The sequence below is a fragment of the Modestobacter lacusdianchii genome (genome assembly GCF_054177765.1).
The window spans coordinates 1-57671 of the sequence record NZ_JBJJTJ010000022.1; the positions used below are offsets into that span (position 1 = coordinate 1).

52 protein-coding genes are annotated in these 57671 nt (G+C 74.5%); 36 read left to right on the forward strand and 16 right to left on the reverse strand.

The window, feature by feature from the left end:
• The first annotated feature begins 119 nt into the window (after positions 1-119).
• From ACJTNH_RS15115 to ACJTNH_RS15125, 3 genes are read left to right on the forward strand one after another with little or no spacing between them, the layout of a single operon-like run.
• Positions 120-332, forward strand: a complete 213-nt coding sequence (locus tag ACJTNH_RS15115) for a hypothetical protein (RefSeq protein ID WP_458177025.1) — start codon at positions 120-122, stop codon at positions 330-332.
• Between the two features lie 34 nt (positions 333-366).
• Positions 367-1332 (forward strand): hydroxymethylglutaryl-CoA lyase, encoded by a 966-nt coding sequence (locus tag ACJTNH_RS15120; protein WP_458177027.1) that lies wholly within the window; start codon positions 367-369, stop codon positions 1330-1332.
• Positions 1333-1379: 47 nt separating this feature from the next.
• Positions 1380-1961: a flavin reductase family protein gene (locus ACJTNH_RS15125; protein WP_458177029.1), complete on the forward strand. Its 582-nt coding sequence runs from the start codon at positions 1380-1382 to the stop codon at positions 1959-1961.
• Here ACJTNH_RS15125 and ACJTNH_RS15130 read toward each other — a convergent pair.
• The 4 genes from ACJTNH_RS15130 to ACJTNH_RS15145 all read right to left on the reverse strand — a co-directional run bounded on the left by ACJTNH_RS15130 (position 1958) and on the right by ACJTNH_RS15145 (position 6430).
• Positions 1958-4282, reverse strand: coding sequence for a SpoIIE family protein phosphatase (locus ACJTNH_RS15130; RefSeq protein WP_458177031.1), 2325 nt, complete (start codon positions 4280-4282; stop codon positions 1958-1960). The genes ACJTNH_RS15125 and ACJTNH_RS15130 overlap by 4 nt on opposite strands.
• 223 nt (positions 4283-4505) lie before the next feature.
• Positions 4506-4997, reverse strand: coding sequence for a hypothetical protein (locus ACJTNH_RS15135; protein ID WP_458177033.1), 492 nt, complete (start codon positions 4995-4997; stop codon positions 4506-4508).
• Positions 4990-5355 (reverse strand): hypothetical protein, encoded by a 366-nt coding sequence (locus tag ACJTNH_RS15140; RefSeq protein ID WP_458177035.1) that lies wholly within the window; start codon positions 5353-5355, stop codon positions 4990-4992. The genes ACJTNH_RS15135 and ACJTNH_RS15140 overlap by 8 nt, the downstream gene beginning before the upstream one ends.
• An 82-nt stretch (positions 5356-5437) precedes the next feature.
• On the reverse strand, positions 5438-6430 hold the full coding sequence (locus tag ACJTNH_RS15145; RefSeq protein ID WP_458177037.1) for an aldo/keto reductase: 993 nt from the start codon (positions 6428-6430) through the stop codon (positions 5438-5440).
• A 176-nt stretch (positions 6431-6606) separates the two neighbouring features.
• Between ACJTNH_RS15145 and ACJTNH_RS15150 the strand changes: the two genes are divergently transcribed.
• From ACJTNH_RS15150 to ACJTNH_RS15275, 26 genes are all read left to right on the forward strand, one after another.
• A complete protein-coding gene (locus ACJTNH_RS15150) occupies positions 6607-7617 on the forward strand; it encodes a siderophore ABC transporter substrate-binding protein (protein ID WP_458177039.1) in 1011 nt (336 codons plus the stop codon).
• A 37-nt stretch (positions 7618-7654) separates the two neighbouring features.
• Positions 7655-8674, forward strand: coding sequence for an ABC transporter permease (locus ACJTNH_RS15155; RefSeq protein WP_458177042.1), 1020 nt, complete (start codon positions 7655-7657; stop codon positions 8672-8674).
• Entirely contained in the window at positions 8664-9698 is a 1035-nt protein-coding gene (locus tag ACJTNH_RS15160; RefSeq protein WP_458177044.1) for an iron chelate uptake ABC transporter family permease subunit, read from the forward strand. The genes ACJTNH_RS15155 and ACJTNH_RS15160 overlap by 11 nt, the downstream gene beginning before the upstream one ends.
• Positions 9695-10453 (forward strand): iron ABC transporter ATP-binding protein, encoded by a 759-nt coding sequence (locus ACJTNH_RS15165; RefSeq protein ID WP_458177046.1) that lies wholly within the window; start codon positions 9695-9697, stop codon positions 10451-10453. The genes ACJTNH_RS15160 and ACJTNH_RS15165 overlap by 4 nt, the downstream gene beginning before the upstream one ends.
• A 101-nt stretch (positions 10454-10554) precedes the next feature.
• Positions 10555-12312 carry an N-acetylglutaminylglutamine synthetase gene (ngg, locus tag ACJTNH_RS15170; protein ID WP_458177048.1) on the forward strand — a complete coding sequence of 586 codons (1758 nt, stop codon included), beginning with the start codon at positions 10555-10557 and terminating at the stop codon, positions 12310-12312.
• A 74-nt stretch (positions 12313-12386) separates the two neighbouring features.
• A complete protein-coding gene (gene crcB, locus ACJTNH_RS15175; protein ID WP_458177139.1) occupies positions 12387-12782 on the forward strand; it encodes a fluoride efflux transporter CrcB in 396 nt (131 codons plus the stop codon).
• Positions 12779-13132 carry a fluoride efflux transporter FluC gene (locus ACJTNH_RS15180; protein ID WP_458177050.1) on the forward strand — a complete coding sequence of 118 codons (354 nt, stop codon included), beginning with the start codon at positions 12779-12781 and terminating at the stop codon, positions 13130-13132. Before crcB ends, ACJTNH_RS15180 begins: the two co-directional genes overlap by 4 nt.
• 81 nt (positions 13133-13213) lie before the next feature.
• The gene (locus ACJTNH_RS15185; RefSeq protein WP_458177052.1) at positions 13214-14605 is read left to right on the forward strand and encodes an alpha,alpha-trehalose-phosphate synthase (UDP-forming); all 1392 of its coding nucleotides are present in this window, start codon (positions 13214-13216) and stop codon (positions 14603-14605) included.
• Positions 14602-15351, forward strand: a complete 750-nt coding sequence (gene otsB, locus ACJTNH_RS15190) for a trehalose-phosphatase (RefSeq protein ID WP_458177054.1) — start codon at positions 14602-14604, stop codon at positions 15349-15351. Before ACJTNH_RS15185 ends, otsB begins: the two co-directional genes overlap by 4 nt.
• 118 nt (positions 15352-15469) lie before the next feature.
• Entirely contained in the window at positions 15470-16453 is a 984-nt protein-coding gene (locus ACJTNH_RS15195; RefSeq protein WP_458177056.1) for a Bug family tripartite tricarboxylate transporter substrate binding protein, read from the forward strand.
• A 49-nt stretch (positions 16454-16502) separates the two neighbouring features.
• Entirely contained in the window at positions 16503-17030 is a 528-nt protein-coding gene (locus tag ACJTNH_RS15200) for a tripartite tricarboxylate transporter TctB family protein (protein WP_458177058.1), read from the forward strand.
• Positions 17009-18583, forward strand: coding sequence for a tripartite tricarboxylate transporter permease (locus ACJTNH_RS15205; protein ID WP_458177060.1), 1575 nt, complete (start codon positions 17009-17011; stop codon positions 18581-18583). The genes ACJTNH_RS15200 and ACJTNH_RS15205 overlap by 22 nt, the downstream gene beginning before the upstream one ends.
• 17 nt (positions 18584-18600) lie before the next feature.
• Positions 18601-19008, forward strand: coding sequence for a universal stress protein (locus tag ACJTNH_RS15210; RefSeq protein ID WP_458177062.1), 408 nt, complete (start codon positions 18601-18603; stop codon positions 19006-19008).
• A 326-nt stretch (positions 19009-19334) separates the two neighbouring features.
• A complete protein-coding gene (locus ACJTNH_RS15215) occupies positions 19335-21767 on the forward strand; it encodes a chemotaxis protein CheA (protein ID WP_458177064.1) in 2433 nt (810 codons plus the stop codon).
• Between the two features lies 1 nt (position 21768).
• Positions 21769-22227, forward strand: coding sequence for a chemotaxis protein CheW (locus tag ACJTNH_RS15220; RefSeq protein WP_458177066.1), 459 nt, complete (start codon positions 21769-21771; stop codon positions 22225-22227).
• 161 nt (positions 22228-22388) lie between these two features.
• Positions 22389-23996, forward strand: coding sequence for a methyl-accepting chemotaxis protein (locus ACJTNH_RS15225; RefSeq protein ID WP_458177068.1), 1608 nt, complete (start codon positions 22389-22391; stop codon positions 23994-23996).
• Between the two features lie 465 nt (positions 23997-24461).
• Entirely contained in the window at positions 24462-26042 is a 1581-nt protein-coding gene (locus ACJTNH_RS15230) for a methyl-accepting chemotaxis protein (protein ID WP_458177070.1), read from the forward strand.
• A 310-nt stretch (positions 26043-26352) separates the two neighbouring features.
• Complete coding sequence (locus ACJTNH_RS15235) at positions 26353-27960, forward strand: methyl-accepting chemotaxis protein (protein ID WP_458177072.1); 1608 nt, start codon at positions 26353-26355, stop codon at positions 27958-27960.
• Between the two features lie 280 nt (positions 27961-28240).
• Positions 28241-29845: a methyl-accepting chemotaxis protein gene (locus tag ACJTNH_RS15240; protein WP_458177074.1), complete on the forward strand. Its 1605-nt coding sequence runs from the start codon at positions 28241-28243 to the stop codon at positions 29843-29845.
• Between the two features lie 154 nt (positions 29846-29999).
• Entirely contained in the window at positions 30000-30914 is a 915-nt protein-coding gene (locus ACJTNH_RS15245) for a hypothetical protein (RefSeq protein WP_458177076.1), read from the forward strand.
• A 111-nt stretch (positions 30915-31025) separates the two neighbouring features.
• Positions 31026-32150, forward strand: coding sequence for a protein-glutamate methylesterase/protein-glutamine glutaminase (locus tag ACJTNH_RS15250; RefSeq protein ID WP_458177078.1), 1125 nt, complete (start codon positions 31026-31028; stop codon positions 32148-32150).
• Complete coding sequence (locus ACJTNH_RS15255) at positions 32147-32971, forward strand: CheR family methyltransferase (RefSeq protein ID WP_458177080.1); 825 nt, start codon at positions 32147-32149, stop codon at positions 32969-32971. The genes ACJTNH_RS15250 and ACJTNH_RS15255 overlap by 4 nt, the downstream gene beginning before the upstream one ends.
• A 2-nt stretch (positions 32972-32973) precedes the next feature.
• Positions 32974-33369 (forward strand): response regulator, encoded by a 396-nt coding sequence (locus ACJTNH_RS15260; RefSeq protein WP_458177082.1) that lies wholly within the window; start codon positions 32974-32976, stop codon positions 33367-33369.
• Complete coding sequence (locus ACJTNH_RS15265; protein ID WP_458177084.1) at positions 33366-33872, forward strand: chemotaxis protein CheX; 507 nt, start codon at positions 33366-33368, stop codon at positions 33870-33872. Before ACJTNH_RS15260 ends, ACJTNH_RS15265 begins: the two co-directional genes overlap by 4 nt.
• Positions 33869-34231 carry a response regulator gene (locus ACJTNH_RS15270; protein WP_458177086.1) on the forward strand — a complete coding sequence of 121 codons (363 nt, stop codon included), beginning with the start codon at positions 33869-33871 and terminating at the stop codon, positions 34229-34231. Before ACJTNH_RS15265 ends, ACJTNH_RS15270 begins: the two co-directional genes overlap by 4 nt.
• Complete coding sequence (locus tag ACJTNH_RS15275; RefSeq protein ID WP_458177088.1) at positions 34228-34716, forward strand: hypothetical protein; 489 nt, start codon at positions 34228-34230, stop codon at positions 34714-34716. Before ACJTNH_RS15270 ends, ACJTNH_RS15275 begins: the two co-directional genes overlap by 4 nt.
• Before the next feature lie 100 nt (positions 34717-34816).
• On the opposite strand, the gene ACJTNH_RS15280 is transcribed toward ACJTNH_RS15275, so the two are convergent.
• Positions 34817-35518: a response regulator gene (locus ACJTNH_RS15280; RefSeq protein WP_458177090.1), complete on the reverse strand. Its 702-nt coding sequence runs from the start codon at positions 35516-35518 to the stop codon at positions 34817-34819.
• Complete coding sequence (locus ACJTNH_RS15285; protein ID WP_458177092.1) at positions 35515-37143, reverse strand: sensor histidine kinase; 1629 nt, start codon at positions 37141-37143, stop codon at positions 35515-35517. Before ACJTNH_RS15285 ends, ACJTNH_RS15280 begins: the two co-directional genes overlap by 4 nt.
• Before the next feature lie 156 nt (positions 37144-37299).
• Between ACJTNH_RS15285 and ACJTNH_RS15290 the strand changes: the two genes are divergently transcribed.
• Together ACJTNH_RS15290 and ACJTNH_RS15295 are read left to right on the forward strand one after the other, a co-directional pair.
• Positions 37300-38700 carry a cation:dicarboxylate symporter family transporter gene (locus tag ACJTNH_RS15290; RefSeq protein WP_458177094.1) on the forward strand — a complete coding sequence of 467 codons (1401 nt, stop codon included), beginning with the start codon at positions 37300-37302 and terminating at the stop codon, positions 38698-38700.
• Between the two features lie 93 nt (positions 38701-38793).
• Positions 38794-40551, forward strand: a complete 1758-nt coding sequence (locus tag ACJTNH_RS15295) for a SpoIIE family protein phosphatase (protein WP_458177096.1) — start codon at positions 38794-38796, stop codon at positions 40549-40551.
• Positions 40552-40559: 8 nt separating this feature from the next.
• Here the strand turns inward: ACJTNH_RS15295 and ACJTNH_RS15300 are convergent, their stop codons facing one another.
• From ACJTNH_RS15300 to ACJTNH_RS15320, 5 genes are all read right to left on the reverse strand, one after another.
• Positions 40560-41495: an alpha/beta fold hydrolase gene (locus tag ACJTNH_RS15300; protein WP_458177098.1), complete on the reverse strand. Its 936-nt coding sequence runs from the start codon at positions 41493-41495 to the stop codon at positions 40560-40562.
• Between the two features lie 48 nt (positions 41496-41543).
• Complete coding sequence (locus ACJTNH_RS15305) at positions 41544-42326, reverse strand: ZIP family metal transporter (RefSeq protein WP_458177100.1); 783 nt, start codon at positions 42324-42326, stop codon at positions 41544-41546.
• Between the two features lie 47 nt (positions 42327-42373).
• Positions 42374-43564, reverse strand: coding sequence for an AAA family ATPase (locus ACJTNH_RS15310; protein ID WP_458177101.1), 1191 nt, complete (start codon positions 43562-43564; stop codon positions 42374-42376).
• A gap of 251 nt (positions 43565-43815) precedes the next feature.
• Positions 43816-44553 carry a TVP38/TMEM64 family protein gene (locus ACJTNH_RS15315; protein ID WP_458177103.1) on the reverse strand — a complete coding sequence of 246 codons (738 nt, stop codon included), beginning with the start codon at positions 44551-44553 and terminating at the stop codon, positions 43816-43818.
• Between the two features lie 220 nt (positions 44554-44773).
• Positions 44774-45241 (reverse strand): hypothetical protein, encoded by a 468-nt coding sequence (locus ACJTNH_RS15320; protein ID WP_458177105.1) that lies wholly within the window; start codon positions 45239-45241, stop codon positions 44774-44776.
• Positions 45242-45368: 127 nt separating this feature from the next.
• On the opposite strand from ACJTNH_RS15320, the gene ACJTNH_RS15325 reads away from it, so the two are divergent.
• From ACJTNH_RS15325 to ACJTNH_RS15340, 4 genes are all read left to right on the forward strand, one after another.
• Positions 45369-45758 carry a phage holin family protein gene (locus ACJTNH_RS15325; protein WP_308128100.1) on the forward strand — a complete coding sequence of 130 codons (390 nt, stop codon included), beginning with the start codon at positions 45369-45371 and terminating at the stop codon, positions 45756-45758.
• A gap of 76 nt (positions 45759-45834) precedes the next feature.
• Entirely contained in the window at positions 45835-49629 is a 3795-nt protein-coding gene (locus tag ACJTNH_RS15330; RefSeq protein ID WP_458177107.1) for an NAD-glutamate dehydrogenase, read from the forward strand.
• Positions 49630-50880 (forward strand): hypothetical protein, encoded by a 1251-nt coding sequence (locus ACJTNH_RS15335; RefSeq protein ID WP_458177109.1) that lies wholly within the window; start codon positions 49630-49632, stop codon positions 50878-50880.
• Positions 50881-50960: 80 nt separating this feature from the next.
• On the forward strand, positions 50961-51413 hold the full coding sequence (locus ACJTNH_RS15340) for a PGPGW domain-containing protein (RefSeq protein ID WP_458177111.1): 453 nt from the start codon (positions 50961-50963) through the stop codon (positions 51411-51413).
• Between the two features lies 1 nt (position 51414).
• Here ACJTNH_RS15340 and ACJTNH_RS15345 read toward each other — a convergent pair whose 3' ends face one another.
• Together ACJTNH_RS15345 and yaaA are read right to left on the reverse strand one after the other, a co-directional pair.
• On the reverse strand, positions 51415-52836 hold the full coding sequence (locus tag ACJTNH_RS15345) for an amidase (protein ID WP_458177113.1): 1422 nt from the start codon (positions 52834-52836) through the stop codon (positions 51415-51417).
• A gap of 43 nt (positions 52837-52879) precedes the next feature.
• Entirely contained in the window at positions 52880-53653 is a 774-nt protein-coding gene (gene yaaA, locus ACJTNH_RS15350) for a peroxide stress protein YaaA (RefSeq protein WP_458177115.1), read from the reverse strand.
• 156 nt (positions 53654-53809) lie between these two features.
• Here yaaA and ACJTNH_RS15355 point away from each other — a divergent pair, with 156 nt between their 5' ends.
• Entirely contained in the window at positions 53810-54661 is an 852-nt protein-coding gene (locus tag ACJTNH_RS15355) for a PP2C family protein-serine/threonine phosphatase (RefSeq protein ID WP_458177117.1), read from the forward strand.
• A gap of 15 nt (positions 54662-54676) precedes the next feature.
• On the opposite strand, the gene ACJTNH_RS15360 is transcribed toward ACJTNH_RS15355, so the two are convergent.
• The 3 genes from ACJTNH_RS15360 to ACJTNH_RS15370 all read right to left on the reverse strand — a co-directional run bounded on the left by ACJTNH_RS15360 (position 54677) and on the right by ACJTNH_RS15370 (position 57663).
• Entirely contained in the window at positions 54677-55840 is a 1164-nt protein-coding gene (locus ACJTNH_RS15360; protein ID WP_458177119.1) for a spore photoproduct lyase family protein, read from the reverse strand.
• A gap of 39 nt (positions 55841-55879) precedes the next feature.
• Positions 55880-57304, reverse strand: coding sequence for a DUF222 domain-containing protein (locus ACJTNH_RS15365; protein ID WP_458177121.1), 1425 nt, complete (start codon positions 57302-57304; stop codon positions 55880-55882).
• 167 nt (positions 57305-57471) lie between these two features.
• A complete protein-coding gene (locus ACJTNH_RS15370) occupies positions 57472-57663 on the reverse strand; it encodes a hypothetical protein (protein WP_458177123.1) in 192 nt (63 codons plus the stop codon).
• Between the last annotated feature and the right edge of the window lie 8 nt (positions 57664-57671).

Genomic DNA, 57671 nt, shown 5'->3' on the forward strand with positions numbered 1-57671 from the left:
GCGGGCGGGGGCGGGGGGGCCGGGGGGGGGGGGGGGGGGGGGGGGGGCGGGGGGGGGGGGGGGGGGGCGGGGGGGGCCGCCCCCCCCCCCCCGCCCCCCCCCCCCCCGACGACCCGTGGGTGACGAGCCTGCCGGCGGCGGTCGAACCGGCCCCGGCCACCTACTTCACCGACGCCTCGGTGCTCCGTGACGTGGTGGGCCCGGCTCCGATCGTGGTGTGGGGCCCGGGCACGCCGGCGGTGATGCACGCGGTGGACGAGTACGTGGAGGTCGCCGAGGTGCAGCAGGCGGCCGCCGCGTTCAGCGAGGTGCTCACCCGCTGGCCGGCGTGACGCCGTTCCACGTGGAACCGCCCGGAGGGGCATCATGCTGACCGACGGCGAGGAGGCCATCGTGAACGAGTTCGACCTGGTGCTGCCCGCGGCGGTGGACGTCCGGGAAGTCGGCATGCGCGACGGCCTGCAGCTGGAGGCCCCGCTGCCGCTGGCCGACAAGCTCGCGATGCTCGAGGCGCTGGTGGCCACCGGCGTCCGCCGGATCGAGGTGACCTCGTTCGTCTCCCCGAAGGCGGTGCCCGCGCTGGCCGACGCCGACCAGGTCGCCGCCGAGCTGCACCGCTTCGACGGGGTGCACTTCTCCGCGCTGGTCGCCAACCCGCGGGGCGCGGTGCGGGCGGTCGACGCCGGCATCGCCCACCTGGAGTACGTCGTCTCCGCCGCCGACTCGCACAGCCGGGCCAACGCCGGGCGCGGCACCGCCGAGGCGGTCGGCGCGGTCGCGGAGATCGCCGAGCTCGCCCACGGCGCCGGTGGCTCCCTGGAGGTCATCGTGGCCACCGCCTGGGACTGCCCGTTCGACGGCCGCACCCCGGTGGCCCGCACGGTCGACGTCACCCGGGCCGCGGTCACCGCCGGAGCCGACCAGCTCTGCCTCGGCGACACCATCGGCACGACCACCCCGCTGCGGGTCGTGCGGCTGATCGACGAGGTCCGCCGCGCCTGCCCCGGCACCCCGCTGGGCGTGCACTTCCACGACACCCGCGGCACCGGCCAGGCCAACGCCCTCGCGGCGCTGCAGGCCGGCACCACCCAGCTCGACGCCTCGGTCGGCGGCCTCGGCGGCTGCCCGTTCGCGCCGGGCGCCAGCGGCAACATCGCCACCGAGGAGCTCGTCTACTGGCTGGCCGACGCCGGGGTCGCCACCGGCATCGACCTGGACGCCGTCCTCGCCGCGGCGGCGGTCACCGAGCGCGCGGTCGGCCACGAGCTGCCCAGCTCGCTGTACCGGGCCGGTGGGCGCAACCAGCCGCGGGGGGCCGTCGTCCCGGCGTGACGGCCCGCACGCTGCCGGGTGCGGCGGGGCGTGATGGGATCGACGGTGTGAGTGCAGACGCGGCGGGCCCGCCGCCCCAGGTGGTCGACCCCCGGCTGATGCGCGACGTGCTGGGGCACTTCGTCTCCGGGGTCACGGTGGTGACCGCGATGGCCGCCGACGGCCCGGTGGGCTTCACCTGCCAGTCGTTCAGCTCGCTGTCACTGGACCCGCCGCTGGTCGCCTTCGCCCCGGCCCGCACCTCCCGCACCTGGCCGCGGCTGCGGGAGGCCGGCCGGTTCTGCGTCAACGTGCTCGCCGAGGAGCAGAGCCACCTGTCCCGTCAGTTCGCCCGCTCCGGCGCCGACAAGTACGCCGGCGTCGGCTGGACGCCCAGCCCGCACGGCTCCCCCGTGCTGGACGACGTGGTGGCCTGGATCGACAGCGAGCTGTGGGCCGAGTACGACGGCGGCGACCACACGATCGTCGTCGCCCGGGTGCTCGACCTCGGCGCCGACGCCGCCCGCACCCCGCTCCTCTTCCACCGCGGCGCCTACGGCCTGCAGCAGCAGGAGGACCACCCTGCCCCCCACCACTCGCGGGCTCGCGGCGGGCCCCTGCAGAGTGGCCGGGAAGCGGCTGAGGGTTAGTCGAAGCGGACGGCGATGACGGCGACGTCGTCCCGGCGGTCGGGGTCGGTGCCCAGGGCCTGCAGGCACAGTGCGGCAGGGTCGGCGTCCACGGGAGCCCCGGCCAGCCGCGCGGCCAGCGCGGCGATCCCCTGGTCCATGTCCGCGCCGGGCCGCTCGATGAGGCCGTCGGTGTAGGCGACCAGGGTGGCGCCGGCGGGGATCTCGATCGTCCGTGAGGTGCGCGGGAAGGTCGCGTCGACGCCGATGAGCAGCCCGGTGACGCCGTCCAGCACGCGCACCGTCCCGTCGACGGCGCGCAGCATCAGCGGCGGGTGTCCGGCGTTGGCCAGCTGCAGCCGCCACGACCCGCCGGGCCGGTCCGGGCGCTCGGCGCGGCCGTAGACCATCGTCGCCATCGGGGCCACGTGCAGGCCCTGGACCAGCCGGTCGACCCGGCCGAGGATCTCGCCGGGGTCGCCCTCGCCGGCGTCCCAGGCGCAGGCCCGGAGCAGACCGCGCAGGTGGCCCATGGCGGCGGCGGCCGCCACGTCGTGGCCCACGACGTCGCCGATGGCGATGCCCACGCTGCCGTCGGGCAGGTGCAGCAGGTCGTAGAAGTCGCCGCCGACCTCGGCCGCGCTGGAGGCGCTGAGGTAGTGGGCCGCCGAGGTGACCCCGGCGATGTCGGGCAGCTGGGGCAGCAGCGAGCGCTGCAGCGTCTCGGCGACGGAGTGCTCCTGCTGGTACAGGCTCACGTTGTCCATCGCCAGGGCGGCCCGGCGGGAGAGGTCGCGGGCCAGGTCGACGTCGTCCTGGCCGAACCGCCGGGCCTGGCTCTCGGCGACCAGGGTCAGCGCGCCGAGGGTGCGGCGGCGGGCGACGAGCGGCACGGTGAGCTGCGATGAGGTGCCGAGCTCGGCCATCACCTCGCGCAGCGCCGGGTCGGGGGCGGCCGCGGCCAGGATCTCCGCGGTGATCTCCGGGACGAGCACCGGCTCGCTGGAGGTGAGTACCCGCCGGATCGGGGCGGCCTCGGGCAGGTCGGCGACGCGCAGCGTGGCGAAGCGGCGCAGCTCCTCGACCATGCCGCGGCGGTGGGCGGCCGAGGTGCCGGAGACCGCGCCGTGCTCGTCGACCAGGGTGACGAACACCCAGTCGGCCAGCAGTGGCACGCACAGCGAGGCCAGCCGGTCGAGCAGGTCGTCGAGGTCCAGGGTGGCGCTGAGGGTGCTGGTGGCCTCGGCCATCAGCGCCAGCCGGCTCTGCGCCCGCTCGGCGGCGACCCTGGCCGCGTCGGCGGCGGCGTGCGCCTCCTCGGCGTCCCGGCGGGCGGCCTGCTCGGCGGCGAAGGCGGCCTTGCGGTCGTCCTCGACCCGCACCCGTTCGGTGACGTCGGTCTGCACCCCGACGAAGCTGACCAGCGTGCCCTCGCCGTCGAAGACCGGCGTGATGGACAGCTGGTTCCAGAAGGCGGTGCCGTCCTTGCGGTAGTTGAGCAGCGTGGTGGTGACCGGCTGGTGGTCCTGCAGTGCCTGGCGCAGGTCGTCGACGGCCTTGCGCTCGGTCGCCGGCCCCTGGAGGAAGCGGCAGTTGCGCCCGACGCTCTCCTCGTAGGAGTACCCGCTGATCCGGCTGAACGACGGGTTGACCCAGACCAGCGGGTCGTCGGGCTGGCGGGGGTCGGTGATGGTGAAGGCGATGTCGGTGGCGACGACGGCCCGATCGCGCAGCGCCTGCAGTTGCGTCTCCGGGTCGTCGGCCCCCGCGGCGTCGTCCAGCTGCAGGAAGACGACGAGGGACAGCCGCTGCTCGCTCGCGTCGTGCGACAGCGGGAACCCGGTCACCCAGAGCACCTGGTCGGGGTCGTCGGCCGCGGTGGCCGCCCGCTCGCGGTCGGAGCTGCGCCGCGCCGACAGCCGGACCGCCTCGCCGGCCACCGGGCGGCCGGACGCCACGTGGGACAGCGGGCTCGCGGAGCTGGCCAGCGGCGAGCCGGACAGGTCGGTGAGCCCGGCCGCCGCGCCCCAGGCGTCCACGGCCACCGGCAGGCCGACGTTGCCGGCCAGGTCGTTGGCCGCGGTGTTCGCGTAGGTGACGGTGCCGTCGGTCTGGTCGATGACCAGGACGGCGACCGGGACGTCGGCCAGCACGCCCGGCAGCGCCGACTGGGCGCTGCCGTCGGAGCCGGAGACGACGGCCTCCGCGGCGCCGACGATGGACGCCTGCTGGCGGCGCTCGGGGGCCTCGGCCGTCGCGGTCAGCCCCTCGGCGAGTGCAGCGGCGGCCTCTCGGGGGACCTGACCCGTCGCCGGGTCGGCGGGTCGTCTGTCGGACGGCACCGGCAGATCGTAACGAGACGCTTCGGTTGCGCACCACGGAGCGTGCAGGTGAGCAGCGGGTTCGCCAGCCCGGGCCGGGTGGCGACGGTCGGGAACGCCCGGCGGAGGGCGATCGTCGTCCGGGCACGTGGCTGGGTCGGTGGTGACCCGGGCGGTGGCGACTGGGGTGTGGCGACCGCGGCGGTGGGGGCGGATCCTGACGACCGGCCGGCCGGCCCGGGGCTCAGCGGGCGCCCGGGCCGCCGTCCGGACCGGGGCCCTGCTCGGCGGCCACCTCGGACTGGTGCCGCAGCCACAGCAGGCCGAGCACCGGCAGCAGCAGCGGGACGAAGCCGTAGCCCGATCCGTACCCCGACCACACCGTCGAGTCGGGGAAGGCCGCCGGGTCGACCAGCGACAGGGTGCCCACGACGAGGACGCCGGCGAGCTCCACCGAGCAGGCGAGGACGGCGGTGCGCCGGCCGCCGCGCCCGCCGCGGGCCAGGCCGATCGTGGCCAGCACGTAGACCAGCGCGGCGACGGCGGACAGCAGGTAGGCCAGCGGTGCCTCGTCGAACTGCGTGGCGAGCTGCACCGCGGCCCGTGCGCCGGCGGCGAGCGCGAACACCCCGTACAGGGCGACCAGCACCCGGCCGGGGCCGCGGGTGGTGTCGGGGGTGGCCCCGGTCGGCTCCGGTGCCGGACCGCCGAGCGCCCCGCCGGGCGCCTCAGCCACCGGTGACCTGCCACAGGTCCAGCAGCCGCCAGAGCATGACGGCGACGGCGAGCGCGGCCACGGCGAGCACCGTGCCCGCCCAGCGGGTGGGCTCGCTGCGGGCCCAGAGCAGGCCGGCGACCGGCAGCAGCACCACGCTGCCCAGGTACGCGAGGAAGGTGGCCAGCTCCGCGGGTCGCTGGCCACCGGCCAGCCCGATCCCGGCGACCACGGCCTGGACGACGAGCAGCACCTCCAGGACGCCGGTCGCGGCCAGGTGGGCGGTGCCGGTGCGCCGGCGCAGTGCGGTGCTCAGCCCGCCGAGCACGGCCAGGACGACGGCGGCCACGGTCGCCGCGACGACGAGCGCGGTGCTCATCGGCGCCGGCCGGCAGCAGGGGTTCGCACCCGCTCATCCTCTCGCGTGCCCGCCGCGGCCCCCGCCCGCCCCGGCGCGCGGCTCAGCGGTGCACGGTGGACATGTCCGGGTAGCGGTCGCCGGCGGTGGCCCCGCGGGGCGCGGCCTCGTCCAGGGCGCGCAGGTCGTCCTCGGTGAGCTCGACGTCGGCGGCGGCGGCGTTCTCCTCGAGGTAGGGGACCCGCTTGGTGCCCGGGATCGGCACGACCGAGGGGTTGCCGGCGCGGTCGGACTGCGCCATCACCCAGGCCAGCGCCAGCTGGGTGGCGGTGACGCCCTTGGCCTCGGCGAGCTGCCGGACCCGGTCGACCAGCCGCAGGTTCTGCTCGAACGCCTCCCCCTGGAAGCGCGGGTTGTGCCGGCGGAAGTCGTCGGGGGCCAGGTCGTCGACGCTGCGGATCTGCCCGGACAGGAAGCCGCGGCCGATGGGCGAGTAGGCGACGAACCCGATGCCGAGCTCGGCGCAGGTGGCCAGCACGCCGTCGTCCTCGGGGTCGCGGGTCCACAGCGAGTACTCGGTCTGCAGCGCGGTCACCGGGTGCACGGCGTGCGCCCGGCGGATCGTGTCGGGGGCGGCCTCGGAGATGCCGACGTGCCGCACCTTGCCGGCCTCCACCAGCTCGTGCAGCGCGCCCCAGGTGTCCTCGACCGGCACGGTGGTGTCCACCCGGTGCTGGTAGTACAGGTCGATCACGTCGACGCCGAGCCGTTGCAGCGAGGCGTCGCAGGCCTGGCGCACGTAGTCGGGCTTGCCGTTGATGCCGACCATGCCGCCGTCCGGCGTGCGCTCGTTGCCGAACTTGGTGGCGAGCACGACCTCGTCGCGACGCCGGGCGATGGCCTTGCCGACCAGCTGCTCGTTGGTGAACGGGCCGTACATGTCGGCGGTGTCCAGGAAGGTGACCCCCAGGTCGAGGGCCCGGCCGATGGTGCGCTCGGCCTCGGTCTGGTCGCCGGTGCCGTAGAACTCGCTCATCCCCATGCAGCCCAGGCCCTGGGCGGAGACGGTCAGGTCGCGGAGCTTCCGTGTCTGCATGCCGCGGTGGTGCCCATCGGGGCGCGAGGGCAACCCGCCTCCCGCCCAGTGGGAGATCCAGCCGTGCTGGTCACGAAATGGTCACGGCGAGGTGACAGACGGGCGACCGAGCTGATTGGTTAGGCGGGCCTCAGTGAGGTCAGCCTTCCCTCACACGTCCGAGCCTGGAGCCCCGCATGCCCCGTACCGCCCGGCCGCTCGCCGCGACCGCCCTGTCCCTCTCGGCGTTGCTCGCGCTGACCGCCTGCGGGGAGGACGCCGCGGTCGACACCGCCGCCGCGGACGAGGCCGCCACCGTCTCCTTCACCTGGAACCGCAACGTCGCCGCCGAGGACGCCGACCCGGAGTACGAGGAGACGACGGTCGAGGTGCCGAAGGACCCGGAGTCCATCGTGGTGTTCGACATGGCCAGCCTGGACACCATCGGCGCGCTGGGCGGCGAGGTCGTGGGCGCCCCTTTGGACTCCGTGCCGGGCTACCTGGAGGGGTACCTCGCCGACGACGCCTACAACGTCGGCACCCTCTTCGAGGCCGACCTCGTCGAGATCGAGGCGCAGCAGCCCGACCTCATCGTGATCGCCAACCGGTCCGCGGCGCTCTGGGAGGACCTGAACGAGATCGCCCCCACCGTCGACCTCAGCACCCGGGGCTCCTTCACCGAGAACCTCGAGCGCAACGTCACCTTCCTCGGTGAGGTGCTCGGCGCCGAGGACGAGGCCGCCGCGGCGCTCGGCGAGATCGAGTCGGGCATCGAGGAGGCGCGCGCGGCCACCGCCGACGCCGGTACCGGCCTGGGCCTGATGGTCTCCGGCGGCGAGCTCAGCGCCCTCGCGCCGGCGGGGCCGGACGCCGTCGGGCCCGCCGTCCGGGGCGGCCTGCTCTACGACGTCTTCGGCGTCGAGCCCGCGGTGGAGGACGTCGAGGCGGCCACGCACGGCGAGCCGGTGTCCTTCGAGTTCCTGCTCGAGACCGACCCCGACTCCCTGTGGGTGATCGACCGGGACGCCGCCACCGGGGAGGGCTCGCAGGCGGCGGCGGCCGTGCTCGACAACGAGATCGTCCGGCAGACCACGGCAGCCCAGCAGGACCGCGTGTTCTACCTGGACCCGCAGGCCTGGTACATCGTGTTCGGTGGTCTCGACACCACGCAGATCATGATCGACGACGTGCTGCAGGTCGCCGGGTGACCGTGCCGGCCCGGACCGAGCAGCCCGCCGGATCCCGGTGACGGCGCTCGACACCACCCGCAGGAGCACCCCCACCCCGGCGCGGCCCCGCCGCACCTGGGTGGGGGTGCTCCTCGGCGTCCTGCTGGTCGTCCTCCCGGTCACCAGCCTGTTCGTCGGGGTCTCCGACGTGACCCCGGCCTCGCTGCTGGCCGGCGGCGTCGAGAGTGACGCGGCCTTCCTGCTGGTGGCCAGCCGGATCCCCCGCACCGTCGCGGTCGTCCTCGTCGGCGCGTCCCTGGGCATCGCCGGGTTGATCCTGCAGATGCTCGTGCGCAACAAGTTCGTCGAGCCGAGCACCACGGGCGTCACCGAGTTCGCCACGCTCGGCGTGCTCGTCACGATGGTGTTCGCCCCCGGGATGGCCGTGCTGGGCAAGATGGGGGTCGCCGCGGTCTTCGGCCTCGTCGGCACCTGGGTCTTCCTCCGCGTGGTGCGGTTCGTGCCCGTGCGCCAGCTGGTGCTCATCCCGTTGGTCGGCCTGATGCTCGGCGGCGTCGTCGAGGCCGTCACGACGTTCTTCGCCTACCGCCTCGACCTGCTCCAGTCCCTGCAGCAGTGGTCGCAGGGCAGCTTCGCCAGTGTCATGCAGGGCCGCTACGAGCTGGTCTGGGTCGCCGGCCTCATGGTCGTCGTCGCCTGGGTCGCCGCGGACCGGTTCAGCGTCATCGGCCTCGGCGAGGAGTTCGCCACCAACCTCGGGCTCGACTACCGGCGGGTGGTCGCCGTCGGCATGGTGGTCGTCGCGGTGATCACCGCGGCGGTGCTCGTGACCGCCGGCATGGTGCCCTTCCTCGGGCTGGTCGTGCCGAACGTCGTCAGCCTCCTCGTCGGGGACGACGTCCGGCGGGCGGTCCCCTGGGTGGCGGGGCTCGGTGCCGTCTTCGTCGTCGCCTGCGACATCCTGGCCCGGGTCGTCCGCTTCCCCTACGAGATCCCGCTGTCGCTCATCGTCGGGGTCATCGGGGCGGCGCTGTTCCTGTGGCTGCTGCTGCGGAGGAGGAGCCGTGCTCACTGACCCGGCGACCTCGGCCCCGGCCCCCGACCACCGCACCGGACTGCGGCCCGGTGACGGGTGGGCGCGCGAGCGGTGGGCCCGGCCCCCGGTGCGCCTGGCCGTTCTCGGTGCCGTCGTCCTGGCGCTGGTGGCCGGCTACCTGTTCACCGACGTCCCCGGGTCGTTGGCCTACGCGGTGGAGATCCGCAGCCTCGCGGTCGCCGCCATGGTCGTGGTCGCGACGGCGGTGGGCGTCTCGACGGTGGTGTTCCACACCATCACGCAGAACCGCATCCTGACCCCCGCGATCATGGGGTTCGACGCCTTCTACCGGCTGATCAGCACCGTGATCGTGTTCGGCGCCGGCTCGGCGTCGTTCCTGGCGGTCGACCCGTTCACCCTGTGGGCGGTCCAGGTCGTCGTCATGGTGGCCTTCAGCGTCGCGCTGTTCACCTGGCTGTTCGGCGGCAAGCGGCGCTCGATCCACCTCATGCTGCTGGTCGGCATCGTGCTCGGCACGTTCTTCCGTGCCCTCACCGAGTGGTTGCAGCGCATGCTCGACCCGCTGGACTTCCAGGTGCTGACCGACGCGATGTTCGCCTCGCTCACCCGGCCGGACGAGACGTTGCTCGCGCTCACCGCCGGCCTCGTCGCGCTGGGCTGCGCCGCGGTCGTGCCGCTGCTGCGCACCCTGGACGTCCTGACGCTGGGTGCGTCGGCGGCCACCGGCCTCGGTGTCGAGCACCGGCGGGTGGTGATGACGCTGTTCACGGTGGTCTCGGTGATGGTCGCCGCCTCGACGGCGCTCGTCGGGCCGATCCTCTTCTTCGGGCTCATCGTCGCCAACCTCGCCTACTCCTGGGCCGGGTCGTTCCGGCACGTCTGGACGCTGCCCTCGGCCGTGCTCATCGGGATGGTCTGCCTGCTCGGTGGCCAGCTGGTCCTCGACCGGGCGCTGGACTTCGGCGGCACCCTGTCCACCGTCATCGAGTTCGCCGGCGGTCTGTTCTTCCTGTACCTCGTCCTGCGGAAGGGGGCGCGGTGATCGCGCTCGAGCACGTCACGAAGCGCTACGGCCGGCAGCCGGTCGTCGACGACGTCTCGATCACGTTCGGCGGGGAGGGCGTCACGGCGCTCATCGGGCCGAACGGGGCCGGGAAGTCGACGCTGTTCGGGCTCGTCGGCCGGCTGCTGCAGCCCGACGCCGGGCGGGTCACCGTGAACGGCATGGACGTGGCCTCGACGCCGTCCGGGGAGCTCGCGAAGGTGCTCGCGGTGCTGCGCCAGGACAACCACGTCGCGGCCCGGCTGACCGTGCACGACCTCGTCGAGTTCGGCCGGTTCCCGCACTCGCGGGGACGGCTCACGACCCACGACCGGGAGCACATCGAGCAGGCGATCGGGTACCTGGAGCTCGGCCCCTACCGGGACCGCTTCCTCGACGAGCTCTCCGGCGGGCAGCGCCAGCGGGCCTTCGTCGCGATGGTCATGGCCCAGGACACCGAGTACGTGCTGCTCGACGAGCCGCTGAACAACCTAGACCTGCGGCACATGACCGAGATCATGCGGCTCGTGCGGCGGATGGCCGACGAGCTCGGCAAGCGGGTGGTCATCGTGCTGCACGACATCAACTTCGCGGCCAGCTACGCCGACCGGATCGTCGCGATGCGGGACGGCGTCGTGGTGGCCGACGCCCCGGCGCGCGAGGTCATGCGCCCGGACGTGCTCGCCGCCGTCTACGACACCCCCGTCGACGTCCGGGAGATCGACGGCCGGCCGGTGGCGCTCTACTACGGCTGAGGCCGGTTCCACGTGGAACAGCCGCGGTGCCGCGCCGCTGTGACGTGTCCGACCCGTGCTCGCCGGGCACCCGCACGGGCATGTACGGCACGATGAGCGAGGTGACCAGCAGCACCCGTCGCCTCGCCGGCCACCGCCCGCACCGTGCCCCCGCGCCCCTGACCAGCCGGTCCTGGCAGCAGCCGGCGGCGCACCAGCTGCGCGGGATGCGCACCGACGTCGTCCTGGACATGGGCTGGGGCCGCCTGGTGTTCGGCCAGACCTTCGCCGACCTCTCCGGTGTGCTGGCCGCGCTGCGCGCCGAGGAGTCGGGCCGGCGGGACATCTGCGTCTACCCCTGGGACCCGCAGGTGCTGGTCGGGATGGCCCCCGACGAGCTGTTCATCGACCCGTCGTTCATCTTCCGGTTGCCGCTGCACCGCTACCGCCCCCGCGAGGAGCTCATCCGCGGGGTCTTCGTCCGCACCGTCACCTCGGCGGCGGAGATGGAGCTGGTCAACGACCTCTACGCCCGGGCCGGCATGGTCGCGGCGGACACCGCCACGATGTGGGCCAACCACCGCACCCGCAGCTTCACCTACCTCGTCGCCGAGGACCGCCGCACCGGCGACGTCGTCGGCACGGTGACCGGGGTCGACCACCACCTGGCCTTCGGCGACCCCGACGGCGGCGCGAGCCTGTGGTGCCTGGCCGTCGACGCCCAGGACGCCCCGCCCGGCACCGGGGAGGCGCTGGTCCGGGTGCTGGCCGAGCGGTACGCCGCCCGCGGCCGGGCGCACCTGGACCTGTCGGTGATGCACGACAACAGCGCGGCGATCCACCTGTACCGGAAGCTGGGCTTCGACCGGGTCTCGGCGGTCTCCGTGAAGCGGAAGAACCCGATCAACACCCCACTGTTCGCCGCTCCCCCGCCGGGGCTCACCGAGCTCAACCCCTACGCCCGGGTCATCGCCGAGGAGGCGCTGCGCCGCGGCATCCGGGTGGAGGTGACCGACGCCGAGTCCGGCGAGCTGCGGCTGTCGCTGGGCGGGCGGTCGGTGCTCACCCGGGAGTCGCTGTCGGAGTTCACCTCCGCGGTGGCGATGACCCGTTGCGACGACAAGCGGGTGGCCCGCCGGATCATGGAGCGGGCCGGGGTCCGGGTGCCACGGGGCGTGGTGGTCGGCGACGGCGACGACGCCGCCGCCCGCGAGCTGCTCGCCACCTGCGGCTCGGTGGTGGTCAAGCCGGCCCGCGGTGAGCAGGGGAAGGGCATCACCGTCGGCGTCCGGGACGTCGCCGGGCTGGAGCGGGCCGTGCCGCTGGCGTTGCAGCACTGCCCCGACGTGCTGGTCGAGGAGCTGGTGGCCGGTGACGACCTGCGGGTCGTCGTCATCGACCACCGGGTGGTCGCCGCGGCCCTGCGTCGTCCGGCCGAGGTCGTCGGGGACGGGCGGCAGGACGTGACCGCGCTGGTCCGGGAGACCAGCCGCCGCCGGGAGCGGGCCACCGGCGGGGAGTCCAGCATCCCGCTGGACGATGCGACCGCCGAGGTGGTGGCCGACGCCGGGCACGCGATGGAGGACGTGCTGCCCCACGGGGAGCGGCTGCGGGTGCGGCGGACGGCGAACCTGCACACCGGCGGCACGATCGTCGACGTGACCGACCGGCTGCACCCCGACATCGCGGCGGCCGCGGTGCGGGCCAGCCGGGCGATCGGGATCCCGGTGACCGGGCTGGACTTCATGGTGCCCGACGTGGAGGGCCCCGAGCACGTGTTCATCGAGGCGAACGAGCGGCCCGGGCTGGCCAACCACGAGCCGCAGCCCACCGTGGCCCGCTTCGTCGACCTGCTGTTCCCCGAGACGCGTCGCGACTGAGCGCCGCCACCGGGCCGGTGGCATGCTCCTCCCGGTCGCCGGCCGGGTGACCCGACCCCCCGGGAGGACCGCTGATCGGTTACGCCGCCGCCGCGCTCGGTGGTGCCGTGGGTGCGCTGGGCCGCTGGGGCGTCGCCGAGGCGCTGCCCTCCCCCGCCGGTGGCTGGCCGTGGGCCACCCTGCTGGTCAACCTCACCGGCTGCCTGCTGCTGGGGCTGCTGCTGGCGGTGCTCGCCGCCCGGCGCCCGGACTCCCCGTGGCTGCGGCCGCTGCTGGGCACCGGGGTGCTCGGCGGCTACACGACGTTCTCCACCTTCGCCGTCGAGACGGTGCGGCTGGCCGAGGCGGGCGCCTGGGCCACCGCCGCCGGCTACGTGCTCGCCTCGGTGCTCGGCGGGGTGCTCGCCGCCGCCGGTGGCGTCGCCCTGGGCCGCCGGCTGGCCGCGGTGCCCGCGGACGGCGTCGCGTGACGGCGCTGTGGGTGGTGCTCGGCGCCCTGGTGGGTGCCCCGCTGCGGCTGCTCGCCGACCGGGTCGCCACGGCCCGCCGCGGCCGGGGCAGCGTGCTGGGCACGCTGACCGTGAACGTCGCCGGCAGCGCCCTGCTCGGCGTGCTGCTCGGCCTGCGCGGGGTCTCCCCCGCCGTGCTGGCGCTGGTCGGCACCGGCTTCTGCGGCACGCTGACCACCTTCTCCACCTTCGGCGCCGACGTCGTCCGGCTGGTCGAGGAGCGGGTGCTGGTGCGGGCGCTGGCCTACCTCACCGGCTCGGTGGTGCTCGGGCTGGGCGCCGCCGCGGCCGGGTACCTGCTGGCCCGCTGAGTCGCCGGGCGCGCGCTGGAGGGCGCCCGTCGCCTAGGGTCGGCTCAGGATGAGTGGATCAACCGAGCGCGGAGGACGTCAGTGAGCGCCGACAGTCCGGTGGTCGTGGTCGCCAACCGGTTGCCGGTCGACCAGGTCACCGACCCGGACGGGACGACGCGGTACCAGCGCAGCCCCGGTGGGCTGGTGACCGCCCTGGAGCCGTTCGTCGCCGGCCGCGGCGGCGCGTGGGTCGGCTGGTCCGGCGCCGCGGGCGACGCCCCGGAGCCGTTCGAGTCCGGCGGGATGTCGCTGGTGCCGGTCGGGCTGTCCGAGGAGGAGGTGGACCGCTACTACGAGGGGTTCTCCAACGCCTCGCTGTGGCCGCTCTACCACGACGTGGTGGAGAAGCCCGAGTACCACCGCACCTGGTGGGACGCCTACGTCCAGGTCAACAAGCGCTTCGCCGACCGGGCCGCCGAGGTGGCCGCCGAGGGCGCGATCGTCTGGGTGCACGACTACCAGCTGCAGCTGGTGCCGGCGATGCTCCGCCAGCGGCGCCCCGACCTGACCATCGGCTTCTTCCTGCACATCCCGTTCCCGCCCTACGAGCTGTTCACCCAGCTGCCCTGGCGCTCGGCGATCATCGAGGGGCTGCTGGGTGCCGACCTGATCGGCTTCCAGCAGCCGACGGCAGCGACGAACTTCGTCAACCTCGCCCGCCGGCTGCACGACCTGCCCACCAAGGGCAACACGATCAGCTACGAGGGCCGCACGGTCACCGCCAGGGCCTTCCCGATCTCGATCGACGTCGCCGCCTTCGACGAGCTCGCCCGCACCCCCGAGGTGCTGGCGCGGGCCGCGGAGATCCGCGAGGAGCTGGGCCAGCCGGACAAGATCGTGCTCGGCGTCGACCGGCTGGACTACACCAAGGGCATCGGCGTGCGCCTGGAGGCCTTCGAGGAGCTGCTGGAGGACGGCGCGCTGGAGGCGCCGTCCACGGTGCTGGTGCAGGTGGCCACGCCCAGCCGCGAGCGGGTCGAGCACTACGTGACCATGCGCGAGACGATCGAGCAGCAGGTGGGCCACATCAACGGCGTCTACGGCTCGATCGCCGGGCCCGCCGTGCACTACTTCAACCAGTCGATGCCCCGCGAGGAGCTCGCCGCCATGTACCGGGCGGCCGACGTCATGCTGGTCACCCCCTACCGGGACGGCATGAACCTGGTGGCCAAGGAGTACGTCGCCGCGCGCGGTGACGACGGCGGGGTGCTGGTGCTCAGCGAGTTCGCCGGCGCCGCCGCCGAGCTCAAGCAGGCGCTGCTGGTCAACCCGCACGACATCGCCGGGGTGAAGAACCAGCTGCTGCGGGCGCTGCGGATGGACCGCGCGGAGGGCGTCAAGCGGATGCGCGCGATGCGCCGGTACATCGCCAAGCACGACCTCGACCACTGGGCGAACTCGTTCTTCGACTCGCTGCAGGCCCAGGCGTGAGCGACCCGCTCGACCCGGCCCTGGCCCAGGCGCTCGACGGCCTGGCCGGCCGCCGGCCGCTGCTGCTGGCCAGCGACTACGACGGCGTCCTGGCCCGGCTGCGCGACGACCCCGCCGCCGCCGTGCCCGAGCCCGGGGTGGCCGAGCTGCTCGGCCGGCTGGCCGCCGTCGACGGGGTGACCGTGGCGCTGGTCAGCGGCCGCGGGGTGGCCGACCTGCAGGCCACCAGCGGGCTCACCGGCCCGTTCCGCTGGATCGGCAGCCACGGTGCGGAGTTCGACGGCCCGCTCACCGGGGAGCTGCGCGCCGCCCGCGACGAGCTGGTGGCCACCCTGTCGCCGCTGGTGGACGCCGTCCCCGGCGCGCGGCTGGAGGTGAAGCCGGCCGCCGTCGCCGTCCACGTGCGCACGGTGCCCGAGGCCGCCGCCCGTCCGGCGCTGCTGGAGCGGGCCGCGGCCGCCGCGGGCCCGCACCACACCCCCAAGCCCGGCAAGGACGTGCTCGAGCTCGCGGTCACCGACGCCGACAAGGGCACCGCCCTGGTCCGGCTCCGGGACGAGCTGGGCGCGCAGGGCGCGCTCTACCTCGGCGACGACGTCACCGACGAGGACGGCTTTCGGGCGCTGGCGCCGGCCGGGGTGACCGTCAAGGTCGGCGAGGGCGAGACCGCCGCGGCCCACCGGGTGCCCGACCTGGCCGGCGTCCGGGCCGTCCTCGAGCGGCTGGTCGCGACGCTCGGGGCCTGATCCTCCGCGTCCCGGGACGGCGCGCCACCCGGTGGTGCCACGACGCCCCCGGGGGCATAGCGTCGCGCAGCGTGATCGTCGTCTCTGTCGCCCGCGTCCGCCCGGAGGTCCCCTCGCCGTGGCACTGACCCGCAGGTCCTTCCTCGCCGGGGCGCTCGCCGCCCCCGCGCTCGGCGCGCTGGCCGGCTGCGCCGGCACGGTGGTGCAGCCCGGTGACCTCTCCCGGCTGCGGCTGATGGTCCCGGCCAGCCCGGGCGGCGGCTGGGACACCACCGCCCGGGTGCTCCAGCGGGTGATCCAGTCCAGTGGGGTCGCCCGCAACGTGCAGGTGTTCAACGTGGAGGGCGCCGGCGGCACGATCGGGCTGGGCCAGCTCGCCCGCGAGGACGACGACGCGCTGCTGATGATGATGGGCCTGGTCATGGTGGGCGCCGTCGACACCAACGACTCGGCCACCCGGCTGACCGACGTCACCCCGATCGCCCAGCTGATCGCCGAGACCGAGCTGATCGTCGTCCCGGCCGAGTCGCCGTACGACGACCTGGCGTCCTTCGTCGAGGCCTGGCAGGCCGACCCGCGTGGCACCCCGATCGCCGGTGGCTCGGCCGGCGGCACCGACCAGATCCTCGCCGGGCTGCTGGCCCAGGCCGCCGGGATCGACCCCCGCGAGGTCAACTACATCCCCTACTCCGGCGGTGGGGAGTCGCTGTCGGCCCTGCTGGGCAACCAGGTCGCCGCCGGCATCTCCGGCACCGCCGACTACGGCGAGCAGGTGACCAGCGGCCGGCTCAAGGGGCTGGCCGTCTCCACCGCCGAGCGGTCGGACCAGGTGCCCGACGTCCCCACGATCATCGAGAGCGGCTGGGACGTCGAGGTGACCAACTGGCGCGGGCTGATGGCCCGCCCGGGGATGAGCGAGGACGCCCGGGCGGACCTGATCGACGTCGTCCAGCAGGCCCACGACACCGAGGAGTGGGCCGAGGCGCTGGAGCTCAACGGCTGGCTGGACACCTTCCAGACCGGCGACGAGTACGGCGAGTTCCTCGCCGACGAGGAGGTCCGGGTGCGGGCCGTCCTCACCGAGATCGGGCTCATCGAGTGACCCGCACCCGACCCGCAGCCGGCACCACAGCGCTCAGCCAGGAGGCGTCGTGAGCACGTCCACCACCCCACCCGGGGCGCAGCAGCGCGGGCACACCGGCGAGGCCGTGCTGGCCGCGCTGCTGGCCGCGCTCGGCGTCTACCTGCTCGTCGACGCCGGGGCGATCGCCGTTCCCGGCTCCTCGAACACGGTCGGCCCCCGCTTCTTCCCCTACGCCGTCGGCGCGCTGACCGTGCTCACCGGAGCGGGCCTGGCGCTGCGGGTGCTCCGCGGTGACCGCGGCCCGGCCGAGGACAGCGAGGACATCGACCCCGACGCCCCGACCGACTGGCGGGCGGTGGGGGTCATCGCGGTGGCCTTCCTCGCCCACGCGCTGCTGATCAACGTGATCGGCTGGCCCCTGGCGGTGGCGCTGATGTTCGCCGCGGTCGCCTGGGCGCTGGGTGCGGTGGGCGTCGTCCGGCCGTTCCTGATCGGCCTGCTGCTGGGCTGCGTGGTCTGGACCGTGTTCGTCAAGGCGCTGAACGTGGCGCTGCCCGGCGGCACGGTCCTCGAGTGGCTGACGGGCTGGATCTGATGGCCATCGACGAACTGCTCGGCGGTTTCGCCGACGCGCTCACCCCGCTGAACCTGCTGTTCGCCCTCCTCGGGGTGCTGCTGGGCACCGCGGTCGGCGTGCTGCCCGGCATCGGGCCGGCGATGACCGTGGCGCTGCTGCTGCCGGCCACCTACGTGCTGGAGCCGACCAGCGCGCTGATCATGTTCGCCGGCATCTACTACGGCGGCATGTACGGCGGGTCGACCACGTCGATCCTGCTCAACACCCCCGGTGAGTCCAGCTCGATCATGACCGCCCTCGAGGGCAACCGGATGGCCAAGGCCGGCCGGGGGTCGGCGGCGCTGGCCACGGCGGCGATCGGCTCGTTCGTGGCCGGCACGATCGCCACGGTGCTGCTCGCGCTGGTCGCGCCGACCGTGGTCGAGCTGGCCATCGGCGTCACCTCCGCCGACTACTTCGCCCTGGCGGTGATCGCCTTCGTCGCGGTCGCCACCGTGCTGGGGTCCTCCCCGCTGCGCGGGCTGGCCGCGCTGTGCCTGGGCCTCTACCTCGGGCTGGTCGGCACCGACGTGCTCACCGGGCAGGAGCGGTTCACCCTGGGCATCCCGCAGCTGTCCGACGGCATCGACGTCGTCGTGGTCGCCGTGGCCCTGTTCGCGGTGGGCGAGGCGCTGCACGTGGCCTCCCGGCTGCGCCGTGGTGCGGTGCAGGTGATCGACCACCAGGGCAGCTGGATGACCCGCCAGGACCTCCGCCGTTCGTGGGCGCCGTGGCTGCGGGGCACCGCGTTCGGCTTCCCGTTCGGGGCGCTGCCCGCCGGTGGCGCGGAGATCCCGACGTTCCTGTCCTACGCGACCGAGCGGAAGCTGACCAAGCACCCGGAGGAGTTCGGCAAGGGGGCCATCGAGGGCGTCGCCGGCCCCGAGGCGGCGAACAACGCCGCCGCGGCCGGGGTGCTGGTGCCGCTGCTGACGCTGGGCATCCCGACGTCGGCCACCGCGGCGATCATCCTCGCGGCCTTCCAGGGCTACGGCATCCAGCCCGGGCCCACGCTGCTCACCACCGAGGGCCCGCTCGTGTGGACGCTGATCGCCTCGTTGCTGATCGGCAACGCGATGCTGCTGGTGCTCAACCTGCCGCTGGTGGGGCTCTGGGTGAAGCTGCTGCGCATCCCCCGGCCCTACCTGTACGCCGGCATCCTCGCCTTCGCCTCGCTGGGCTCGTTCGCGGTCAACGCCGACCCGCTGGACCTGGTGCTGCTCCTGCTGCTGGGCCTGCTGGGTTTCGTCATGCGACGGTATGGCTGGCCGGTGGCCCCCGCGGTGATCGGGCTGATCCTCGGACCGATCGCGGAGACCAACCTGCGACGGGCGCTGGCGATCAGCAACGGCGACCTCGGCGTGCTCGTCGACACCTGGTTCAGCCGGATCGTGCTGGCGCTGGCCGTGCTGGCCCTGGTCGGCCCGATCGTGCTCCGGGCGGTGCGCGGGCCGCGCCCCTCCCCCGCCGAGCTCCAGCACGCCGACGCGGCTGCCGATGAGGACGAGACGGTCCGGAGCGCGGACCGGTGACCGGAGAGGAGCGGCCCGTGGCCGTCGTCGTGGTGGGCATGGTCCCCAACCCCCGAGGGCAGGCCGCCCTCCAGCACGGCCTGCGCGAGGCCCGGCAGCGTGCCGCCCGGCTGGTGGTGGTCAACACCTCCCGCGGTGACGCGCTCGTCGACGAGGAGTTCCTGCAGGGCGACGCGCTGCGCCGGCTGCACGAGGAGCTGGCCGCCGCCGGCGTCCCGTTCGAGGTGCGCCAGCCGGTGCACGGCCGGGACGTCGCCGAGGAGCTCTCCGCCGTGGTCGCCGAGACCGGCGCCGAGCTGCTGGTGATCGGCGTCCGCCGGCGCACGCCGGTCGGCAAGCTGCTCATGGGGTCGGCGGCCCAGCGCATCCTGCTCGAGGTCGACTGCCCGATCCTGGCCGTCAAGAGCCCGCCGCCCAGTTCCTGAACCCGGGAGTCCCACCGGCCTCACCAGGCCGTTCCCACCTCCTGCTCCCCCACTGTGACCGCCGACCCGCCGGGTCGGCGGTCACAGTCGTCTGCACCCCTGCCGATCGTCAGATCACGCTGCAGTCACAGGTGCTGACCTGGTCGGACGGTGACCTGCGTGAATTGTCGACATGACCGCGAATGACCATTCTCGGGCCATGACTGAGCAATTCTGAAAATGCGGACGCGAGCCCGGATCTCACCTTCAGGTGACCTGGATCGCGCCGATGAAGCCATCACTGTGCGGGGCAGGCCCGGACGGCGCACCAAGGGGAAGAGGCAGGCGTGGAAGGTCTGGACGACATCGTCGAGGAGTTCCTCGTGGAGAGCCACGAGAACCTCGATCAGCTGGACCAGGACCTGGTGGCCCTGGAGCAGGACCCCCGTTCCCGGGACCGGCTCTCGAGCGTCTTCCGGACGATCCACACCATCAAGGGCACCAGTGGCTTCCTGGCCTTCAACCGCCTGGAGGAGGTCGCGCACGTCGGGGAGAACCTCCTCTCCCGGCTGCGGGACGGCGCCCTGGACCTCACCCCGGCGCGCACCAGCGCGCTGCTGCTGATGACCGACACCATCCGCGCGCTGCTGGCCGAGATCGAGGCGAGCGGCGGCGAGGGCTCGGTCGAGGTCGCCGAGACCGTCAGCGTGCTCGCCAGCGCCCTCGAGGACACCCCCGCCGCTCCGGCTGCTGAGCCGGTCGTCGAGGCGGCCGTGGCCGAGCCGGTGGTCGAGGCCGCCGCGCCGGCCGAGGCGCCCGCGCCGGTGAAGAAGCCGGCCGCGAAGCGGGCCCCGGCCAAGCGGGCGCCCCGCGCGAAGGCCGCCGTGCCCGCACCGGCCCCCGTGCCCGCGGTCGAGCAGATCGCCGCACCGACGCCGCCGGCCGCCGTCCCGGCGCCCGCCCCGACCCCCCAGGAGGTCCCCGTGCCGACCGAGCCCGCCGCGCCTGCCGCGCTCGCCCCCGAGCCGGGCACCCCGGAGGCCCAGCCCAAGGGCCGCGGCGTCGCCGACAGCACCATCCGGGTGGACGTCGACCTGCTGGACAACCTGATGCTGCTGGTCGGTGAGCTGGTGCTCACCCGCAACCAGATCGTCCAGTACGTCGGCCGGCAGAACGACCAGGACCTCATCCGCGCCTCGCAGCGGCTGAACCTGATCGCCAGCGAGCTGCAGGAGAGCGCGATGAAGACGCGCATGCAGCCGATCGACCACATCTGGAGCAAGCTCCCCCGCGTCGTCCGCGACCTCGGCCTGCAGCTGCAGAAGAACATCCGGCTGGAGATGGAGGGCAAGGACACCGAGCTGGACAAGACCCTCCTCGAGGCGGTCAAGGACCCGTTGACCCACCTCGTCCGCAACTCCGTCGACCACGGCATCGAGAACACGGCCGGCCGCATCGCCGCCGGCAAGTCCCCCGAGGGCGTGCTCACCCTGCGCTCGCGGCACGAGAGCGGCCAGGTCGTGGTGGAGGTCGCCGACGACGGCGCGGGCATCGACCCGGCCAAGATCGGGGCCAAGGCCGTCGAGAAGGGCCTGATCACCGCCGACGCGATGAGCCGGATGAGCCCGCAGGACCTGCTGCAGCTGATCTTCCAGCCCGGCTTCTCCACCGCCGCCGCGGTCACCAACGTCTCCGGCCGTGGCGTCGGCATGGACGTGGTCAAGACCAACATCGAGGGCATCGGCGGCACCATCGAGGTCGAGTCGACCGTGGGCCGCGGCACCTGCATGCGGCTGCGCATCCCGCTGACCCTGGCGATCGTCCCGGCGCTGACCATCGAGTGCGCCGGCGACCGCTACGCCATCCCGCAGATCAGCCTGCAGGAGCTCGTCGCCCTGGACGCCGAGAAGGCGGCCGCCGCGGTCGAGGAGGTCGGTGGCGCATCGGTCTACCGGCTGCGTGGCGAGCTGCTCCCGCTGGTGCACCTGGCCGAGGTGCTGGGCCTGCCCTCGGACCGCCACGACGGGCACGTCGTCATCGCCGTGCTGCGGTCGGAGGGGCGTCGCTTCGGCCTGGTCGTGGACCGGGTCATCAACACCGAGGAGATCGTCGTCAAGGCCGTCAGCGGCCAGCTCAAGTCGATCGGCCTGTACTCGGGGGCCACCGTGCTGGGCGACGGCGCCGTGGCGCTGATCCTCGACGTCCAGGCGCTGGCCCGCCGGGCACTGCGGGCGGAGTCCGCGGAGCGCCAGGAGAGCCGCGTCGCCGCCTCGGTCGCCACCGCGGCGCAGGAGCGGCAGCGGATGCTGCTCGCGGCCATCGGCGGCGGCCGGCGGGTCGCCATCCCGCTCGACACCGTCACCCGCCTGGAGCAGGTGCGCAGCGAGACCGTCGAGCGGGTCGGCTCCCGCGAGGTCGTGCAGTACCGCGGCGCGATCCTGCCGATCGTCCGGCTGGACCGGCACCTGGGGGCCTTCGGCGAGACCGACCGGGAGACCCTCGAGGTCATCGTCTACGCCGACCACGGCCGCAGCGTGGCCATCGTGGTCGACGAGATCCTCGACATCGTCGACGGCGAGGCCGCGGTGCAGAGCGACATCGACGACCTGGGCCTGCTCGGCTCGGCCGTCATCGGCGACCGGGTGACCGAGCTGCTCGACGTCCGGGCCGCGATCCTCGCCGCCGACCCGGCCTTCTACACCACGGCCCCCGCCGCCCTCGCCCCTGACGCCTTCGCCTTCGACGGCGCCGGCTCCCCCGCCCCCCTGATGGAGGTCTGACATGAGCACCGCCACCGCCGCTGCCGCCCGGACCGTGCCGGCCACCAGCCAGCTGGCCACCTTCTGGCTGGACGGTGACCTCTACGGCGTGGAGGTCGAGCACGTCCAGGAGGTCCTGCGCAGCCAGAGCATCACCCGGGTGCCGCTGGCCCCGCCGGCCGTCGCCGGGCTGATCAACCTCCGGGGCCAGGTCGTCACCGCGATCGAGCTGCGCGAGCGCCTCGGCCGCCCGGCCCGCCCGCAGGGCACCGAGGCCGTGGTCATCGTCGTCCGGCTGCACGGTGAGGCGGTCAGCCTGCTGGTCGACAGCATCGCCGACGTCGTCGACGTCGACGTCCGCGACTTCGAGGCCCCGCCGGACACCCTGGACGGCGCCGCCCGCGAGCTGATCCGGGGCGCCTACAAGCTCTCCGGCCAGCTGCTGCTCGCCCTCGACGTCAACCGCGCCGTCGGCACCTGAGGAAGGACCCCCTCGCCCCCCACCGCTCGTACCTCGCGGCGGGACCCTGCGAGGGGGCCTGACCGCACCACCCAGCACCACCCAGCACCACCCGCACGACCCGAGCCGCCGGCCGGGCCGTCTCCGCATCGCCCGTCCGCACCCTCTCCAGGAGATCCAGAATGAGCAACGTCGCCCTCCCCTCCCGGCGGCTCGGGTGGTTCGCCGACCGTCCCATCGGCGTGAAGATCGGCGCGGTCATCGCGCTGCTGGCCGTCGTCGTGCTGGGCACGAACATGCTGGCCGTCACCCGCATCAACGACATGCACACCGGCCAGGAGGCCATCTACACGGAGAACCTCAAGCCGCTCAACGACCTCTCCGCCGTCCAGCGGGCGACCGCCGCGCACCGCGCCCGGGTGCTGGAGTACGCCTTCTCCGACCCGGCCCGCCAGCAGGAGCTGATCGGCCAGATGGACGAGAAGCAGGCCGACGTGGAGGCGGGGCTGGCCGAGTACGAGTCGCACATCGTCTCCCAGGAGGCGATGGACAAGTACCTGACCGCACGGTCCGGCCTGCTGCAGACGCTGACCAGCACCGCCTTCCCGCTGGGCGCGACGGGTGACATCGCCGGCTACAGCCAGCTCGTGCGCAACACCCTGCAGCCCTACTTCGACGACATCGCCGACGGGCTGGAGGAGGAGGGCATCGCCCAGTCCGAGCTGGCCGCCGCCCGCAACGCCGCCGCCGCCGACGAGGCGAGCAGCTCCATCACCCTGCTCCTGACGGTGTCGCTCACCGCCATCGTCGTCGCCGCCGGGCTGGGCTTCCTGGTCATCCGCCGCATCCTCACCACCGTGCGCTCGGTGCAGGCCTCCGTCGAGGCGATGGCCGACGGTGACCTCACCGTCGCCCCCGAGGCGCGGGACCGGGACGAGATCGGCCAGATGGCGCAGTCGCTGGCCGAGGCGCAGGACAACCTCCGCTCGGTGATGGCCTCCGTCGTCGCCTCCTCCGACGCGGTCGCCGCCGCCTCCGAGCAGCTGTCGGCGTCCTCCGCGCAGATCTCCGCCTCGGCGGAGGAGACCTCGGCGCAGTCGGGTGTGGTGTCGGCCGCCGCCGACGAGGTGTCGCGCAACGTGGCGACGGTGGCCGCCGGCGCTGATGAGATGAGCTCGGCGATCCGGGAGATCAGCCAGAGCGTCAACGAGGCCACCCGGGTGGCGGCGCAGGCGGTGGGCGAGGCGCAGGCCACCACCGAGACGATCCAGAAGCTGGGGACGTCGTCGCAGGAGATCGGTGCGGTGGTCAAGGCGATCACCTCGATCGCGGAGCAGACGAACCTGCTGGCGCTCAACGCCACGATCGAGGCGGCGCGGGCCGGTGAGGCGGGCAAGGGCTTCGCGGTGGTCGCCAACGAGGTCAAGGAGCTGGCGCAGGAGACGGCGCGGGCCACTGAGGACATCGCCCGGCGGGTGGAGGCGATCCAGGGTGACACCGGTGGCGCGGTGTCGGCGATCGGCCGGATCTCGGAGATCATCGGCTCGATCAACGACTTCCAGCTGACCATCGCCTCGGCGGTGGAGGAGCAGACCGCGACCACGAACGAGATGTCCCGGTCGGTGCAGGAGGCCGCCGGTGGCTCCACCGAGATCGCCACCAACATCACCGGCGTCTCGACCGCTGCCTCCTCGACCACCCAGGCGCTGGGCCAGACCCGCCAGGCCGTCGACGAGCTGTCCCGGATGGCCAGCGACCTGCGCACCACGGTGTCCCGCTTCAGCTACTGACAGGTCCTCGTGCCCCGCCACCGGCGGGGCACGGGCCTGGACCACGCAGCACCCACCGACCCCCGGCCGCTGCCCCGCCCCCTTCCCCGGGCGAGGTGGCGGCCGTGGCCGTTCCCGGGAGTGCCCGGAATCCGCTCGACGCCGTTCTCCGGACCCGCCGGCCCCCGGCGAGGATGTCGACACGGCGCCCGTCTGAACCGGTCATCGACCATTCTCGCCGCATTCCAGCGACACGCCGGGTGAAGCGGTAACCGGCGTTACCGCATCCGCCATCCTCGTCGTGCACGACCCGTTCCCGGTGGCTCTCGGTCCCGGTGACGGAATGGTGCGGGGGGTCCTGCCGCCCGGAACACCGTTCCGCCACCCACTCGTGCAATCGTTCCCATCAGCAGCGGGCACTGCTCGACCCGGGTCCGCCCCGGACACACCGACCGCGTCCTCCTCCCCACCCTCCGGAGACCCGCCATGCGCTCCCCCACCCACTGGTTCACCGACCGCCCGCTGGCCGTCCGGTTCGCCGTGCTCGTCGGCGTCGTCGTCGTGGCGTTCGGCTCGCTGCTCACGACCCTGCTGACGTCCAACGCCGCCGTTCGGCAGGCGGAGGACGAGGGCACCGCGCTGGCCGACGCGCAGGCGCTGGTCCTCCAGCTGGACACCCGGGCCAGCGAGTTCAAGGTCGACGCCTTCCGGGCGCTGGTGCGCCCCGATCCGCAGGCGGAGCTGCCCAACCTGCGCGACGACGTGGCCACGGCCGAGGGGCTGCTGGCGGAGCTGGCGCAGGTCCCGCTGACCGGCGAGCCGGCGGAGACGGTCGGGGCCCTGGACGAGGCGTTCGGCGCCTACACCGGTGCGATCACCGCGATCGCGGAGGGTGCCGTCGCCGACCAGGCCGCCGCCCGGGCCCGGTTCGAGCAGATCCAGGTGGCCAACGACGTCACCGACGCGGCGGTCGGCGAGGCCAAGGACGCGCTGGCGGCGGCCATGGTGGTGGCCCACGACGGCATGGACGAGGAGATGGCCCGCGCCGACGTGGCGGGCATGGTGGCCGTCGGTGTCGGGCTGGCCGTGGTCGTGGCCCTCGCGCTGCTCATCCAGCGGTCGCTGGCCCGGCCGATCGGCCGCGTGCGGGCCTCCCTGGAGGCGATGGCGCGGGGTGACCTGACGGTCGGGGCCGGCGTCGACGCCCGCGACGAGGTCGGCCAGATGGCGGCGGCCCTGGGCACGGCCCAGGCGCACCTCCGGTCCGTCGTCGCCGCGGTGGCGGCGTCCTCGGACGCGGTGGCCGCGGCCTCGGAGGAGCTCTCGGCGTCGGCCGCGGAGATCTCCGCGTCGGCGGAGGAGACCTCGGCGCAGTCGGGTGTGGTGTCGGCCGCCGCCGACGAGGTGTCGCGGAACGTCGCGACGGTGGCCGCCGGTGCTGAGCAGATGGGCGCCTCGATCCGGGAGATCAGCCAGAACGCGAACGAGGCTGCGCGGGTGGCGGCGCAGGCGGTGACGGAGGCGGAGACGACCACGCAGACGATCCAGAAGCTGGGGACGTCGTCGCAGGAGATCGGTGCGGTGGTCAAGGCGATCACCTCGATCGCGGAGCAGACGAACCTGCTGGCGCTGAACGCCACGATCGAGGCGGCGCGGGCCGGTGAGGCGGGCAAGGGCTTCGCGGTGGTGGCCAACGAGGTGAAGGAGCTGGCGCAGGAGACGGCGCGGGCCACCGAGGACATCGCCCGGCGGGTGGAGGCGATCCAGGGTGACACCGGTGGCGCGGTGTCGGCGATCGGCCGGATCTCGGAGATCATCGGCTCGATCAACGACTTCCAGCTGACCATCGCCTCGGCGGTGGAGGAGCAGACCGCGACCACGAACGAGATGTCCCGGTCGGTGCAGGAGGCCGCCGGTGGCTCCACCGAGATCGCCACGAACATCACCGGCGTCTCGGCGGCGGCGTCGTCGACCACGCAGTCACTCGGGCAGACCCGGCAGGCCGTGGACGAGCTGTCCCGGATGGCCAGCGACCTGCGCAGCAGCGTGGCCACGTTCACCTGGTGAACCGCGGCGGGTGGAACCGCCCGACCGTCCGGCCGCCGTGCTCCCAGGGGCACGGCGGCCGGTGTCGTTCCCCGACCATTCCGGCACCGTTCTCGGCTCGATGTCGACATGAGGACGACCTGGGTGGGTCATCGCGCTTTCTGGTCCCGTTCGACACGACACGGTCCGCGATACGACACGGGGCGTTTCCGCATTCGACACCATGGTCCCGGTACCGCTGATCCCGCCTCTCGCGGAATCGGGGGAACGGCCGGACGGCCTGTTCCCGCGGACCATTCCCGTCCTCTGCTCGACCCCTCAGGAGAAGACCATGTCCCGAACCTCGCTGGCCCGTCCCGGCTCCTGGTGGGGCGACCGCAGCGTCCGGACCAAGGTGCTCGCGACCGCCGGCGTCGCCGGCGTCGTCGCGGCCGGCATCGGGATCACCGGCCTGACCGCGCTCAGCGGCGCGGCCACCGCGGCCGAGGCCCTCTACGCGGACAACGTGCTGGGCGTGGCCCGCGCCGCGGACATGGACGGCCTGGTCGGCGACCTGCGGGTCAACATCCGCGACACCATCCTGGGAAGCGACCCGTCGGCGGCCATGACCCGGATCGGCACCCTGGGAGACGACTTCTCCGCCGCCGTGGAGGGCTACCGCGAGGTCACCGCAGACCCGGAGAAGCTGGCGATCCTGGACAGCGTCGAGGCGTCGATGGCCGAGTACGTGACCCTGCAGCAGGACGTGCTGGTGCCGCTGGCGGTCAGTCAGGACTTCGGCACCTGGATCTCGACCAACGCGTCGCAGTCGGCGCCGCTGGTCGAGCGGGCGACCGAGGACATCAAGACGCTGCGCGACATGGAGGCCGCGGACGCCCAGGCGGCGGCGGCGAGCATCCGCAGCGACTACGAGGCGCAGCGCACCACCTCGATCCTGCTGATCGTCGGTGGCGTGGCTCTCGCCCTGGGGCTCGGCTACTTCGTGGCCTCGGCGATCGCCCGCGCGGCCGGCCGGGTGCGCGACGTCGTCCAGGCTCTGGCCGAGGGTGACCTGACCCGCAGCAGCGGGCTGACCACCCGCGACGAGATGGGCCAGATGGGCCAGGCGCTGGACGCCGCGGTCGAGAACCTGCGCTCGGTGATGGCCTCCGTCGTCGCTTCGTCCGACGCGGTGGCCGCCGCCTCGGAGGAGCTGTCGGCGTCCTCCGCGCAGATCTCCGCGTCGGCGGAGGAGACCTCGGCGCAGTCCGGCGTCGTCTCGACCGCCGCGGACGAGGTGTCGCGCAACGTGGCCACCGTGGCCGCCGGTGCCGAGCAGATGGGTGCCTCGATCCGGGAGATCAGCCAGAACGCCAACGAGGCCGCCCGGGTCGCCGCGCAGGCGGTGGCCGAGGCCGAGACCACCAACGCGACCGTCGTGAAGCTGGGTGACTCCTCGCGGGAGATCGGCAACGTGGTCAAGGTGATCACCTCGATCGCCGAGCAGACGAACCTGCTGGCGCTGAACGCCACCATCGAGGCTGCCCGGGCCGGGGAGGCCGGGAAGGGCTTCGCCGTGGTCGCCAACGAGGTCAAGGAGCTGGCGCAGGAGACCGCGCGGGCCACCGAGGACATCGCCCGCCGCGTCGAGGCCATCCAGGGCGACACCACCGGCGCGGTGTCGGCGATCGGCCGGATCTCGGAGATCATCGGGTCGATCAACGACTTCCAGCTGACCATCGCCAGCGCGGTGGAGGAGCAGACCGCCACCACCAACGAGATGTCGCGGTCGGTGCAGGAGGCCGCCGGTGGGTCGACCGAGATCGCCACGAACATCACCGGCGTCTCGGCGGCGGCGTCGTCGACCACCCAGTCGCTGGGGCAGACCCGGCAGGCGGTGGACGAGCTGTCCCGGATGGCCAGCGACCTGCGGGGGAGCGTCGCGCGCTTCACCTTCTGAGCCGGCCTGCCGGCAGGTCCGCAGCACGACGCGGCCGTCGTCCCCCGCGCGGGGGCGACGGCCGCGTCGCGTTCACGCCCGACGTCACCCGTGTCGACAAATGTGCTCCGCGGAATGGTCGTCGCGCGATCTGGACGCCATTCCGCGACACGCGCGGAAATGGTGATCCGTGGCCGTTCCGCTCTCCGATGATCTGGGTCGCACCACGAGTCACGCCCGTCCCACTCGTGGCGCAGCGCGGCCGACACCCGCGCGCCCGTCCCAGCCAGGAGGCACCACCGTGAGCGCACCGTCCGTCCTCGCCCGGTTCCGCGACCGCGGCATCATGGCCAAGATCGTCGCGGCGGTGGGCGTGGCGGTGCTCGTCGCCATCGGCGTCGGCCTGGTCGGGCTGCACACCCTCGGCCAGTCGGCGGACCGGACCGAGGGCATGTACCAGGACGAGCTCGTCGGCACGGTCGACGTGGCGGAGGTGCGCGGGCAGCTGTACGCGCTGCGGCTCTCAGCGGTGAACTACGCCGTGGCCACCGACTCCGCCGCCAAGCAGAGCTACATGGGTGACCGGCAGGCCGCCTACGAGGGCCTGGCGCTGGCCGCCTCGCACTACCTGGCCACCCAGCCGCAGGCGGAGAGCCGGGAGCTCATCGACCACGCGCTGGTCGAGCTGAACCGGTACAAGGCGGCGATGCCGGCGCTGGACGAGCTCGCCGACTCCGGCGACCTGGCCGCCTGGTCGCAGATGCGGGACACGGTCGTCGCCCCGATCGCCGAGTCGATCATCGCCGACCTCGACCAGCTGTCGACGCTGCGCCAGGAGGCGGCTGCGGCCAGTGCGACCGAGGCGCGGGACTCCTACGGCGAGACCCGCTGGCTGCTGGTGGCGGTCATCGCCGCGGGTGCCGCCGTGGCGCTGGGCTTCGGCGTGCTGGTGGCCCGCCGGATCACCGGGGCGCTGCGCCGGGTGCAGCACACCGCCGAGGGGCTCGCCGCCGGCGACCTGACCCGGCGCGCGGCCGTCACCTCCTCCGACGAGGTGGGCCGGACGGCGGCCGCGCTGGACGGCGCGATGGCCGAGCTGCGCACGGTCATGGCCTCGGTGGTCTCCTCGGCCGACGCGGTGTCGGCCTCCTCCCGCGAGCTGTCCAGCTCCTCGGCCCGGATCTCGACCTCGGCGGAGGAGACCTCGGCCCAGTCCGGGGTGGTGTCGGCGGCCGCGGACGAGGTGTCCCGCAACGTGGCGACGGTGGCGGCGGGTGCCGAGCAGATGGGTGCCTCGATCCGGGAGATCTCGCAGAACGCCAACGAGGCGGCCCGGGTGGCCGCCCAGGCCGTGGGTGAGGCGGAGGCGACGACGGCCACGATCACCGCGCTGGGGGCCAGCTCGAAGGAGATCGGCGCGGTGGTCAAGACCATCACCAGCATCGCCGAGCAGACGAATCTGCTGGCGCTGAACGCCACGATCGAGGCCGCGCGGGCCGGTGAGGCGGGCAAGGGCTTCGCGGTGGTGGCCAACGAGGTGAAGGAACTGGCGCAGGAGACGGCGCGGGCGACCGAGGACATCGCCCGCCGGGTCGAGGCGATCCAGGGCGACACGGCGAAGGCGATCGACGCCATCGGTGGGATCTCGACGGTGATCGGCAGCATCAACGACTTCCAGCTGACCATCGCCTCGGCGGTGGAGGAGCAGACGGCGACCACCAACGAGATGTCCCGGTCGGTGCAGGAGGCCGCGGGTGGGTCGACCGAGATCGCCACGAACATCACCGGTGTCTCGGCGGCGGCGTCGTCGACCACGCAGGCGCTGGGGCAGACCCGGCAGGCGGTGGACGAGCTGTCCCGGATGGCCGACGACCTGCGGGGGAGCGTCGCGCGCTTCACCTTCTGAGCGACCCTGTTTCAACGCACCGTCACCGGGCACTGACGGTGCGACGCGAACGCGCGGAGGTCACCGGCTCGCTGTCCTGCGAGCGGGTGACCTCCGTGTCGCGTCGTGCACCGGGGCCGCCGCACGATGGCCTGACCACTTCCCTGGAGGCGACGTGCCCTACTCCCTGGTCAGCGCTGCGACGCTCGGCTTCGACCTCGTCCGACTGCCCGCCGGCGGGCAGGTCGCCGACGTGCTGGTGACCGGCCTCGGTGCCGACGCCGACACCCTGCACCGCCTGGCCGGGGCCCACCCCGCCGCCGGCCGCCCCGACGCCGAGCGCGCCGCGCAGGCCGTGCGGGCCCGCCGCGCCCACGAGCTCGCCGCCTCCGGCGTCCCCCAGCTGCGGGACATGACCGACCCGGGCGGCGACGAGGACAGCCGCTCCGCCCGGCTGGTCGCCCTCCTCGAGCGCGGCACCATCGGCAACACCCCGGCGCTCGAGCGGCTGGTCCGCGACGACGTGCTGGGCCCCGAGCACTCCGTCGTCGCCGACCTCGACCCGGCCGTCGCCGGCCTCGCCGCCGACGTCCTGGCCGACGCCGCGACCGGCTGGTGGGCCGCCGACGCCCTGGACGTCGCCGTCCGGCAGGAGCTCACCTCCCCCTACGCGACCGCCACCGCCTGGGAGCACGGCCCCCGGCCCGACCTCGGCCCGATGGCCCCCGGCCTGGCCGAGCTCCTCGGCGAGCTCCGCGCCCTCGACGAGGCCGGCCGCCGCCGCTGGCGGCTGGCCGTCGACGCGAGCCGGACCCAGCGGCGCCCCTGGGCCGCCGCGATGCACGGCGCGGCCTGGGCCGCGCACGTCTCCGGCCGCACCCGCACCCTCGCCGCCGCCCAGCTGCTGACGGTCGCAGCCTTCCTGGACGCCGGGTTCACCGCCCGGGACGGCGCCGAGGGCGTGTGGAACGCGCTGGCCGGCTGCGTGCAGGGGCTGGCGATGGCCGACCTGCTGGACGAGGAGTCGCTGGCCGTGCTCGGCGGCCCCTGGGCCATGGTGACCGGGAGGTCCCTCCCCCTCGCGGGGTGAGTCGCCCACAGATCCGTAGTACACGCCCGAATCCGCTCAAGCCCCGGCGGTCGATGCCGATACAGGTCTGGAGCGGCCCCACCGGCCGGACCATCGGCAGCGGGGGAACGCGTGGAACAGATCAAGGTGATGGTCGTCGACGACTCCGTCGTCGTCCGCAAGATCGTGACCGACGTCCTCTCCGAGGACCCGATGATCCAGGTCGTCGGTACGGCGCCCAACGGCCGGCTGGCCGTGACCAAGCTCGAGCAGCTCAAGCCCGACCTGGTCACCATGGACATCGAGATGCCGGACATGAACGGCATCGAGGCGGTGCGCGCCATCCGCGCGACGCGCAGCCGGGTGCCGATCATCATGTTCAGCACGCTGACCGAGCGCGGCGCCTCCGCCACCCTGGACGCGCTGTCCGCCGGGGCCAACGACTACGTGACGAAGCCGGCCAACGTCGGCAGCGTCGCCCAGTCGATGGAGAGCGTGCGCCAGCAGCTCGTCCCCAAGATCAAGGCCCTCACCGGCCGGCCGATGACCAGCGGTCCCGCCGCGGCCCCGGCCGCCGCGCCGGTCGCCGTCCGGCCCCCGGCGGCCCGGACCCGGGCCCCCAAGCAGCCCGCCGTGCTGGTGATCGGCTCCTCCACCGGTGGCCCCGAGGCGCTGACCAAGGTGCTGCCGCTGCTGCCGGCCTCGCTGCCGGTGCCGGTCCTGCTGGTGCAGCACATGCCCCCGGTGTTCACCCGGCAGTTCGCCCAGCGGCTGGACCGGCTGTGCGCGCTCACCGTGGTCGAGGCCGTCGACGGCACCCCGCTGGCACCCGGCACCGTGCACGTCGCCCCCGGCGACTTCCACCTGACCGTGGGCACCAGCGGCGCGACCAAGCGCACGGCGCTCAACCAGGCCCCGCCGGAGAACTTCTGCCGCCCGGCCGTCGACGTGCTGTTCCGCTCCGCGGTGGCCGCCTACGACGGCGCCGTGCTCGGTGTCGTGCTCACCGGCATGGGCTCGGACGGGCGCATCGGTGCCGGTCAGATCCGTGAGGCCGGCGGCACCGTCGTCGCCCAGGACCAGGCCACCTCGGTCGTCTGGGGCATGCCCGGCGCCGTCACCCAGGCCGGGTTCGCCGACGAGGTGCTGCCCCTCGGGCGCGTCGCCGAGGCGATCACCCGGCTCCTGCCCACCCCCCGCCCCGCGGCGAGCTTCGCCGCGGCGCGCGCCGCAACCCCGATGGGAGGCCTCCGATGACACTCACCGCCACGAGCTTCGACTGGGTGCGCCAGCTGGTGCACCGAGAGAGCGCGATCGTCCTGCAACCCGGCAAGGAGTACCTGGTCGAGGCCCGGCTGCTGCCGATGGCCCAGCAGCGTGGCCTCTCCGGGGTCAGCGAGCTCGTCGAGTCCGTCCGCAACCGCCCGGACCCGGCGATCACCCGGCGCATCGTCGAGGCGCTCACCACGAACGAGACGTCCTGGTTCCGGGACGGCGACCCGTTCACCGCCCTGACCGGCACGGTCCTGCCGCAGCTGGTGGCCGCCCGGCGTCCCGACGAGCGCCTGCAGATCTGGTCGGCCGCCTGCTCCAGCGGGCAGGAGGCCTACACGATCGCGATGCTGCTGTCCGACGCGCTGCCCAACGCCACCACCCGCGTGTCGATCACCGCCACCGACCTCTCCCGCGAGATGGTGGAGCGGACCCGCGCCGGCCGGTTCAGCCAGCTCGAGGTCAACCGCGGCCTGCCGGCCTCGATGCTGGTGCGGCACTTCACCCGCGCCGGCAACGAGTGGGAGATCGCGCCGGCGCTGCGCCGGATGGTCACCGCCTCCGAGTGCAACCTGGCCGCGCCGCTGCCCCGCCTGGGGCCGTTCGACGTGGTCTACCTGCGCAACGTGCTCATCTACTTCGACCTGCCCACCAAGCAGGGCATCTTGAACCGCGTCCGCCAGATCATGCGCCCCGACGGGTGGCTGTTCCTGGGTGCGGCCGAGACCACTCTCGGCGTGGACGACAGCTGGGAGCGGGTCGTCCTCGGCCGCGGCTCCGCCTACCGCCCCAAGAAGGGAGCCTGACCGTGCGAGCTCTGGTGATCGACGACTCCCGCGCCATGCGGCGGATCGTCGGCACGATCCTCAAGGACTTCGGATTCGAGGTGCGTGAGGCCGGGGACGGTCAGCAGGCCCTCGACGCGCTGCAGGAGGGGAAGGCCGAGGGCTGGGTCCCCGACCTGTGCTGCATCGACTGGAACATGCCGGTGATGGACGGCCTGCAGTTCGTCATGGCCGTCCGCGCCAACCCCGAGTTCCGCCAGGTGACGCTGATGATGGTCACCACGGAGAGCGAGACCGGCCAGATCGTCAAGGCGCTGGCCGCCGGTGCCCACGAGTACCTGATCAAGCCGTTCACCGCCGACGCGCTCCGCGACAAGCTGGCGCTCCTCGGCCTTCTCCCCGAGGGGGTGTCCGCATGACCCTGTCCCCCAGCCAGCCGATCGCCCAGCCGATCACCGAGCTGCTGGACACCGCGACGGTGCAGAGCATCTGCGACGAGGTCTGGCCGTCGCTGGTCGGCGACGGCGAGGCGTTCGTGCCGGTGCCGGTGCCCCCGCCGGCCGAGGTCGTCAGCGCCTGGGTCGACATCATCGGGCCCTGGAACGGCTCCGTCGTCGTCACCTGCGCGCCGGCCACGGCCGAGGCGCTGACCGAGTCGGTGCTGATGACCCGCCCGCCCACCGTGGTGGACGACGAGGACGTCGCCGACGCCCTCGGCGAGCTCGCCAACGTGCTCGGCGGCAACGTCAAGAGCGTCCTGCCCGGTGAGTCCCGGCTGGGCCTCCCCCAGATCGGTTCGGCCCCCGCCCGCGGGCGGCTGGACGACGTCCGTGCCCTCGTCGGTCAGTGGCGAGGCAACTACCTGACCATCACCGTGCAGGGCACCGCCCCGCACCCGAGCGGAACTGAGGTGCCGCAGTGAAGATCCTGGTGACCGACGACAGCCGTGTCATGCGGCAGATCGTCATCCGCACCCTGCGCCAGGCGGGGTACGACGACCACGACATCGTCGAGGCCGAGGACGGGGCCCAGTGCCTGGAGAAGGTCGGCTCCGAGCAGCCGGACCTGGTCCTGTCGGACTGGAACATGCCCAACATGACCGGCATCGAGTGCCTGCAGGCGCTGCGCGCCTCCGGCTCGCAGGTGCCCTTCGGCTTCGTGACCTCCGAGGGCTCCCCGGAGATGCGGGAGAAGGCGGCGAACGCCGGCGCGCTCTTCCTCATCGCCAAGCCGTTCAACGAGGACACCTTCAAGGACGCGCTGGACGGGGTGATCGCGTGACCGCCGCCCTGCAGCCGGCCACGCTGCCCACCGCCAAGGACGTCCGCGACATGCTCGAGGGCCTCTTCGGCAAGGAGGTCGTCGTCTCCCCCGGTGACCCGGTCTCGCTCAACGACAAGCCGGCCGTCGCCGTCTACGTCGACCCGACGATGGCCACCACGGCCCTGTGCCTGGTCGACCTGCGGCTGGGTGCCTGGCTGGCCGGCGCGCTGGCCCTGCTGCCCAAGGGCGGGCTGGAGGACGCCATCGACGAGGGCGAGCTCTACCCGATGCACCTCGAGGCGCTCTACGAGGTCGTCAACATCGCCGCGTCGATGTTCAACGGCGAGGGCGTCAACCACTCGAAGCTGTACAAGCTGCACGCGCCGGGGGAGGCGGTCCCGGGGGACATCGCCGGGCTCGCCGCGGCGTTCAACCGGATCGACCTCAAGGTCGACGTCGCCGGCTACGGCTCGGGCAACCTGTCCATCGTGATGGCGCACTGACCTCGAGCACCGCACGCACCCGGGACCGGGGGAGCAGGCCTGACACCAGGCCGGCTCCCCCGGTCTCGTCGTGTCGGGGGCCCGTCGTCCCGGGCACCGGTCACCGCCAGCGGTAGCCCACCTCCGGCCGCCCGGCCGTCCCGTACCGGGGGCTGCGGGTCGCCAGCCCGGCGTCGGCGAGGTGCTCGAGGTAGCGCCGCGCGGTGATCCGGGAGGCCCCGATCAGCTCGGCGGTCTCGGCCGCGGACAGCCCGTCGGTGGTGGCCGTCCCGCCGGCGGAGCGCAGCGCGGCCACCACCGCCTCCAGCGTCTCCCGCGACATGCCCTTGGGCAGCACCGCCGGGCGGGGCGTGCGCACGGCGCCGAGCACCCGGTCGACGTCGTCCTGGCCGTGCAGGTCACCGGTGCCGGCCAGCCGGTCCCGGTAGTCGGCGTAGGCGGTCAGCCGGTCGCGGAGCGCGGGGTAGGTGAACGGCTTGAGCAGGTAGCCGACCACGCCGGCGGAGACCGCGGCACGGACGGTGGCCAGCTCCCGGGCGGAGGTCACGGCCAGCACGTCGACGTCCTGGCCGGTGGCCCGCAGCCAGCGGACGACGTCGGTGCCGTGGGCGTCGGGCAGGTTCATGTCCAGCAGCACCAGGTCCACCTGCTGGCGGGCCAGCGCCTCGCGGGCCGTCGCGCCGGTGCCGGCCACGCCCACCGCGGTGAACCCGGGGGTGCGGTCGACGTAGAGCCGGTGCGCCTCGGCGGCGATCGGCTCGTCCTCGACCACGAGCACCCGGACGGGCGGGGTGCCGGTCACCGGGCGGTCGCCGGGGCCGGCAGCGGCACGGTGGCGGTGAACTCCGCCCCCGGGCCGACCCGCACCTCGATCGTGCCGCCGTGGCGGCGGACGGCCTGGGCCACCAGCGCCAGGCCGAGGCCCCGCCCCAGACCGGTCGGCGCTCCCGCCGGCGCCTGCTTGGTGGTCCAGCCCTGGTCGAACACGTGCCGCGCCTGCTCCTCGGTCAGCCCCGGGCCGGTGTCCTCGACGCGCACCTCCAACGTCGTCCCGGTGGCGCGCAGCAGCAGGTGCACCTCGCGCGGTGGGGGACCCTCCAGCGCCGCGTCCACCGCGTTGTCCAGCAGGTTGCCCACGACGGTGACCAGGTCGCCGCCGGGCAGCCCGGTGCTGCCCACGGCCGAGTCGGGGTCGACCACCAGGGCCACCCCGCGCTCGTGCGCCGCGGCCGCCTTGCCCAGCAGCAGGGCGGCCAGCACCGGTTCCTCGACGGCGGCGACGACCTCGTCGGTCAGCCGCTGGGCGACGGCGAGCTCGGTGGTGGCGAACTCGACCGCCTCCTGGGTGCGGCCCAGCTCGACCAGCGAGATGGTGGTGTGCAGCCGGTTGGCCGCCTCGTGCGACTGCGCGCGCAGCGAGGAGGCGAACGCGCGGACGCTGTCCAGCTCGCCGGTCAGCGCCTGCAGGTCGGTGTGGTCGCGCAGGGTGACCACGGCGCCCACCGCCCGCCCGGCCTGCCGCGCCGGCGCCTGGTTCACCACCAGCACCCGCGACCGGGTCACCTGGACGGCGTCCACGGTCAGCTGCTGCCCGGTGAGCACGCCGGTGAGGCCGGCCGGCAGCCCCAGCTCGGTGACGTGCCGGCCGGTCGGGTCGTCGGGGAGGTCGAGCAGCCGCCGGGCCTCGTCGTTGACCAGCTGCACCCGGCCGCCGCCGTCGACCAGCAGCAGACCCTCGCGGACGGCGTGCAGGACGGCGTCGTAGTACTCCAGCATCCGGGCCAGCGGGGCCGCACCCAGGCCGTGGGTCTGCCGGCGCAGCCGGCGGCTGATCGCCCAGCTGCCCACCCCGCCGACGGCCAGCGTCGCCAGCGCCGTCCAGGCGATGCCGGGCAGGGCGCCCCGGAGGTCGTCGCCGATGGCGGAGACGGTGATGCCGGCCGACACCAGGGCGACCACCCGGCCCTGCCCGTCCAGCACCGGCCCGGTGGCCCGCACCGAGGGCCCGAGCGTCCCGGTGTAGGTCTCGGTGAAGGTGCGCCCGTCCAGCGCCGGGCCGATCGTGCCGAGGAACGGGCGGCCGATCTGCGACACGTCGGGATGGGTGTACCGGGTCCGGTCGGGGGCCAGCACGGTGATGAACGACGTCCCGGTGTCGGCCCGGATCCGCTCGACGTAGGGCTCGAGCAGTGCGGTGGTGTCCGGGCCGGAGACCGCGGTGAGCACGAACGGCGAGTTGGCCAGGCTCTCGACGATGCCGAGCACCTCCGACTCGGCGGCCTCCCGGACCGCCGTCCGGGCCGAGGTGTAGGCCACCCCGCTGGCGACCAGCACCACGACGAGCACGACGCTCGCCTGCAGGAGCAGCAGCTGACGGGCCAGGCTGCCGCGGCCGGGCCGGCGGCCGGGGACGGCGGGAGGGTGCACCCGCCGAGTGTCCACCGGGAGCAGGCCCGCCCGTGAACGCTATGAACAGATGGGTGACCGCCGTCACGGTGCGGGTCAAGGTGCTCAGGTCGCCCGTCGTCCGGGTGACCTGATCCGAGGCCAGGAGCCCCGGCCGCCGACTCCACAGGAGCAGTCATGGCCACAGGCAGCACCCCCGTCGACCGGGGGGCGGACACCGGCACCCCGAGCCGCCGGCGGGACCGCACCCACTGGCTCTACCTGGCGGTCATCGCCGCGGTGGCCCTGGGCATCCTGGTCGGCCTGGTGTTCCCCGAGTTCGCGGTCGGCCTCAAGTGGCTGGGCGACGCCTTCGTCGCCCTGATCAAGATGCTGATCGCCCCGGTCATCTTCTGCACGATCGTGCTGGGCATCGGCTCCATCCGGCAGGCGGCCCAGGTCGGCCGGGTCGGCGGCCTGGCGCTGGGCTACTTCATCCTGATGTCCACCTTCGCGCTGGCCATCGGGCTGGTGGTGGGCAACCTGCTGCACCCCGGCGACGGGCTGCAGATCACCGACGACCTCCGCTCCCGGGGCGCGGAGTACGCCGAGCAGGCCGAGGGCGGCGGCGGCACGACCGACTTCATCCTCGGCCTCATCCCGGAGACGCTCGTCTCCGCGCTGACCGACGGCTCGGTGCTCCAGGCGCTGCTGGTCGCGCTGCTGGTGGGGTTCGCCATCCAGGCGATGGGCCCGGCCGGCGAGCCGGTGCTGCGGGGGATCGGCCACTTCCAGCGCCTGGTGTTCCGGGTGCTGTCGATGATCATGTGGGTGGCGCCGATCGGTGCCTTCGGCGCCATCGCCGCGGTCGTGGGCGCGACCGGCATCGACGCGCTGAAGAGCCTGGCGATCCTGATGCTCGGCTTCTACGCCACCTGCCTGATCTTCGTGTTCGGCGTGCTGGGCACGCTGCTGCGGCTGGTGGCCAAGGTCAGCGTCTTCAAGCTGTTCAGGTACCTGGGGCGGGAGTTCCTGCTGATCGTCTCCACCTCCTCCTCGGAGACGGCGCTGCCCCGGCTGATCGCCAAGATGGAGCACGTCGGCGTCTCCAAGCCGGTGGCCGGCATCGTGGTGCCCACCGGCTACTCGTTCAACCTGGACGGCACGGCGATCTACCTGACGATGGCCTCGCTGTTCATCGCCGAGGCGCTGGGCGACCCGCTGTCGCTGGGCGAGCAGGTCGGCCTGCTGGTCTTCATGATCATCGCCTCCAAGGGCGCGGCCGGCGTGACCGGCGCGGGCCTGGCGACGCTGGCCGGTGGGCTCTCCTCGCACCGGCCGGAGCTGCTGGACGGCGTCGGGCTCATCGTCGGCATCGACCGCTTCATGTCCGAGGCCCGCGCGCTGACCAACTTCGCCGGCAACTCGATCGCCGCCGTCCTGGTCGCCACCTGGACCCGGGAGCTGGACCGCGAGCAGCTGGACGCCGTCCTGTCCGGGGAGCGGCCGTTCGACGAGGCGACCATGGTCGACGACGGGCACGGCACCGACCACGGCGGCGCACCGCAGGCCCCGGCCGAGCTGCCCGCGGCGCGCTGACCCGGCGTCGGGGTCACCCGGCGGGGGGACGCGCCGCGCCCGGCCCGGCCGAGGGGGTGGGGCGCGGCGCGGGCCATGAGGCACAGTGACCGCATGACCACGGTGGGTGGGGCGGCGCGGGCCGACCTCCTGATGCTCGCCGTCGAGGGCATGGCGCGGCCGCTGTTCGTCCTGGACCACGGCTGGCGGTTCGGCTACATCAACCCCGCCGGCGCCGCGCTGCTCGGGCAGACGGTCGAGGCGCTCACCGGCCGCGTGGTCTGGGACGCCTTCCCGGACGCGGTCGGCAGCCCGTTCGAGCAGCACTACCGGCACGTGGCGGCGACGGGGGAGCCGGCGAGCTTCGAGGCCTGGTTCGAGCCGCTGAGCACCTGGTTCCAGGTCGACGCCTTCCGCACCGAGGCCGGCGTGGTGGTCACCTACGACGACGTGACCGCCCGCCGCCGGGTCGAGCGCGAGCGCGAGGAGGCCGTCGCAGCCCGCGAGGAAGAGGCCGCCCGGGCAGCGGAGTCGGCGGCCGCCGCCGAGCTGGCCGGCCGGCACCTCATGCTGCTGGGCGACATCAGCCAGGCGATGACCGCCACCCTGGACACCGACGAGGCGGTGCAGCGCTTCGCCCAGCTCGTCGTCCCGCAGCTGGCCGACTGGTGCCTGGTGAGCGTGGTCGAGGAGGGCCGCCGGCGGGACGTCGGCCGGGCGCACCGCGACCCGGCCATGGTCGAGGCGATGCACCGGTACGCCGACCTGCGGGCCCGCACCAACCAGTCGACCGCGCCGGTGCCCACCGCGCTGCGGGAGGGGCGGCCGGTGGTGATCCAGCAGCTGCAGGCCGAGCAGGTCGAGGCGATGACGACGCCGGCGGCCCGGGCGGCGCTGGCCCCACTGGCCCCCTCGGCCGTGGCGACCTTCCCGCTGGTCGCCCGCGGCGAGCAGTTCGGCGCGCTCACCCTGGTGAACGGGCCGGCGCGCGGCGCGTTCACCGACGCCGAGCTGCGCACCGCCGACATCGCCTCCCGGCGGGCGGCGCTCGCGCTGGACAACGCCCGGCTGGTGACCGCGCAGAGCCGGGTCGCCGAGCGGCTGCAGCGCAGCCTGCTGTCCGCGCCGGTGCAGCCGGACCACCTGGAGCTGGCCGTGCGCTACCGGCCGGCCGCCCAGGACGTCGCCATCGGCGGTGACTGGTACGACGCCTTCCAGCAGCCGGACGGCGCCACGGTGCTGGTGATCGGCGACGTGATGGGCCACGACCTGGAGGCCGCGGCCGCCATGGCGCAGCTCAAGACGCTGGTGCGGGCGATCGCCTACGACCGGCAGGACGAGCCGGCGGAGGTCGTGCGCCGGGTCGACCGGGCGGTGGCCGGCCTGGACGTCGCCACGCTGGCCACGGCGCTGGTCGCCCGGGTCGAGCAGGACGACGCCGACCGCGCGAGAGGGGTGCGCCGGCTGCGCTGGGCGACCGCCGGCCACCCGGTGCCCCTGCTGCTGCTCGCCGACGGGACCATCGCCGACCTGGAGGCGCCGGTGGGCCCGCCGCTGGGCATGGGCTGGATGGGCGACCGGGTCGACGGGATGGCCGTGCTGCCACCGGAGAGCACCCTGCTGCTGTTCACCGACGGGCTCTTCGAGCGGCGCGACGGTGACCTGGACCAGGGGCGGGCGCGGTTGCGGGAGGCCGTGCAGGCGCTGGCGGGGGAGTCGCTGGACGCGCTGTGCGACGGCCTGCTCGCCGCGCTGCTGGACGAGGGCGCCGAGGACGACGTGGCCCTGCTGGCCGTGCGCGCCCACCGCGAGCCCAGCCGGCCGGCGGACGACGACCGGGCGCCGTCCGGGGTGGCCGCCGTCCGCGCCTGACCGGCAGGTCAGCTGTCCCGGGCCGCGGCCTCCCGCACCGCCGCGGTGATCGCGGTGACGCCCTGGTCGGACCAGAGGATCGACCAGTGGTCGGTGTCGGGCACCTCGCGGGCGGCGACGTGTGCGCCGGCCAGCCCCATCCCGGCCAGCCGCACCTCGTCGTAGAGGCCGGGCGCCTGCCCCTGCATGCCACGGGTGGCCCACAGCAGGGTGGCCGGCACCGGCAGGTCGGTGGTGGCCTCCAGCACCGTCTGGTTGCGCAGCATGTCCGCGCCGTCGACCCGGACGGCCTCGTGCACCACGGCGCTGCGCAGCTCCGGCTCGCTGCCGGTCAGGTCCCGGGTGAGGAACCCGGCCACCTCGGGCCGGTCGGCCCACGGGCCCACGGCGGGGTGCTGGGCCCAGTACCGCCGGACGGCGGCCAGGTCGGGGAAGGTCTCGTCCAGCCGGGCCAGCGACGAGCCGAGGAAGGCCGCCAGCATGTCGTCGGTGTCCGCGGCGGGCGGGACGGCGAAGGGCAGCCCGCCGTCGACCAGCACCAGGCCGTGCACCAGCTCCCGGGCGACGCCGCTGGTGGCCAGCGCGGTCACGAAGCCGCCCATCGAGTGCCCGACCAGCACGGTCGCGTCGGCGCCGGCCGCGGCGTCGGCGCCGAACCGGTCGAGCAGGCTGGCCAGGTCGGCCGCGTGCTGCGACAGCCCGTAGGGGGAGGGGAGACCGGCGCTGCCGGCCCGGCCGCGCAGGTCGGGGGCGACCACCTCGCACTCGCCGGCCAGGGCGGCGGCCACCGGGGCCCAGACGGCGGCGTTCCCGGTGATGCCGTGCACCAGGACGACCAGCGGGGCGCCGGGGGCGTCGGCGGCCCAGTACAGCGCGGCCAGCTCACCGCCCTCGACCGGGACGGTGATCTCCTCGGGGGAGCGGACGTCGGCTGGGGTGCTCACGTCGATCACCCTGCCGCCCGGGCCCGGAGGTTGCACGTGGAACGTCGCTCAGGCGAGGTCGATGGCGAAGGCGACCAGGAAGCCGACCGTGGTGATCAGGCCGGTCCAGGTGCGGGTCCTCTCGAACGCCTCCGGGATCATCGTGTCCGCGATCATCGTGAGGATCGCCCCGGCCGCGACGGCGGTGATCACCGCGATGACCTCGGGCGGGGCGCTGCCCAGGGCCACGTAGCCGAGCAGCGCGGAGAGCCCGCTGAGCACGGCGATCGTCGTCCACACGCCGAAGACGTAGCGGGCCGACCGTCCGCTGCGCTTCATCCCGGCCGCGCTGGACAGCCCCTCGGGCACGTTCGAGATGAACACCGCGGCGAGCACCGGCAGGCTCACCCCGCCGCCCCCGATCAGCCCGACGCCCAGCACGACCGACTCCGGGACGCCGTCCAGCAGCGCGCCGACCGCGATCGCCGCGCCGCTGCCCTGCTGATCGGACTCCGAGGGCTGCTGGCCACCCGATCGCTTGCGGTGCCGGGCGCCACGCCGGGCCAGCAGCGCGTTCGCCGCGAGGTAGACCACCGCACCGCCGAGGAAGCCCGCGGCGGTCGGGCCCAGCCCGCCGGTCTCGGCCGCCTCCTGCATGAGGTCGAAGGCGACCGCGGAGATGAGCACCCCGGAGCCGAACGCCATGACGCCGGCGACCACCCCCGAGGGCACCCGCAGGAACCAGGCGATCAGCGCACCGAGCACCAGGGCCCCCCCGCCGAGCAGCCCCCAGAGACCTGCTTCGACCCACACCGGCATGGCGGCCCGGTGCCCGGACGGCCGAACGGTCATGCACCCGGGGCCTGTGACGTCGGTGGCCCCCTCTCGGGGTCCTGCTGCTAGTCGGTGGCGTGGCTGAGCAGGTAGCGGCCGAAGTGCGGCACGGTGAAGGCGATCTGCCCGCGCTCGGCGGAGTAGACCAGGCCCTTCTTGATCAGCGAGTCACGCGCGGGGGAGAGGGAGGCGGGCTTGCGGCCCAGCGAGACCGCGACGTCGGAGGTGCCGACCGCGGCACCGGTCGGGCCGCCGAGCTCGGCCATCGCGTGCATGTACTCCCGCTCGGCGGGGGTCGCCCGGTCGTAGCGCGACCCGAAGAAGCCGACCGCGAGCTCGGCCTCGGCGGCCGGTGCCGCCATCGCGACGTCGGCGGCGGTGATGGGGGAGGCGGCGGCGACGTCCCAGGTGACCTTGCCGTAGGCCTGCACGAAGTAGGGGTAGCCGTCGGCGGCGGCGTAGAGGGCGTCGAGGGCCTCGGGGTCGAAGGCGACGTCCTCGCGCTCGGCGGGGGCGAGCAGCGCCCGGTCGGCGGCGTCGCGGTCGAGCCGGTCGATCCGCAGGTAGCGGAAGAGCCGCTCGGAGTAGCTCTTGGAGGCGCTGAGCACCGCGGGCAGGTGCGGGAGCCCGGCGCCGACGACGATCAGCGGGGAGCCCTGTTGGGACAGCTCGTGGCAGGCGGCGCAGATGGCCGAGACGTCGTCGGCCTGCACGTCCTGCATCTCGTCGATGAACAGCGCCACGCCCTTGCCGACGTCGGCGGCGATCCCGGCGACGTCGGACAGCAGCTCGACCAGGTCGATCTCCATGTCCCCGGAGTCGGCCCGGCCGGTGGCGGCCGGCACGTCGATGCCGGGCTGCCAGCGGTCGCGCACCTTCGCGTCGGCCGGGGCCTGCCGCTGCGCGAAGGCCTTGAGGGTGCCCAGGACGGCGTCGGTGGACTCCTGGTCGGGGTGCCGCAGCTCGCGGAGGGCCATGTGCAGCGCAGCCGAGAGCGGGCGGCGCAGCGACTGGTCGGGGCGGGCCTCGATCTTGCCGGTGCCCCACCCGCGGCTGATCGCCGCCGAGCGGAGCTGGTTGAGCAGCACGGTCTTGCCGACGCCGCGCAGCCCGGTGAGCACCAGCGAGCGCTCCGGCCGGCCGCGGGCGATCCGCTCCAGGACGACGTCGAAGGCCGACAGCTCGGTGTCCCGGCCGGCCAGCTCGGGTGGGCGCTGGCCGGCGCCGGGGGCGTACGGGTTCCGCACGGGGTCCATGTCGAGCAGCCTATGGGGTCGTCTAAGGCCGTCGGTAGACATGCGTAGACGAGGGCATGGTCGGGCGTCTCGAGGACCGTCTCGCCCTCTCTAGCACAGACGCTAGACGGCGCGATGGCGGTCTCGACCCCTGTCTCACACTGTCTAGTGTGCGCGCTAGACAGTGTGAGACGACCACAGAGCCGATCGGTGCGGTGCTCGCTCGATGGACCGACCGTAGCACGTCCTTCGAACACGCGTTCGAAAGACGTTCAGCTCCCCGGGTGGTCGGCCGCACGGTGTCGTGTCGTGGCTCGCCGGTGGCGCAGACCCACCGCGGCCAGCACCAGCACGGCGAGGCCCATCGGGAGGACGCCGAGCAGCCAGGAGGGTTCGCCGTCCCCGACGGTGGCGCCGATGGTCACGTGCAGCACCGTGCCCGGCAGCAGCCCGACCGCGGTGCCGGCCAGGTGGTCGCGCAGCCGCATGCCGGACAGGCCACCGGCGTAGCTGACCACCGTGAACGGGACGACCGGGGTGAGCCGGCCGATCAGCACGGCCAGGAAGCCCCGCTCGGCGAGCAGCGTGTCGGCGCGGGCGAGTCGTGGCCCGGCCAGGCGGGTGACCGTCTCCCGGCCGAGCAGCCGGGCGAGCGTGAAACCGGCCGCCGCACCGAGCACGCCGCTGGAGACGGCGAGCGCCAACCCGCCCCAGAAGCCGGCCAGCACCCCGGCCAGCACCGACAGCGCGGTGCGCGGCACCGGGGCGAGCGTGGCCAGGGCCAGTCCGGACACCAGCACGGCCCAGCCGGCAGGGCCGGCGTCGGCGAGCCACTGGCGCAGCGTGGCCACCTCAGGGAGGTCGACCAGCAGGGCGGCGGCGCAGCCGGCCAGCAGCACGACCAGCAGCACGAGGGCCCGCCGAACCGCACGCGGGGGGAGTCGGCGCAGCCGGTCGGCCACCCGGTGGCGCGGTCGCAGGTCCGGGTCGCCCGGTGGTGCGCCGCCCACGAGGTCAGTCTGACAGCGCAGCGCCCCGCCGGGAGCCGAGTCCCGACGGGGCGCGCGATGGCCGGCCCGGCAGGCGCCTCTCGGCGAGTGGTCGCACGAGGCGACGAGGGGTGGAGCCCGGGGGTCCGTCCGGACCGGCACCCAGATCAACGTCAGGACCGTCCGGTTGTTCCCCACCGGATGGCGCGCTACGTCACTCTGTGGGACTGGGGCACGGGCCTCAGGTGAGGTAGGGCGCCGGTCGGTCGGCCACCCAGGCGCGCAGCTCCTCCGCCTGCCGCTCCAGGCGCGCCCGTAGACCGGGCAGCGGCGGCACCTCCGTGGCGATCAGCTGCAGGGTGTCGCCGTCCATGAGCAGCAGCTCCAGCCGCCGGGGCGACCCGAAGCCCGCCTGCCGCCCGGTGATCACCCGGTCGACGTCCGAGCGGTGCAGCCGGCGGGTGGTGAACCTGTTGCGCACCGTCAGGCACCCGGCCGCGTCCCCCCGGGCCCAGCTCAGCGCGGTGGCCGCGTTGAACGCCACGATGCCGATGAGGACGACCGGGAAGAGGACGGTGAGCGGGCCCTCGCCCGCGATGTCGCGGACGAAGAGGACGACCATCGCGGCCGCGACGACCAGGGACGCCGCGAACAGGACCTGCGCGACGCGGGGCGGGCGGAGTTCGATGACGACGTCCGTGGTGGTCACGTCGGTGATCATGACAGCGGGACGGCGCGCCGGCGCGCCGTTGCAGCGATTCTGGGGATGACGCTAGAGAGCCCTAGACAGTCTCAGATCCCCGTCACGCGACGGGTGGGGCGCTAGCCTGCCCGCCGTGGCCACGATCGGGAAGTTCGCCGTCCGCGTCGTCGTGCTGGCGGCGATCATCTACGCCGTCACCCGGCTGGTCGACGGCATCGAGGTGATCGGCAACCCCACCGGGTTCTTCGGTGAGACCGGCACCTACCTCTGGGTGGCGCTGCTGTTCGCGCTGGTCAACTCGATCGTCGGGCCGATCGTGCGGCTGCTCGCCCTGCCCTTCGTGATCCTCACCCTCGGCCTGTTCCTGCTGGTGATCAACGCGGCGATGCTCGGCCTCACCGCGGCGATCTCCGACCGGTTCACCGTCGACGGCTTCCTGGCGGCCGTCTTCGGCGGCTTCCTGATCGCGCTGTTCAGCTGGATCGCCGAGCTCGTGCTGCCGCTGAAGGTGCGCGCCGGCTGACCGGTCTCGCGGCACCGCCGGTGCGGAGGGCGGATGTACGTGCGGGCGACCTGACCGGCCACTAGCGTCGGTGAGCATGGCTGGCCCCGGTTCGACGTCCGATCGGTCCACTGCTGCCGGGGCCGGTCCCGCGGACGTCGGCACCCGTGGCGGCGTCGGCACCGTCACCCCCGCGGGCACGACCGCCGACCCCGACCACGGCACCGTCGACCTCACCTCCGGAGCCGTCGACATGGCCTCCCTCGAGGCCGCGCAGGACGAGAAGCGCCGGCTGCTGGACGAGGCGGGCCGGGTGGCCCGCGCGCAGCTCAGCGGCCAGCAGGCGCTGCCGGCCGGGGTGCAGCCGGCCGACACGACGGCGCTGGTGCACCGCTTCTACGCCGGTGAGCCCGCAGCCGAGGTCATCGGCCACGACCCGGCCGAGCTGGCCGCCCTGGCGCTGCAGCACCTGCGGCTGGCCGCCCGGCGGGTGCCCGGCACCCCCGTCGTCGACGTCCACCGCACCGCCACCGGCCGCGCCGTGCTGCGCTGCGTGGTCGACGACATGCCGTTCCTGGTCGACTCGGTCACCGCCGAGGTGGTGCGCCAGGGCGGAGCTCCCGACCACGTCGTCCACCCGGTGGTCGTGGTGCGGCGGGACGCCGAGGGAGAGCTGATCGCCTTCTGCGACAGCTCGGACGCCGCGGCCTGCGGCGCCGATGCGCTGGCCGAGTCCTGGATGGCCGTCGTGCTGTCCGGGCACGTCGACGAGGAGTCCGTCGACGACCTGCTGGCCGGGCTCGAGCGGGTGCTGGCCGACGTGCGCCGCAGCCACGAGGACGCCGGCGCCCTCGCCCAGCGCGCCCGCGAGGTCGCCGACGCCCTGGAGCGGCTCGAGCCGGACGGCGACCCCGCCGGGCACCCCGCCGACGACCCGGCCGAGGCCGCGGCGCTGCTGCGCTGGCTCGCGTCGGGCAACTTCCTGTTCCTCGGCGCCCGCACGGTCGAGCTGGTCGGCGACGCCGCCGAGCCGGCGACCGAGGTGGTGGCCGGCTCGGAGCTCGGCGTGCTGCGCAGCGCCCCCGACCGGGCCACCTCGGTCGCCCCGGCGGCGCTGGCCGTCCCGGGGGCGGTGGCCGCCCGCCGGGTGCGGGTGACCAAGGGCGACGCGCGGTCGACCGTGCAGCGCCCGGCCTGGCTGGACCTGGTGGTCGTCGACCTGCCCAGTGACACCCCCGGCAGCCGGGGCCGCCAGCACCTGCTGGTCGGTCTCTTCCCGAACGAGGCGTACACCAGCAGCGTCCGCGACGTACCGCTGGTCCGGCGGATCGCCGAGGCGGTGCTGGCGCGCTCCGGGGTGCCGGCCGACAGCCACTCGGGCAAGGAGCTGCTCGACGTCCTGGAGACCTACCCCCGGGACGAGCTGCTCCAGGTCGACGTGGACGAGCTGCTGCCGGTGGCGCTGGCCGTGCTGCACCTGCGTGAACGCCGGCAGACCCGGCTGTTCCTGCGCCGCGACCCCTTCGACCGGTTCTTCTCCGCGCTGGTCTACCTGCCCCGCGACCGGTACACGACCCAGGTGCGGCTCACCATGCAGCGCCTGCTGCTGGAGACCCTGGGCGGCACCACCGTCGAGTTCACCGTCCGGTCCAGCGAGTCGGTGCTCACCCGGCTGCACTTCGTCGTCCGGATGCCGGTGAGCCGGCGCGGGGCGGCCACGCTGCCCGACGTGGACGTCGCCGCGCTGGAGGCGGCGCTGGCCGCGGCCGCGCGCAGCTGGACCGACGACCTGGCCGACGCCCTCGCTCAGCGGCACGGCGACGAGGCGCCTCGGCTGCTGGCCCGGGTCGCCGACGCCTTCCCCGCCGCCTACCAGGAGGACTTCCCGGCCCAGGTGGCCGTGGAGGACCTCGCCCGGCTGGACCGGCTCGCCCCCGGCGGGCTCGACCTGCGGCTGTGGGCGCACGAGGGCCCGGACGGCGAGCGCCGGCTGACCGTCTACCGGGTGGGGGAGCGGCTGCTGCTGTCCGACGTGCTGCCGGTGCTGCAGCACATGGGCGTCGACGTCCTGGACGAGCGGCCCTACGAGATCGACCGGATCGGCGCGCCGATGGCCTGGGTCTACGACTTCGGCCTGGCCTCCCCGACCACGGAGGTGCCCTTCCCCGGCACCCTGCCCGAGCGGTTCACCGACGCGATCACCGCCGTGTGGGCCGGCCGGGCCGAGGACGACGCGCTCAACTCGCTCGTGCTCCTGGCCGGGCTCACCTGGCGGCAGGTCGCGGTGCTGCGGGCCTACGTGCAGTGGCTGCGCCAGGGTGGGCTGCCCTTCGGCGCGGGCTACGTCCAGGAGACGCTCGCCGCGCACCCGGGGATCGTCGCCCGGCTGGTGGCGCTGTTCGAGACCCGCTTCCACCCCGACCGCTCCGCCGGCCGGGAGGCCCGGACGACGGCACTGGTCGACTCGCTGACCGAGGCGATCGGCCAGGTCGAGTCGCTGGACGCCGACCGGGTGCTCACCTCGCTGCTGGCCGCGGTGCGCGCCACGCTGCGCACCACCGCCTACACCGCCGGGGTGTTCACCGGCGGCGCCCCGCTGGCGCTCAAGCTCGACCCGCACGCCGTCCCGGACCTGCCCGAGCCGCGCCCGGCACGCGAGGTCTGGGTCAGCTCGCCCCGGGTGATGGGCGTGCACCTGCGCTTCGGCGCGGTCGCCCGCGGTGGGCTGCGCTGGAGCGACCGGCGGGAGGACCTGCGCACCGAGGTGCTGGGCCTGGTGAAGGCGCAGACGGTGAAGAACACGGTGATCGTGCCGACCGGCGCCAAGGGCGGGTTCGTCGTCCTGCGTGGCCCGGGCGACGGGGCCTCCCGCGACGAGGTGCTGGCCGAGGGCAAGGCCTGCTACGAGCTGTTCATCGGGGCGCTGCTGGCGCTCACCGACAACCTGGTCGAGGGCGCCGTGGTGCCCCCGGAGCGGGTGGTGCGGCACGACGGCGACGACACCTACCTGGTGGTCGCCGCCGACAAGGGCACGGCGACCTTCTCCGACCTGGCCAACGCGGTGGCGATCGAGCGCGGCTTCTGGCTGGGCGACGCCTTCGCCTCCGGCGGCTCGGTGGGCTACGACCACAAGGCGATGGGCATCACCGCCCGCGGCGCCTGGGAGTCGGTCACCCGGCACTTCCGCGAGCTGGGCGTGGACGTGCAGAGCCAGGAGGTCACCGTCGTCGGCATCGGCGACATGTCCGGCGACGTCTTCGGCAACGGGATGCTGCTCTCGGAGCACCTGCAGCTGGTCGCCGCCTTCGACCACCGGCACGTCTTCGTCGACCCCACGCCGGACGCCGCCGCCTCCTTCGCCGAGCGCCGCCGGCTGTTCTCGCTGCCCCGTTCCTCGTGGGCCGACTACGACCGCTCGCTGATCAGCCCCGGGGGCGGGGTGTGGCCGCGGACGGCGAAGTCGGTGCCGGTCTCCGAGCCGATGCGGGCCGCTCTCGGGCTGGCCGCCGACGTCGATGCGCTCAGCCCCGCCGAGCTGGTGCGGGCGGTGCTGCTGGCCCCGGTCGACCTGCTGTTCAACGGCGGGATCGGCACCTACGTGAAGGCGGCGTCGGAGAGCGCCCTGGACGTCGGGGACAAGGCCAACGACGCGGTGCGGGTCGACGGCGGGGAGCTGCGCGTGCGGGTCGTGGGCGAGGGCGGCAACCTCGGCCTGACCCAGCGCGGCCGGGTCGAGTACGCGCTGGCCGGCGGCCGGGTGAACACCGACGCGATCGACAACTCCGCCGGGGTCGACACCTCCGACCACGAGGTGAACATCAAGATCGCCCTGAACCGGGTGGTCGACGAGGGCCGGCTGGACGCGGCCGGCCGGGCCCGGCTGCTGGGCTAGATGACCGACGAGGTCGCCGCGGCGGTGCTGGGCGACAACTACGCGCAGAACGCCACGCTGGCCGGGGAGTCCGCGGCGGCGCGGGGCCTGCTCGACGCCCACCAGCGCTACCTCCGGGCCCTGGCGCGGTCCGGGCGGCTGGACCGGGCGGTGGAGGCGCTGCCCGACGACCGGGCGATCGTGGAGCGGCGCCGGGACGGGCAGGCGCTGACCAACCCGGAGCTGAGCGTGCTGCTCGCCTACGCCAAGATCGAGGCCGGCGACGCGGTGCTCGACTCCGGGCTGCCCGACGACCCCGCGCTGGACGAGCTGCTGACCGGCTACTTCCCGGCCCCGCTGCGCCGCCGGTTCCCGGCCGCGATCTCCAGCCACCCGCTGCGCCGGGAGATCGTGGCCACCGCGCTGAGCAACCGGACGGTCAACACCGCCGGGGTGACCGGCCTGTTCCGGCTGGCCGAGGAGACCGGCGCGCCGCTGTCGGCGGTGGTGCGCGCGCACACGGTGGCCCGGGCGGTGTTCGACGTCGACCGGCTGTGGGACGCGCCCCGCGAGCTGGACAACCGGGTGCCGGCCGCGACCCAGGTGCAGCTGCGCACCGAGGCCACCCGGCTGGCCGAGCGGGCCGCCCGCTGGCTGTTGCGGGTGCCGGAGCTGACCGCGGAACCGGCGGCGTCCCTGGCGGCCGTCATCGACCGGTTCGCCCAGCCGGTGGCCGAGGTCTGCGCGGGGCTGCCGGGCTGGCTGCTGGGTGCGGACGCCGAGGCGTACGCCGAGCGGGCGGCCGAGCTGCGGGCCGCCGGGGTGCCGCCGGAGCTCGCCGCCGAGGTCGCCGCCGCGCCGCTGCTGCCCACCGCGCTGGACCTCGCGGTCGTCGCCGAGGACACCGGGGCGCCGATCGCGCTGGCCGCGCAGGTCTCCCAGTGCCTGGCCGAGCGGCTGGGCCTGGTGCCGCTGCGCGATCTGGTGATCGGGCTGCCCCGGGACCGCCGCTGGCCCTCGATGGCCCGGGCCAGCCTGCGCGACGACCTGGCCAGCGAGCAGGCGACGCTGACCGCCGACGTGCTGGGCCTGCGGGCCGACGGCTGGGCCGGGGACGCCGCGGCGCTGGTCGGGCGGTGGGTCGAGGCCTGGGACGTCACCCAGCAGCGGGCGGCCACCCAGCTGGCCGAGCTGGCCGGGGGAGACCGGCACGAGCTGGCCGAGCTGCTGGTCGCCGTCCGCACCCTGCGCGGCCTGCGCCGCCGCCGCTGACCCGGCCGGTCAGCGGCACCCGATCGGCCGACACGCGCGCGGCTGGCGTGGACCCGAGTTGGGCGGGGCACGACTCACCCGTGAAGACCGTCGTGATCGGCGTCCTCGGGGGCCTGCTGACCCTCGCCGGCGTCTGCCTGCTCGTCCTGCCCGGTCCCGGGTTCGTGCTCGTCGCCGCCGGCCTGGCGGTGCTCGCCACCCGCTTCCCGTGGGCGGCCAAGCCGCTGGACTACGCGAAGGAGAAGGCCCAGGAGGGCGTGGAGGAGGTCGGCAAGAGCCCGCTGCGCGCCGCGGGGGCGGTGCTGGCCGCGCTGGTGCTCGTCGCGCTCGGGGTGCTGGCGCTGATCGGCGTCGACCTGCCCTTCGTCAACGCCTTCACCGCCGTCGTCCTGATCATCTCCGGGCTGTTCCTGGTCGGCACCGTGGTCTTCGCCCGGCACGAGGAGAAGGTCCTCGACGCCAAGGCGCGCCGCCCCGCCGGCACGCCCGGGAACGGGGGCGCCTACCGGGTGGCCGGGCCGAAGGCCGACTGACTCAGTCCAGGTCGGGGCGCCGCCGGCCGAACCCGGTGGCCTGCTCGAACGCGTGGCCGACCTCCAGCACCCGGCGGTCGGCGCGCGGGGCGGCGACGACCTGCAGCCCCACCGGCAGCCCGTCGGCGGTGAACCCACCGGGCACCGACAGCGCCGGGCAGCCGGTCGCCGAGACGAGGGTGCAGGAGCGCATCCAGCCCAGGTAGTCCTCCTGCGGCACGCCGGCCACCTCGGTCGGGTACTCCTGCTCGACCGGGAACGGCAGCACCTGGGTGGTGGGGGCCAGCAGCACGTCGTACCGCTCGAAGAAGGCCACCACCCGCTCGAAGAGCTTCGTGTGCGCGATCTCCGCCCGGCCGACGTCCGCGCCGGTCAGCTCCGCGCCGCGGGCGGCGTTCCAGCGGATCGTCTCCTTGACCTGTTCGGGGTTCCGGCGGACCAGGTCGCCGAAGCTCGCCTCGAACAGCCAGGCGCGCAGCACGCCGAACGCCTCGTCGGCCCCGCGCAGGTCGGGGCACGCCTCCTCGACCGTGGCACCCAGGTCGGTGAAGACGTCGAGGGAGGCCGTCAGCGTCTCGGTGATCGTGGGGTCGACCGGCACCTGGCCGCCCAGGTCCGGCGCCCAGGCGACCCGCAGACCCCGCAGCTCGGTGGGCAGCGGGTCGGCGAACGGGGCGCCCGGGTCGCTGAGCGCGATCGGCACCCGCCGGTCGGGCCCGGCCAATGCCGACAGGGTCAGGGCGACGTCGGCGACGGTGCGCCCCATCGGCCCCTGCACCGACAGCTGCGACCAGCCGATCGGCGCCGGGTGGGTGGGCACCCGGCCCGGGGTGGGGCGCAGGCCGACGACGTTGCAGAACGCGGCCGGGTTGCGCAGCGAGCCGCCCATGTCGCTGCCCTCGGCGATCGGCACCAGGCCGGCGGCCAGTGCTGCCGCCGCGCCACCGGAGGAGCCGCCGGCGGAGAGGCCGTGCCGGTAGGGGTTGTGCGTCGCGCCGAACAGGGTGTTGAAGGTGTGCGAGCCGGCCGCGAACTCCGGCACGTTCGTCTTGCCGACCCGGATGGCACCGGCGGCGCGCAGCCGGGCCACCGCCAGCTCGTCGCGCGCCGGCACCGTCTCGGCGTGCAGCGGCGACCCCCAGGTGGTGCGCATCCCGCCGGTGGCGTGGGTGTCCTTGTGCGCGATCGGCAGCCCGTGCAGCGGGCCGACCGGTTCGCCGGCGGCGAGTGCGGCGTCGGCCGCGTCGGCGGCGGCCCGCGCGCCCTCCGGGTCCAGCGTGATGATGGCGTTCAGCTGCGGGTTCAGCCGGTCGATCCGCGCCAGGTGGGCGTCCAGCAGCTCGCGGGCCGAGACCTCGCGGGCGCGCAGCATCGCCGCGAGCTCGGTGGCCGGGCGGGTGCAGAGGTCCTCGGCGCTGGTCACCCCGGCGACCGTACCGGGTGTCTCAGCGCTGAGGAACCTGCTCTCAGCGGGTCACGGTGGCGGCGGGGACGACGAGGGTCAGCTCGGTGCCCGGCTTCCCCCGGTCGGTGGCGTGTTCCACGTGCAACCCCGCGCGCCGCAGCAGTGCCCGCAGCCGGACGACGGAGTCCGGCTCGCCGGTCGTGGTGGCCAGCAGCCGGGCCAGCCGGCCCTTGTGCGCCTTGTTGAAGTGGCTGACCACGGCGCGGGTGCCGTCCGGCCGCTCACTGAGCACCGACACGGTGACCGCCCCCGGCACGGGCGCCAGCTCGGCGTAGGCGCCGGACCGCAGGTCGACCACCAGGTCGTCGACGCCGGCCAGCACGTCGGTCAGCACCGGCTTCCACAGCGACCGCAGGGTGGGCAGGCCGGGCAGCGAGCTGCCGGCGGACAGCCGGTAGGCGGGGACGGCGTCGTCGGCGCGCAGCAGCCCGAACAGCGCGGAGCCGACCGCCAGCCGGCCGTCGGCCCGCCGCCGCTGCGCGCGGGACAGCGAGCGGACGTCCAGGGCGTCGTACAGGACGCCGGTGTAGCGCTCGATCGCCGGCATCGTCGGGCTGGACCGGAGTGCGGCGTTGCGGGCGATCTCGTCGTCCTGGGCAGGGGAGAGGCCCAGCGCGGACCGCGCGGCCGGGACGTCGCCGGCCAGGGTGACGACCGCCTCCAGCAGCTGCTCGCGCAGCGGGGTCAGCTCGGGGCTGCTCAGCGTGGTCAGGTCCAGCGGGGCGCCGTCCCCACCGGGGTGCTTGGTCTCCGACGGGGGCAGCAGCACGAGCACGGGGGTCGAGGTTACGTGTCGTCGCCGGTCCGGCCGACGCGAGCTGGCAGGCTCGGGGTCCCGCGGACGCCGCTCGCGGGCGGCCGTCGGAGCCGTGATCTACCGTTCGACGACGCTGCGTTCGCGGCGCAGGGGCTGGTCGAGGAGGTGAGAGACGTGCTCGTGCTGGACAGTGCTGCCGTCTCCACCCGCGGGCCGCGCCCGGACAACCAGGACTCCGCGGTCGCCGGACCGCTGCTCATCGCCATCGCCGACGGGGTCGGCGGCAACGTGGGCGGCGCCGTCGCGTCGTCCCTGGTGGCCAACTGGCTGGCCCCGCTGGCCGCGGGCAGCGACGGCGACGGCGCCGACGACCCGGTGCGGGTGGTGGCCAGCGCGAACGAGCGGATCCGGGCCGCCTACACCGAGCGGCCGCGGCTGCGCACGATGGCGACGACGATGACCGCGGTGCACTCCGACGCGCAGGGGCTGGCGCTGCTGCACATCGGCGACTCCCGCGGCTACCTGCTGCACGAGGGGGAGCTGCAGCAGATCAGCACCGACCACACCCTGGTCCAGGCGCTGATCGACGCCGGCTCGATCACCCCGGCCGAGGCGAAGGTGCACCCCCAGCGCTCGGCCGTCTACGCGGCGCTGCACGGCGCGGACGACGACGTCGCGGCCGTCGACGTGCTCCGGTTGGACGCCCGCCCCGGTGACCGGCTGATGGTCTGCTCCGACGGGCTGTCCGACGTCGTGCCGCCCGACGTGCTGCGCGACCTGCTCGCCGCGCCGGGGACACCCGCCGAGGCCGCCGCCCGGCTGCGGGACGCGGCGCTGGCCGGTCCGCCGACCGACAACATCACCGTCGTGGTGGCCGACGTCCGGGAGTCCGCGCCGGGCAACGACCCGATCCGGGTGTGCACCGTCGGGGCGGCCACCGAGCTGCGCGAGGAGACCGCAGAGGCGCTGGAGGCCGTCTGGCCCGGCCCGGTCCCGGTCGGGCTGGTGCAGCACCGCCCCAGGTGACAGCGGGGTCCTCCGTCAGGTCCAGTAGAGGAGCCGGGCGCCGGGCAGCCGGTCGGCGATCGCGGCGGTGGACCAGCCCCGCAGCTCGCCCATCGTCTCCTTCGGGTAGACGTGCTTGACCGCGCCGAACTTGCCGCGCTTGGTGGTGCGCTGCTCCTCGTCCATCTCCAGCCGGGTGCGCGGGTACCAGTCGAGCAGCGTCTGCTTGCTGCCCGGCGTGAAGCGGTGCGTGATGCACTCGACCGTCAGGTCGGTGCCGGCGGGCAGGGTCGCGGCGACGTCGTCCAGCAGCCGGCCGTAGTGCTCGCGCCAGCCGTCGATCGGCATGATCGGGGCGATCGTGAGGCCCACCGGGTAGCCGGCCGCCGCGACCGCGCCCAGTGCGGCGATGCGCCCGGCCACCGGTGACGTGGCGCCCTCGAACCGCTGGGCCACCGGCCCGGCGTTGAGCGAGAACCGCAGCCGGGTGTGCCCGCCGTGCGGCAGGTCGAGCAGGCCGGCGACGTCGTCGAACTTCGTGGTGGCGCGCAGCTGCACCGGCCCCGACCAGTCGTGGCTGCCGAAGTGGGTGATCGCGGTGGCCAGGCCGCCGGTCAGGTGCTCCAGGGCGAGCGGGTCGGTGTAGCAGGAGGCCTCGAACGTCGTCCCCTCCGCGGCGCGGGCTGCGGAGCTGGAGGTGACGGTGCCGTGCCCGACGTAGCCGTCCAGGCCCGCCAGCGCCTCGTCGAGGTCGGCGTAGACCCGGGTGATCGGCGGCCCGGACAGCGAGCCGGCCAGGTAGCAGTACTGGCAGTGCGCGGGGCAGCCCTGCGCCAGGTCGAAGCGCCAGTCGGCCGAGGGTGCGATCGGCTGGAGCCGGCGCAGCGAGGCCGGCGGGACGACCAGCGCCAGGGTCTGCTTGGCAGCCATGAACGCCGCCCGGTCGCCGTCGCCGCGCAGGCTGGGCAGCCGGTCACCGCGCAGCAGCTCGATGTCGCTGACCCCCGCCGCCTCCAGCCGGGCCAGCACCCGCTGCCCGTACGGCCGCTCGGCCGCGGAGCGGGCGACCAGGACGCGGGACGGCGTCCAGCGCCGGGTCGGGGCCGGGGTCGGCGTCGGGGCGGGGACCTGGCTGGGCGGGGTGGCGGCGACGGGGGTCGGGACCGGGGCGAGGGGCGGAGCGGTGAGCGCGGTGGTCATCGCCTGGTGCAACGACCCCGGGGAAGCCGCCCTTCCGGGTCACGCGGCGCGTCGCCGGACGACCTCGCGATGGGCCATCAGCGCCCAGACGACGTGCTGCAGGTCCATCCGCTCGCCGTCGGAGGGCAGCGCGGCAGGGAGGACGTGCGCGGTCGGCAGCAGCGCGGTGAGCCCCTCGGCGGCGGTTCCGCGGAACCGTTCCGCGGTGTCCTCCCACGGTCGCCCGCCGTCGGGGGCCACGGCGACCAGCCGGCCGCCGCGCCGGCTGAGCACCAGGTCGTGGTCGTGGACCAGCCCGTGGTCGACGTCGCAGAGCAGCACCAGGTTCGAGACGTCGGTGCGGCCGCCGTGCAGCCAGTGCCGCAGGTGGTGGGCGTGCAGCCGCTCCGGCCGCGTCTCCTCGCAGCCCGGCCGGGCGCAGCCGCCGTCGCGGAGCAGCAGGGCACGTCGTTGGGCGCGGGTGGCGTACCGGCGGGACCGGCCCTGGGCCAGCACCTCGGCGCCGTCGGTGACGATCGCGGTGACGGCCGCGTCGCACGCCAGCCGCCGGGCCTGGGCGGGGGTGAGCGCCGGCCCGCCCTCCAGTGCGGCCCGCCCGGCAGCCTCGTCGTCGGCGAGCACCGCGGCGTCCACGACGACCACCACCTCGCGCCGGGGTGGGTCCCCGGCCCGCCGGTCGGCGTCGGCTGCCGCTGCGGCCAGCTGGGTCATCGCCCGGCAGCGTCGTTCGGTGGTCACCGCCAGCGGCTCGACCGCGTCCCCGGCGGTCGTCGGCCCGCCGGCTGCCGATCCGGGGCTGGCTGCGGTGGGGGCTCCGGAGCCGGTGGCCTGCCCCTGGGCCCGGGTGCGGGCTGCTCGTCCACGGCGGGCGTCCTGCTCGGCGAGTGACTCGATCGCGGCGAGGAACGCGGCGCCGTGCTCGGCCTCCATCCGGACCTGCACCGAGACCATCCCGTCGTCCTCGGTCCACCAGGAGAACCGCCGCCGGTCGGCCACCCGGCCCGCGTCGACGTCATCGGCCCGCCGCCAGGCCCGCACGGTGCGCTCGACCTGGGAGGCGGTGGCGTGCCGGGCGAACTCGACGAGCTCGGCCTCGGTGCCCGGCTCGGCCACCCTCGTCAGCGCGCGCACCTTCGAGTAGGAGAGCTCGCCGGCGGAGAACGCGGCGCTGGTGACGGGCAGTCCGCGCAGTGCCCGCGCGACCCGGACGTGCTGCCGGGCCGTTCCCGGCGTCAGCGCGCACCTCCAGGCCAGCCAGTGCGCGCACGAGGTGATGCCGATGCCCCGCCAGCCCTCCCGTTCGTCGAACTCGGCGACCAGTCGCAGCCAGGACGCCGTCGCCGCGGCCAGCTGGACCGCGCCGGCGCAGATCCGGTCACCGAGGGAGTCGAGTGGCTCGACCGGTTCGGTGGAGGCGTCGGCGACGACGGAGAGCGGCGGGGGAGCGACCAGTGCATCGATCATGTGTTCGAAGCTAACCAAAGGGGCTGACAGAACCGCAGGTCAGCAGCGTGCGACGGTTCCGCGGAACCGCCCGGGCCGTCGGAGGGGGCGCACCACCGGGTGGGCCGGTGCCCTGCCGGCGTCCCCGGGCACGAGCCAGGCAGAGCCCCGGCGCCGACCGAGCTGGGTCAGTCGGCCAGGTCGACGACGACCGGGGCGTGGTCGCTGGCGCCCTTGCCCTTGCGCTCTTCGCGGTCGATCCGGGCGTCAGAGACCCGCCGGGCCAGGGCGGGGGAGCCGAGCACGAAGTCGATCCGCATGCCCTCGCGGCGCGGGAAGCGCAGCTGCGTGTAGTCCCAGTACGTGTGGGGGTGAACCATCGACCAGC

Excerpts from the sequence above, each read along its gene's own strand:
- ACJTNH_RS15120 (WP_458177027.1), top strand. The coding sequence starts at position 367 with ATGCTGACCGACGGCGAGGAGGCCATCGTGAACGAGTTCGACCTGGTG.
- ACJTNH_RS15140 (WP_458177035.1), bottom strand. The coding sequence starts at position 5,355 with ATGAGCACCGCGCTCGTCGTCGCGGCGACCGTGGCCGCCGTCGTCCTG.
- ACJTNH_RS15145 (WP_458177037.1), bottom strand. The coding sequence starts at position 6,430 with ATGCAGACACGGAAGCTCCGCGACCTGACCGTCTCCGCCCAGGGCCTG.
- ACJTNH_RS15150 (WP_458177039.1), top strand. The coding sequence starts at position 6,607 with ATGCCCCGTACCGCCCGGCCGCTCGCCGCGACCGCCCTGTCCCTCTCG.
- ACJTNH_RS15220 (WP_458177066.1), top strand. The coding sequence starts at position 21,769 with ATGAGCACCGCCACCGCCGCTGCCGCCCGGACCGTGCCGGCCACCAGC.
- ACJTNH_RS15225 (WP_458177068.1), top strand. The coding sequence starts at position 22,389 with ATGAGCAACGTCGCCCTCCCCTCCCGGCGGCTCGGGTGGTTCGCCGAC.
- ACJTNH_RS15230 (WP_458177070.1), top strand. The coding sequence starts at position 24,462 with ATGCGCTCCCCCACCCACTGGTTCACCGACCGCCCGCTGGCCGTCCGG.
- ACJTNH_RS15235 (WP_458177072.1), top strand. The coding sequence starts at position 26,353 with ATGTCCCGAACCTCGCTGGCCCGTCCCGGCTCCTGGTGGGGCGACCGC.
- ACJTNH_RS15255 (WP_458177080.1), top strand. The coding sequence starts at position 32,147 with ATGACACTCACCGCCACGAGCTTCGACTGGGTGCGCCAGCTGGTGCAC.
- ACJTNH_RS15265 (WP_458177084.1), top strand. The coding sequence starts at position 33,366 with ATGACCCTGTCCCCCAGCCAGCCGATCGCCCAGCCGATCACCGAGCTG.
- ACJTNH_RS15290 (WP_458177094.1), top strand. The coding sequence starts at position 37,300 with ATGGCCACAGGCAGCACCCCCGTCGACCGGGGGGCGGACACCGGCACC.
- ACJTNH_RS15295 (WP_458177096.1), top strand. The coding sequence starts at position 38,794 with ATGACCACGGTGGGTGGGGCGGCGCGGGCCGACCTCCTGATGCTCGCC.
- ACJTNH_RS15305 (WP_458177100.1), bottom strand. The coding sequence starts at position 42,326 with ATGACCGTTCGGCCGTCCGGGCACCGGGCCGCCATGCCGGTGTGGGTC.
- ACJTNH_RS15310 (WP_458177101.1), bottom strand. The coding sequence starts at position 43,564 with ATGGACCCCGTGCGGAACCCGTACGCCCCCGGCGCCGGCCAGCGCCCA.
- ACJTNH_RS15330 (WP_458177107.1), top strand. The coding sequence starts at position 45,835 with ATGGCTGGCCCCGGTTCGACGTCCGATCGGTCCACTGCTGCCGGGGCC.
- ACJTNH_RS15335 (WP_458177109.1), top strand. The coding sequence starts at position 49,630 with ATGACCGACGAGGTCGCCGCGGCGGTGCTGGGCGACAACTACGCGCAG.
- ACJTNH_RS15360 (WP_458177119.1), bottom strand. The coding sequence starts at position 55,840 with ATGACCACCGCGCTCACCGCTCCGCCCCTCGCCCCGGTCCCGACCCCC.
- ACJTNH_RS15365 (WP_458177121.1), bottom strand. The coding sequence starts at position 57,304 with ATGATCGATGCACTGGTCGCTCCCCCGCCGCTCTCCGTCGTCGCCGAC.
- ACJTNH_RS15370 (WP_458177123.1), bottom strand. The coding sequence starts at position 57,663 with ATGGTTCACCCCCACACGTACTGGGACTACACGCAGCTGCGCTTCCCG.